This is a genomic window from Acidovorax sp. (assembly GCF_046314175.1).
Lineage (GTDB): Bacteria > Pseudomonadota > Gammaproteobacteria > Burkholderiales > Burkholderiaceae_C > Acidovorax.
Map to the genome: position 1 here is coordinate 1 of NZ_JBKBXG010000010.1, position 57,671 is coordinate 57,671.

Consider the following 57,671-nt stretch of genomic DNA (forward strand, 5'->3'; position numbering starts at 1 on the left):
GGTGGCCGGGCCGGTGGCGGGGCCGCTGGCGCAGGCAATGGGCCGCGCGGCGGCCGTGCCGGCGGAAACGGTGGTGGCCAGGGCGGCGGCGCACGCGCCGGTGGCCAGGCGCCTGCACGCGGCCGCTCGGGCGGCGGTGGTGGTGGCGGCTACGAAGGCGGCGGTGGCGGCAACCGTTACGACGACTCGCAACCTCCGCGCGCAAATGCCCATCTGGGCACGCACATGGGCCACGCGGGTCCGGGTCACCGCAGCTCCGGCCATGCCGGCGGCGGCGCGGGTGGCCAGCCCGACCCTATGCGCACCAGTGTAGACAGCATGGGCGGCGGCGGTCGCCGCGGCGGTGGCGGTTATCGCGGTGGTAACAGTGGAGGTGGCGGCTATGGCGGCGGATCAGGCGCAGCGGGTGGCGGTGGTGGCCGGGGCAACGGGCCTCGTGGGCCAGGCGGTCCTCGCGGCTCTTTTAACCGCTGAGACCCGAGGCCAAGGGAGTGGCGCCACGCCGCTCTCTTCCCGTGCTTCAGCGAAAGGTGGCAGCGCCCTTGGGTCAGTCACGGTACATGTGTTGCATGCAAGGGGCCGACGTGCGCCCCCATTGACAGACCCTCGGCTGCAACTGCACGCAGTGGACTTTGCGTCCATGCCAACACTCCCGCCTGTCGATGATGTCTACATTGCACTGGGAACCACCATCGCGGTCGCAGGCAGCCAGAGCGCATTTCGGGCAGTGGACTACGACGCCGTCATGGCAACGGCGCGGGCAGCGCGCGCTGCGGGGGCCACGCGGTGCGGCGTGGTCAGCGCCATGGGCGCCAATGCGCACTCACGCATCTTCTACAACCGCGTCAAAGGCGAGGTGGAGCGAGATCTTCGAGGTTTGGGCTTTGCCACACTGGTGATCGCGCGCCCCTCCCTTCTCATTGGTGATCGCCGCGCGCTACAACAGGCTCCGCGCGCTGGCGAATCTCTGTCAATTCAGCTGTTCAAATGGCTGAATCCGGTCCTTCCCGCCAACTACCGCGCGCGCCCCGGTGCGGACGTAGGCCGCGCGCTGGTCCATGCCGTACAGTCTGGTCCGGCTGGCCTGCATGTGCTGTCTGGTCTAGCGCTGCAGCCCACGGTCTGATTCTCCGAATCACGCCGGTTGATTTCAGGGCCTGCAGCATTTTTGTGCCAATGCAGCTTGCCCATGCGTCCCAACGATTTGCCCCAGCCCCTGGCCACCTTGATGGTTGCCACCTGCAACGTGCTCAATCTGGCAAACCCCGGACGCATGTTCTATCCCAACCAGGATGCCTACAGCCAGACGGAGTTTGATCGCAAGATCACCTGGCTGGGCGATCGTTTTCGCATGCTCAATGCCGACATTCTGGCGGTTCAGGAGGTATGGGACGAGGCTGCTTTCAAGGGCGCGTTGGGCCGCAGCGGCCTGCGCTATGACTTTGTAGCCGTCCCGGGCGCAGAGAACGACTTAAACCACAGCGGCGCACAAGGCACTCCCCGCGTGGGTTTTGCCACGCGTCTGAAGGTGGACGCGCTACATTCCTTTGCCGAGTTCCCGCCTGGGTTTCAGGTGGACGTGCCGGGCATGGGTCTGCACACCCGTTTTGAGCGCCCCCCGCTGGTGGCCACCGTGCGGATGAAACACGGGCAGACCCTGAACGTGCTGACGGCGCACCTCAAATCCAAACGTCCAAAGTTTCTGCAAGATGCCCAGGGACAACCCACCGAGGATCGGGACGACCGCAAGGTGATGGCACTGGCGTCGCTGCGCTCGTTGGTCATGCGGGGCGCCGAGGCCATGGCGCTGCGCTGCCTGGTCATAGACCTGCTGCACCGCACCAGCGTGCCGCTGGTGGTGCTGGGCGACTTCAACGATACGCCCGACAGCGTAACCACCCAGCTCATCTGCGCCACCACCGAGGTCGCCTACGACCGGTCGGCACGTGATGTGGCGCTGTTCAACGCCTACGACCTGCAAGGGGAAGCCGCGCTCAAAAAGGACGTAGCGTATTCGCACATACACCAGGGGGCGCCATATGTGCTGGACCAGATCCTTGTGAGCGAGGAGTTCCTGCCCAATGGGCGCAACAGCATTGGCGATGTGCGCCGGGTGGATTACTTCAATGATCACCTGCACGAAGGAAGGGACCGGACTCGATCGGACCACGGCTTTGTGCGGGCCCTGCTGCGCGTAAAAATGCAGGCATCGGCCGTGCCAAGCGCTGGGGCCGCGGCCGCAATGGCTCCATCGCAAAATCCCTCAGTTCTTTGAATATCGAACGGGTTTCCCCTGTCAAGATCCCCTTTGCAACGGGATGTACGCTGACACTGCAAACCGGGTGCACGCAGGTAACATCACCGTAACAAACGCCGCCCTGCGTGGCACCCATCGGCACCAACCACCATGACCATGCACCTCTTTGCAAACCGTGGGTCGTCAGACTCTTCTCCACCTTCAGCCAAGCAAAACCCAGTGCGATTGATGCCGTGGAAAGCCTCGGCGGTGTTAGCTGCCATATTGCTGACGGCCTGTTCCAGTACGCCGCTGCCCCCATGGCCCTCCCCGCAGACAGCCCAGCGGCCCGTGGCACCGGCACCGGTGCCACGGGCGCAACCGGGCACGGTGGTACCAGCGCCTCTAGGCCAGCAGCCGCAGCAACCCGCCGTCATCGCCAGCCCCCTGCCGCCACCCGCACCACTGCTGGTGCAAAACGAAGGCCCGATGGCGCCGCCCTATGGCGACGCCGTGGCGGCCCGGTTCCCCGACCCATCGATGGCATACAGCACTCCCGGCCTGGCCCGCGACCGCCGGGCGTTTACCACCAATGCCGAGGTGGGCCAGTGGTTGCGCTCGCTCACCGACTCCGCCCCTTCGGGAGCGACGCGCACCAAGCTGCTGAATCTGGGCATGTCACAGCGCGGCGAGCCCATCCTGGGCATCCTGGCAACGCGTGCAGTCAACACCGACACCGCAACGGTTGAATCCAGCGGCCGCCCCACCGTTGTTTTGATCGGCCAACAACATGGCGACGAGCCCGCAGGCGGCGAGGCGCTGCTGGTCGTCAGCCGGGAGCTGACCCAAGGCCTGCTGGAGCCGCTGCTGGACCGCATCAACGTCATCGTGGTGCCCCGCGCCAATCCCGATGGCGCAGCCGCCAGCACCCGGGTCACCGCCAATGGCGTGGACATGAACCGAGACCATCTGCTGCTGAACACGCCCGAGGCACGCGCACTGGCCCAGGTGATCAACGACTACCGCCCCATCCTGGTCGTAGACGCACACGAATACACAGCAGTCGGCCGCTACCTGCAGAAGTTCAACGCCATCCAGCGGTACGACGCGCTGCTGCAATACACAACCACTGCCAATTACCCCGAGTTTCTGACCAAGGCGTCGCAAGAGTGGTACCACCAACCCATGGTGGCAGCGCTCAAGGCGCAGGGCCTGACAAGTGAGTGGTACTACACCACCTCGACCAACCCGGACGACAAACGCATTTCGATGGGCGGCACGCAGCCCGACACGGGGCGCAATGTGAATGGCCTCAAGAACACGGTCAGCCTGCTGATCGAAACACGCGGCGTAGGTATCGGCCGCATGCATATCCAGCGCCGCGTGCACGCCCAGGTCACCGCCATCACCAGCGCCTTGCGCAGCACGGCAGACCGGGCAAACAACCTGGAGCAAGTGCGGTCTTTTGTGGTGCGCGACATCAGCGCCCAGGCCTGCCGCGACCAGGTCGTGATCGAAGCGGCCGCTACGCCCACGCAGCGGGATCTCGACTTTCTCGACCCTGAAACCGGCGCAGACAAACAGATCCGGGTGGACTGGAATTCGTCGTTGACGCTGCGGTCTACCAAGACGCGCGCCAGGCCTTGTGGCTATTGGCTAGCGGCCAGCTCGACAGCGGCGGTTGAGCGCCTCAAGCTGCTCGGCCTGCAGGTGCTGCGCATTGCCGAGTCCGGGTCGGTGCTGGCAGACACCTACCGCGAAACCGCGCGTGAGTCCGGCGACCGGCAGGATGTGATCGGCACCATCGCCGGGGGAACCGGCATCGTGCGCGTGCAGGTAGCGCCTGTCCGCAGTGCCATCGACGTGCCCGCAGGGAGCTTTTATGTGCCGCTGAACCAGCCGCGCGCCAACTTGGCTGTGGCCGCCCTGGAGCCAGATACACAAAACAGCTACTTTGCCAACCGGCTGATCGAAGACCTGGGCCACACAGCACGCGTCATGTCCACGCCATCACTGGTGTTTGAAGAAAACGAATAACGGCCAGCTGCACGCCCCATCACAGGCGCGTTGCTGCGCTTACTGACGGGCCCATGCTCCTTAGACTGCTGCGGCGCTCGCATGCATGATCGACTTGCGGCACTGGCACACGCCCAACATAGAGAAACTGACCGCAGACAACGCACGCACATATGCAGGAGAGCGGGAGCATTGAGTGGGCCAAGCCAGCCACAAAAACTATAAAAATAATAGCTACCAGCGCTTATCCATCAAGCGCTAGAGGCCATTTTTATACATATTTCAGCCCCGCTCATGCAACGGAGCGGGTGCGGTATGCCGCGCCCGGCGCGCTTCCGTGCGCTCCAGAATGTGCAGGGATATCGCCTGCGCCAGCGCGTCATCGGCTACGAACACGGTGCTGCCCCACTCCTGCGTCAATCGGCGGGCCTCTTCGTCGCTCTGGCTGCGCACCACGGTCTCAATCGCCGGGTTCAAGGTGCGTGCAGTGTCGATGATCTGCCGCACGTTCAGCGTGTCCGGAGTGGCAATCACCAGCATGGCGGCCCGGGCGATGTGGGCCTGAATCAGGACCGCGGGGTCGGTGGCATCGCCGAACACAGCCGCTATCCCCGAAGCGCGTAACGACTCCACCAGCTCCCGGTTCTGTTCAGCCACCACAAAAGGTATATCACTGGCAGCCAGCGCGCCCGCCACCCGACGCCCCACCCTGCCGTAACCCACAAGCACGACTTGCCTTGCCAAGTAGCGCGAATCCGTGCTCATTGGCAACTCTGCCAGCGGGTCATCGCGCTGCTCCAGCCTGCGAGCCAACGCGGACCGTACAAGCAACCACGCTTGAAGCGGCGCGATGGCATGAAAGAGCAAGGGATTGAGCGCCATGGAGAACAGCGCCCCCGCCAGCACCAGGCTCGCCCCTTCGGGCGGCAGCAACCCAAGCGACGAGCCCAACGCCACCAGGATGAACGAGAACTCGCCAATCTGCGCCAGGCTCGCAGACACCGTCAGTGCCGTATTGAGCGGGTAGCGAAACGCGAGCACGAGCGCGGCCGCAGCCAGCGTCTTGCCCACCATGATGATCGCCACCACAGCAAGCACTTGAAGCGGGCGGTCCCACAACACGGCGGGGTTGAACAACATGCCCACCGACACGAAGAAAAGCACTGCAAAAGCATCTCGCAGCGGTAAAGACTCCTGCGCGGCGCGGTGGCTGAACTCTGACTCCCGCATCACCATCCCCGCAAAAAACGCACCCAGGGCAAACGAAACGCCAAACAACGCGGCCGACCCGAACGCTATGCCCACCGCCGCCGCCACGACACACAAGGTAAACAACTCCCGCGACCCTGTCCGTGCCACCTGCCAAAGCACCCAGGGAAACAACCGCCGCCCCACCAGCAGCATCAGCGCCACAAAACCGCCGACCTGAAGCAGCGTCCATCCCAAGGTCTGCCACAGCGTGGCGCCATCCACTTCTGCGGTGGAGCCCCCCAACCAGCCTGCCAGCGGGGGCAGCAGCACCAGAACCAGCACCATGGCCAGGTCTTCCACCACCAGCCACCCGACGGCAATGCGGCCGGTGTGCGTATCCAGAATGCCCAGCGTCTCCAACGCGCGCAGCAGCACCACGGTGCTTGCAACAGAAAGCGCCAGTCCGAACACCAGCGCGCCGCCAAGCCCCCAGCCCCACCAGGTGGCCAATGCCATGCCCAGTGCGGTGGCGACCATCATCTGCACGACGGCGCCAGGCACCGCGATCTTGCGCACCGCAAGCAAGTCGCCCAGCGAGAAATGCAGGCCGACGCCGAACATCAACAACATCACGCCAATTTCGGCCAGCTGGCTTGCCATGGCCGCGTCGGCAACAAACCCCGGCGTGAACGGCCCTAGCACCACTCCCGCCAACAAATAGCCCACCAGCGCCGGCAGCCGCAACCGGGTTGCAACAAAACCAAGCGCAAGCGCCAACCCCAGCGCGGCAGCGATGGTGTGGATAAGGTTGACACTGTGTGGCATGAGGGGCAGTGGGTGGAGATACGCTGGGTGCGCTCCCCTTATAACCTCAACACCCTTGCCTCCGCAAAATCACGCAGACGGACGGCGGATCGGCGCTACAGGCAGGTATGATCCAGCCTCTGCGTTTGACGCAGTCGCGGAGACTTCCGCACGGTGAGTAGGCCCCGCAGCCCAAAGCCCATCTGCCCGTAGCTCAACTGGATAGAGCAATAGCCTTCTAAGCTATAGGTCGGGGGTTCGAGTCCCTCCGGGCAGGCCATGCACAGTGCAGTGCATCGCCCGCTTTTCTCCATCGAATTCCTATCTATCTACGACCGCTACCTGCGAGGCTGCGTGCATAGACTTGCCAGTGCGCTTTCAACACGCGCTCTGCTTGCCATTGCTATCTGTTGGGCTGGGGAACCGCTGCGTAGTTCATTGCAATCGATTGCATCACGGCACCGATTAGAGCGCCATCGCCCGCGCTTTTAGGAAGCACTTCCTGCACGATCTGGATGGCGTACTCCAGTTGCTCTTTGGCAAGTGCTGCGGACATGGCGTTGCCACGCTTTTCACTGGGCGACGGGTCGCGAATCACAAGGCTCATCAGAAGCTCCTGAAAGGTAGAGCACGCAGTATGCGGTGTGCCATCGCGCCAAAACCAGCTCTGGCTGCCAAAAGCAAAAAAGCCTTGTAACGCAGAGCGTTGCAAGGCTTTTTCTTATTTGGGGTGGCTGATGGGGCTCGAACCGGAAACGGAGGGTATCAGGGGGTTTTCAGGGGCCTCGATCGACCCTCTGTCCCAGGGAGATGCCCCCTGAATACCCGCCTCTGCCCCGGTTCCGCCCCCAAATATGCCCCTGACTTTGGCTTGAGCGTGGCGTCTTTTTCGCCAACTTGATGGTGCCGAGTCTACGCTTCTGCATCCCTCCCTAAGAAGCTGCAAATCAGGAAGCTTGCGGAGGACCAACTCAGACTCCATGTCTTGTCTGCCACACGGACTCCGGCACGTACCATTTTCTGGCAAGGCGGGCCAAACTTCATGGATTTGTCACACACTCCAACTAGTCTGACCGATGCAACCGTATGCATCAAAAAGATGGAGTAACTGGGTGCGTCATCAAGACGGAGAGACATCTGACGGACTTTTTAGGGAAGCCGAGATACCGGTGGCCCAGTACGTTCGCATGTCCACGGAGCACCAGAAGTATTCCACCGAGAACCAAGCCGCAGCAATCTCTGAATACGCAAGCCTGCACGGCATGCAAATCATCAAGACCTATGAGGACGCCGGGAAGAGCGGTCTGAACCTCAAAGGTCGTCGTGGCCTTCAGGCGTTGCTTCATGATGTACAGCAGCCATTGCCAGGCTTTCGGGCAGTTCTTGTTTACGACGTCAGCCGGTGGGGACGATTTCCCGACCCAGACGAAGCGGCGGCCTACGCGCACACGTGCAAAAGCCACGGCATTCAGGTGATTTACTGCGCCGAGCCATTCAACAATGATGGCTCCATTTCATCCACCGTTCTTGTCGGCCTCAAACGCAGCATGGCCGCCGAATACGTGCGAGAACTTGGCGTCAAGGTGTTTCATGGGGCGTGCAATATCGTCAGGCATGGCTTTCGACAAGGTGGAACGCCGGGCTTCGGCCTGCGTCGCCAACTCATCGACGAACAGCTGAAAGTGAAGGGCCTGCTTTCCCGCGGCGAGAGAAAGAGCATTCAGACGGACCGCGTCATCCTTGTGCCAGGTCCGCCAGAGGAAGTCGCGTTGGTGCACCGCATCTACCAGATGTTTCTCGAGGACGGTATGCCGGAACGCGTGATCGCCACTGTTTTGAATCGGGAAGGACTGGTTTCCGACATGGGCACGCCGTGGACACGCGGCACCATTCATCAAATCCTCACGAACGAAAAGTACATCGGCAACAACGTCTATAACCGCACCTCTTTCAAGTTGAAGGTTCAGCACGTTCGCAACCCGCCGGAGCAGTGGGTTCGTCGGGAAGGCGCATTCGAGGCGATTGTTTCCGTCACTCTGTTCATGCAGGTGCAGGCCATCATCGCGGCTCGTTCGCACCATTTGGACGACGGACAGATGCTTGGCATGCTGCGGCAAACGCTTGAGCGGCACGGTGCACTCTCCGGCATCCTGATCGACGAGGACGATGATGCGCCGTCCAGTTCCGCATATCGAAGTCGATTCGGCAGTCTGCTCCGCGCTTACAGCCTCATCGGCTACACCCCTCGGCGCGACTACGCTTACCTGGAGATCAACCGCGCGTTGCGGAGGCGCCACCCTGAACTGATAGACGAAATGGCCTTTGGTATCCAACAGTCTGGCGGCTGGACTGTCAGAAACGAGACTACCGACTTGCTCACAGTCAACGGGGAGTTCACGACGTCACTGGTCATTGCACGGTGCAAACCGACGCCAGCAGGAGCCTACCGCTGGCACATTCGGTTCGACGCAAGCCTTCACCCAGATATCACGGTGGTAGCGCGCATGGATCCCTCGAATCAGCGTGCTCACGACTACTACGTATTGCCCGCGATCGACTTCTCCGCTGAAACACTGCCGATCCTGGAAGACAACGGCTTCACGCTGGACGCCTATCGCACCGATTCCTTAGACAGCTTTTACCAGTTGGCGGGGCGGATGCCCCTGTCGGAGGCCGCATGACCAAAGCACCGCCGCGCATCGAGATGATCCGCATCGCCGAGATCACCATCGCAAACCCGCGCGTACGCAATCCGAAAATTCACAAGACCATCACGGAAAGCATTGAGCAAGTCGGGCTAAAGCGGCCGATCACAGTCCGCCGCATCCACCCCGGTCAAGGTGATCTGCCTTACGCACTAATTTGTGGACAGGGGCGACTGGAGTCCTGCAAATTGCTGGGTCAGAGCGAGATTGCGGCTCTTGTACTGGATGTCGATGAAGAAACCGGCCACGTCATGAGCATCGTGGAGAACGTTGCCCGGCGGACGCCGAGAGCGGTCGAGACCATGGAACAGGTTCGGGTACTCAAACAGCGCGGCTACAGCGACACGGAAATCGCTACCAAGTTGGGCTGCACGGCGTCCTGGGTCAACAACGTGGCTAACCTGTTGGAGCGTGGGGAAAAGCGCCTGTTGGCTGCCGCCGAGGCCGGGCATATCCCGCTGCACCTGGCCGTCAGCATTTCCCGATCCAGCGACAGCGAAGCACAGCAACTTTTGCTTGACGCCTATGAAAGCGGTGATCTCAAAGGCCGCAAGGTGACCATCGTGCGCAAGATACTGGAGCAGCGCACCCGCAGCGGCAAGAAGGGAAACAACAGTTTCGCCAAGGCCTCCACTCGCAAGCCAATGACGCCAGAAGAACTAGCGAAGCTGTACAAGCGGGACGTGGAGATACACCGACGGATTCAAAAAAAATCCGAGTACACACAACAGTCGCTTCTGTTGGCCCGGCAGATTTTCAAGGAGCTGTTTGCAAACAAGGAATTCTGCGCACTCCTCAAGACCGAGAAGCTCACCAGCGTTCCGCAGCCTTTGGCCGATTTGTTACCTCGCGGAGGACTGGGGCGATGACGAAGATGGCGCAAAAACAGGTCCGATTGGGGTTCGAACGCGACTGCGTGGAAGTTCCTCTGGATCAGATCCATTGCCCGATTCCATTGCCGGGCGGCATCAGGGAATCGGTGATGTACCTGCAGATTCGCAGCTCAGTTCAAGCGATAGGGTTGGTCGAGCCGGTCGTCGTGGCCCTCAACCGTGAGCAGACGGGTACTTTCATCGTGCTCGACGGCCGAATGCGGCTAGAAGCTTTGCGGGACTTGGGTGCGCAACGCGTGTTGTGCCTGATTTCCACAGATGACGAAGGCTACACCTACAACAAGCGGGTGAACCGGCTTTCCGTCGTGCAGGCACATCGCATGATCGTGCGTGCCGCCGAGCGTGGGGTTTCCGTACAGCAACTGGCAGAAGCACTGAATGTTTCCCCTGGCGCCATCCGCGAAAAGTTTCGGTTACTTGATGGTATTTGCACCGAAGCCGTGGCGCTGCTGGCGGACAAACCGGCAACCTATGGCATGTTCCGTGTTCTCAGGCAGATGAAGCCCTTTCGCCAGATCGACGTGGCACAAGCCATGGTCAATCTTGGCAACTACTCCATCAAGCTGGCAACCGCGATGCTGCAAATGACTCCCGCAGATCAGTTGACGGAAGAAGCGACCTCCAAGGCACAGCGCGGGGGGCCAACTGAAGCCCTTCAGCGTCTGGAGCGCGAACTGGCGGCCACGCAGGCCGATACACGACTACTTGAGGAAGGGTACGGCCCTGCAAGCCTTCAACTGGAGATTATCAAGACACATATCGGGGCGTCCTTGCTGGAAAACGCCGCGGTCGTTCGATGGCTAGCCAAAAGTCACCCAGAGTATTTGCAGCAGTTGCAACGCATTGCGGACATCAAAGAACTGACTTCTCAGTGAGCACGCAGGAATTCACTCCTTCTTGACGAACGAAGTGCGCGCTGCCTTGCTCCGCAGTCCACTTCAGGGAGATACACCTCACCTTACCCGCCGCTCGACTCACGGCCTTTGGCCGACACGCGCTGTGACAGCCCCTGGAGGGATGAGGGCCCGAAGGGAAGGCCTCGCTCTAGGCTGCAGCAGGCTCAAAGAATGAGGTATTGATTGATTTATTGGGGGTAATCAGCGGCTCATATACCCCAATTCACTGTAGCATTACCCCATTCTTCGCTGCCTGGATGATGCTGCATGCACTCGCTCTCGCCCGACTACCTCGCCAAGCTACGTTTCGATACGCAGCAGTTGGCGACGCTGCGCGCCCTCGGTGAGTACCGGGGCAAGCAGCAACTCTATGTCGCCCAGTCGCCAGAAGTCTTGAGCGACCTGCGCCAGGTGGCTGTAGTGGAGTCTACCGAGTCCTCAAACCGCTTGGAGGGCGTGGTGGTTGCGGCGCACCGGCTCAAGTCACTGGTGCTTAAAAACGCCGCGCCGCAGAGCCGATCCGAACAAGAAGTGGCAGGCTACCGCGACGCGTTGAGCCTGATCCACGAAAGCGGGGACCAGATGCCGTTCTCGGAAGGCACCGTGTTGCAGCTCCACGGCATCTTGTATCGCTACATGCCCCAACCAGGCGGGCACTGGAAGGCGACCAACAACGACATCATCGAGCGCCACCCTGATGGCAGTTCACGCATCAGATTTCTGCCGGTGGCCGCGCATCTGACGCCCATGGCGATGACCGACATGATCGCGCGCTACCGCACGGCGCTGGATCAACATCTGGCCGACCCGCTGGTGCTGGTGCCGCTGGTCGTCCTTGACTTCCTCTGCATCCACCCGTTCCCGGATGGCAACGGACGCATGGCGAGACTGTTGACACTGCAGCTGCTCCACCACTTCGACTACGCCGTGGGCCGCTTCATCAGCCTGGAGCGGATTTTCGAGGAATCGAAAGAAAGCTATTACGAGACGCTGGAGGCCAGCTCGCAGCACTGGCACGACGCTGCCCACAACATCGCCCCGTGGCTAGATTACTTCTGGGGCGCCCTGTTGCGCGCCTATAAGGAGTTTGAAGAACGGGTCGGCACTATCGAACGCGGGCGCGGAGCCAAAGGCGACCGTGTCCGCGCAGAGATTCTCAAGCGTCAGTTGCCCTTCTCCATCTCGGAAATTGAGGAGGCCTGTCCTGGCGTCAGCCGCGACATGGTGCGGGTGATTCTGCGCGCCATGAAGGCCGAAGGATTGATTGAACCGAATGGCAAAGGCAGAGGTGCCAAATGGCAGCACAAACAGCCATGACCCTCTGCAGGGCCGCCGTGGCTCTTGGCGCGTCACGCGCCCACAAAGAAGACAAGGGAGAGAAGAACCGTGGATGACGTTTTTCAGTTTCGCAACCAATTGGTTGACCGTTACAGCAACTTCTCTCGCAGCTTTGTTCGCATTGCTGCGGATGACATCCAGCAGGAAGTTGAGCGCCAGTACCAGGATGGTCGCTATTGGCCCGAGCCACTGGTTCAGATCAATCCCAACTACCAGCGCAAAGGCACCGTTCAGTCGTTGGCCACGGAAGGTGTGTTGCACCCCGCGTGCGCGGACGTCTTTCAGGTTGGGAAGCCCGAAGGCCATCCGCAACCGCTTCACCTCTACGCCCACCAGTTGCAGGCTCTGGCCAAGGGGCAGGCAGGCCAAAGTTATGTCGTGACAACCGGGACGGGATCCGGCAAGTCATTGTCCTTCTTCATCCCCATCATTGACCGCATCATCAAGGCCAAGGCAGAAGGAGGTAAGGCGCGCACACGGGCCATCGTCATCTACCCGATGAACGCGTTGGCAAACAGTCAACTGGAAGAACTCGACAAGTTCCTCCATGGCTACGGGTCAGATGAACGCCCATTCACCGTCGCACGGTACACAGGCCAGGAAAAAATGTCTGAGCGCGATGCCATAGCGGACAACCCGCCAGACATCCTGCTCACCAACTTCATGATGCTGGAGTACATCCTCACCCGCTTCGATGATGTGGATCGCAGGGTGGTGGACCATTGCGAAGGCTTGGAGTTCTTGGTGTTGGATGAACTCCACACCTATAGAGGCCGGCAGGGAGCCGATGTGGCCCTGCTCGTTCGTCGCCTACGCGAACGGCTCAAGGCTGACAAGCTTGTGTGTATCGGCACCTCCGCCACCATGTCGAGCGCGGGTACCCAGGCAGATCGCAACCGCACCGTGGCCGAGGTAGCCGCCAAACTTTTTGGCGCCCACATCAGTGAGCACGATGTGATTGGCGAAACGCTGGAACGCGTCACGAACCCGCTCAAAGACGTTGCTGCGATTGCCGCAGAATTGCCAGCCGCCGTCATGCGCGAGCAGTTCGGATGGCCAGACTTTGAAGCATTTCAGCGCGATCCATTGTCAATCTGGGTTGAGCTCAACCTTGGCATTGAGCTACCCGATCACGAACCCCCAAGAAGAGCCAAACCCAAGACACTTCAGGTCGCCAGCGAGAATTTAGCGCTGGACGCCAAGTGCGATGTGGCGCTGGCTCGAGCGGCGTTGCAAAAGTTTCTGGTGGCCGCCCATGAGGTGCGAACACCCCAAGGGCGCCCGCCTTTTGCCTTCAAGCTCCACCAATTCATCAGCGGCCCCGGCAAGGTACTCACTACGCTGGAGGCCTCAGGTCAGCGGCACATCACCCTGGATGCGCAACGCTTCGCGCCAGGTCGACAAGACGAAGGTGTGCATCTGTATCCCGCTCACTTTTGCCGGGATTGCGGCCAAGAGTACCTGCCCGTGTGGCAGTCTGGGCAACGCCCCCTCACCTATCTGCCCCGAGAGATCGACGACGTCAGCGCAGACGACAACGAAGACGCAAGTTACGGGTTTCTCTGCCCGACAAAAGCCGGGCAACGATATGGTGGCCATATCGATGATCTACCTGAGGCGTGGCTGGACCTGAGCCGCGAAGAGCCGAAAGTCAAGCCCGCCTACAGAAAAGCCATTCCCTATCGAGTCGCAGCCGACCCTCAGGGGCACGACGGATCAGGGGAGGATTTCTGGTTCATTCCAGGCAAATTCCGCTTTTGTCTAAGTTGTGATGCGGTTCATGAGGCGCATGGCAAGGATGCCAACCGCCTATCCAGTCTGTCAGGTGAAGGCCGCTCGTCGGCCACCACGGTGATCGCGCTGAGCGCCCTGCAACAGCTCTTCGCTTTGGCCGATCCGTCACCGGGCCAACCCGACCCGCGCAAGCTCTTGGGGTTCACCGACAACCGGCAGGATGCCGCCTTGCAGGCGGGTCATTTCAACGACTTCATCTTCTTGTTGACCCTGCGTTCGGGCCTGATTGGTGCCCTGCAGAACAACGCTGGCGTGCTCAACGAAGAGCAGCTCGCTGATGCCGTGTTCAAAGCGCTTGGCTTCCAACAGGTGGAGCAAAGCATCCTGGTGGAATACCTGCGCTCTCCCAAGCTGATGGGCCTGGCACGTCAAGAGGCACAGCGCACCCTGCGCTTCATCATCGCCTATCGCCTGCTGCGTGACCTGCGCAGAGGCTGGCGCTACAACAACCCCAATCTTGATCAGCTCGGACTGTTGGCCATCCGCTATCGCGGTCTGGACGAGTTTTCCTCGGATGCTGGTGCATTCGCGGACAACAAGGTGTTGTCCGGTCTCAGCCCGGCACACCGCACCAGATTGAGCGAACTGCTGTTTGACAATCTGCGCCGCCATCTGTGTCTTGAAACTCGATACCTTGACCCTGTCGAGCACGACAAAGCGCGCACGAGCGGACATACCTACCTCACGGAGCGCTGGGCCTTTGCTCCCGATGAAAAGCTCGAGACCGGCCGCTATCTGATTCTGGGCAAACGCCCTGAGTACAAAGGCAAGCCACGAACCGATCTTGTCACTGGCGGCGCGCGCTCGCGTTTGCTGCGGCAGGTCAAGACATCCAGTTTCTGGCAAGACACCCTCTTCGCGGGCGAGGTCAAACGCTGGAAAGACCCTGAGTGGGTTGAACTCGTCGAGGCGCTGCTGCGCGCTGCAGGCAACTACGGCTATGTTCAAAAGCACGCCATCGACGCGCAATTGGCAGGCTGGCGCCTGAACGCCGCCGCACTGGACTGGTGCCTGACCAGCGATCAGACGCTTGGCGACGACAGTCGGGTCAATACCTTCTTCCGCGAGCTTTACCTCAGCGTGGCCGATCTACTGCGCCTGCCGTCTCACCCCCTGTTCGAGTTCGAGGCCCAAGAACACACCGCACAGGTTGACGCTCCGCGCCGCCAACTGCTGGAACAGCGCTTCCGCTACACCGACAAAGACCGCAACGACTGGTCGCAGAACCCCGCGCACGAGGCTCCCTTGGAGCGCTTGCCCGTCATGTTCTGCTCCCCCACCATGGAGCTGGGCGTTGACATCTCCGCGCTCAACACCGTGTATCTGCGGAACATGCCGCCCACCCCAGCCAACTACGCGCAGCGCAGCGGCCGGGCCGGCCGCTCCGGCCAGCAGGCTTTGGTGGTCACCTATTGCGCGGCCCTCAGTCCGCACGACCAATGGTTCTTCCACCATGCCAACGACATGGTGCATGGCGTGGTCCGTGCACCCACGCTGGACCTGGCCAACCGCGACCTCGTGGACAGCCACTTGCAGGCCGTGTGGCTGGCCAGCACGCAAACCCCGCTAGACGCCAGCATCGCTCCAATGCTGGACCTGGACCAGCCCGGCAAGCCACTTAAACAGAGCTACCAAGACGCCTTCAACGCACCCGGCGTGCGTGAACGCGCCTTGGACAGCGCACAGCGCGTTGTGAATCAACTTCTGACCGAATTGAATGGCAGCCACTGGTTCACCGCTGAATACGTGCAGCAGGTCATCGAGCGCGCTCCCCAACAGTTCTCGGGCGCCCTGGAACGCTGGCGTGTCTTGTTCGATGCTACTCGGCAGCAGATGAACATGGCCGACCAAATCGTCAAGAGCCATACAGCGTCGCACGCGGAGCGCCAAAACGCCCAACGCCGCTACGGTGACGCAGCACGGCAGTACGCCGTGCTCCTCAAGTCGGGCAACAGCCAGAACACCGATTTCTACACCTACCGCTACTTGGCCAGCCAGGGCTTCCTGCCGGGCTACAACTTCCCTCGCCTGCCCCTCATGGCCTGGATTCCTGCTCGTGGCGGGCAGACCACCAACGGCAAGGACGACGAGGGCAGCATGGTCAGCCGCCCCCGGTTCCTGGCCCTGTCTGAGTTTGGGCCGCGCAGCCTCATCTACCACCAGGGGCGCATGTACCGTGTGGTGCGTGCCAAGCTCAATGTGGGCAATGCCGACCACATCTCGGGCAACAGCCAGCTCTCAACGATCACATCATTGGTGTGCAGCCAATGTGGCTACGGCCACCTGGGCGAGCCGGGTGGTGGGCAGCCGCTGGTAAACCGCTGCGAAAACTGCGATGCGCTGCTGACGGAAACCGATTGGGTGCGCGAGCTCTACCGCATCGAAACGGTCGAAACGCTGCCGGTGGAACGCATATCCATCAACGACGAAGACCGTCAACGACAAGGCTTCGAGCTACAGACCACATACCGCTTTCTGCCTGGGCCCGATGGGAAGATTCAGAAGCAGAAGGCCGATGTTTTGCAGAGTGAGGAGGCCCTGGCCGAGCTCAGCTATGCACCTGCTGCGCGCATCTGGCGAATCAACCGGGGATGGCGCCGTCGCAAAGACAAGGAACAACTGGGCTTCTACATCAACCCCATCACGGGCACCTGGAGCAAGCAGGACGCACCGGATGCCGGTGACGACAACGGCAACGATGACGCGCTCATGGACAAGGTGCCCAACCAGCGCATCGTCCCCTTCGTTGAAGATCATCGCAACTTGCTGATCCTGGCGCCGGTGCATGCGCTGCCACTAGAGGCCATGGCCACATTGCAGGCCGCGCTCAAGCGTGGTGTCGAGCTGACTTTTCAGATTGAAGAGTCTGAGCTCGTGGCCGAGCCGTTGCCCAAGCTCGACGAACGCCGCGCGCTGCTTTTTTACGAGGCTGCAGAAGGTGGCGCGGGCGTACTCACCCGGTTGGCCAATGACTCCGCCAGCTTGGCTCTGGTTGCACAAAATTCGCTGCGGCTGCTGCATCACAGAGATCCCGCCGATGGCATCTGGCGGATCGAAGACCTGCCTGCGCTGGAAGAGACCAATGACCTCGGCAACCACATCTGTGAGGCCGGCTGTTACCAGTGTCTGCTCTCGTACTTCAACCAGCCTGACCACGAGCACATCAACCGCCGCAACCCCGAGGCGCTCAAGCTGCTGGTCGCTATGGCCAACGCCCAGGTCAAGTTGCGCCCCTCAGATGACAGTTCACCGGCCGGTCAGGTCGGCACCGGCGCTGAACCAACTGACGACACGCCCCAGGCGAGCTGGCTGGCTGCCCTGCATCAGGCAGGCCTCACTACGCCAGACGCCCTGAACATCCCCGTCAATCAAGGCGCGGTCACCGCCGCAGCGCAGTACAAGGCCGCGCGCGCCTTGGTGTTCCTCAGCCCGGTCGATGCCACCACAACCGCCTCGCTGCAAGATAAAGGCTGGCAGGTGCTGGACTTCTCCGAGCCTGAACATTGGTCCAAGCGCTTCGCTGAACACCCCGCCGTGTTCGGTTTGGCCAGTTGATATCCCCGAACGCATTTCATGACAACCCTTGAACACGACTTTCAGCCTGGCAACCTGGTTCGCGCCCGTGGCCGCGAATGGGTGGTCCAGACGGATTCGCACCGCGACTGGCTGCGCTTGCGCCCTCTGGGCGGCGCCGAAGACGAAACGATTGCCCTGATTCCCGAACTGGAACTGGCTCCGGTTGAACACGCCACTTTTGACCTGCCGGATCCAACCCAGGCTGGTAACCATGCGGCGGCCGTCCTGCTACGCGATGCTTTGCGCCTCACTCTGCGCGCCGGTGCTGGCCCGTTCCGATCGTTCGGCAACATCGCGGTGGAGCCACGTGGCTACCAATTGGTGCCCCTGCTGATGGCCCTGCGCCTGTCCACAGTTCGCCTGTTGATTGCCGACGACGTGGGCGTCGGCAAAACCATTGAAGCCGGGCTGATTGCCCGCGAGTTGATGGACCGAGGAGAGATTGCCCGTCTCGCCGTGCTGTGCCCACCCCACCTGGTCGAGCAATGGCAATCCGAGCTCGAAACTCGGTTCAACCTCCATGCCGTCGCGCTCACGGCATCGTCTGCCGCCCGGGTCGAGCGCGAACTGCCTCACGGTGTGGCTCTGTTCGATCACCACCCCGTCGTGGTGGTGAGCCTGGACTACATCAAGAGCGAGCGCAACCGCGAACAGTTCATCGCCACCGCGCCCGAATGCATCATCGTGGACGAGGCCCACACCTGCGCCAGCAGCGGTGCCGGCAAGCAACTTCGCTTTGAGCTGTTGCAGCGTCTGGGCAGGAACGAGCACCGTCATCTGATCCTGCTCACCGCCACACCACACTCCGGCGACGAAGTCGCCTTCTACAACCTGCTGTCGTTGCTGGATCAACGCTTCCTGACGCTGCAAGGCCGCATGTCGGCCAGCGATCCGCTGCGCCAGGAGCTGGCCCGCCATTTCGTGCAACGTCGTCGCAAGGACATCGCCGAGTGGCAAGCCGAGACAGAAGACGGGCGCGGCTTTGCCCGGCGCATGAAAACCGAGCTGACTTACCAGCTCAGTGGCGACTGGGGCAACTTCTTCGACGCCGTGCAGGACTACTGCCGCGAACTGGCAGAGGCCGCCGAACGCGGGGGGGTAGCGGGAGGCTCCGGCCTCATGTGGTACGCCACCCTCGCCTTGCTGCGTTGCGTGGCATCCTCTCCCGCCGCTGCGGTCAAAGCCTTGACCACCCGTCTTGAAGGCACCCAGTCCGAAGAAGATCTGCTGACCGATGAACGTTTGCACGATGGCGCGGCCGACGACCTCTCGGCCAGCGACCTGGAGCCTCCAGCTCAGGTCCAAGACGCGTCCCGGCTGCAAGACCTCATCGCCACAGCCCAGCGTCTTTCCGGCCAATCCGGCGACCCCAAGCTGGCTGCATTGATTCAGCATGTCGGCCAATTACTCAAAGATGGCTACCACCCAGTGGTGTTCTGCCGCTACATCGCCACCGCGCACTACGTGGCGGACCACCTCAAGACTAAGTTTCCCCAGACCACCATCGAAGCCATCACAGGCGAATTCACGCCCGAAGAGCGGCGCGAGCGTGTGGAGGACATGGGCGAAGCCGACAGCCGAATCCTGGTGGCCACCGATTGCCTGTCGGAAGGCATCAATTTGCAGCACCTGTTCACCGCAGTCGTCCACTACGACCTGGCCTGGAACCCCACGCGCCACGAACAACGCGAAGGCCGGGTAGACCGCTTTGGCCAGCAAGCCCCTGAAGTGCGCTGCACCATGCTCTACGGGCAAGACAACCCGATCGACGGCTTTGTGCTGAAGGTCATCTTGCGCAAAGGCGAGGCGATCCAGAAGGAGCTTGGCGTGATGGTCCCTCTGCCCGAAGACGATGCACGCATCAACCAGGCCTTGGTCAAGGCCGCGCTGATGCGCCGCGAGCACAGGGCACCGTCCATCATGCTGCAAGAGTCCTTCGACTTTGGCGAGCCAGAGCGCCTGCTCGCACCCTTGCAGGCTCAGTGGCAAGACGCATTGGAAAAGGCCAAGGCCAATCGCACCGTGTTTGCGCAGCGCCGCATTCGCCCTGATGAAGTGCTGCCCGAGTGGCACAAACAGCAACAAGCCCTGGGTGCCCAAGCCGATGTGAAGCGCTTTCTGCAGAGCGCCTGCGTACGCCTGGGCTCACCGCTGGAAAGCACGCGCCGCGCTAACCAGGTGCGCTTCACCCCTCAACACCTGCCCGAGGCCTTGCGCCTGCGCCTGGCCGATGAAGGGCTGGACACGGCTCAGCTAATCGATTTCGACGAGCTGCACCGCAGCCACCCTCTCGTGGGCCTGCTGGCTCAACACCTGTTGGAAGACGCACTGGGCAACACCCAGCCCGTAGCAGCCCGCTGCGCGGCCACGCTGACCAACGACGTGGAAGTGGCTACCACCTTGTACCTGCTGCGCGTGCGACATCAGCTCAGCTACGTTCGCCGTCGCGAACCCTTCCAGATGATGGCCGAAGAGACCGTAGCCTTGGCCGTACGCGGCCGGGCCAACCCAGAGTGGCTGGCCGATGACCAGGCAGCCCGCCTCATCGAATGCACCCCCAGTGGTAACTTGCCGCCTGAGGCCGTCCAGCGCGAGGTGCGTCAAGCCCTCGAATTCCTGGCTGCCCACCCTCAGCAGTTGCAAGCCCTAGCGCAGCAGCGCGCTGACGCCCTGCTTGACGACCACAAGCGCGTGCGGGAAGCCGCTCGCGATGTGGGCCAATACAACGTCAAACCCTGCCTGCCAGTGGATGTGATGGGCGTGTACGTGCTGCTGCCTGATTCGCTGTAAGCCTGAGCCAAGAAGAATATGAAACGCATACGCAACAGCAAGCATCAGGCCACGCTCAACCTGCCCACCATTCAACTGGAAGGCAGCTTGTTTCTGCCCGACCAGTTGGAGAAAGCCGCGCAAGGCCGCGCTCAAGGCCAGACCGAGGTGGACTACGGTGTGCCAAAGGGTGTCAAGCTCAAAGACGAGTACAGCCGCGCCTTCCAGATTGCATGCGCGCAATGGCAACACTTCGCCGCCCAGTTGGATCGTGCCGACGTAGATGCCCACCGGATCACCGTCGGATTTGTGAGCGAACTGCTTCGCGACGCCTTGGGTTACACCCCCATACAGCCCACCACTTCGGTGCAAGTGGCAGTCATGGCCTACCCCGTCAACGTGATGGCAGGCCGTATGGCAGTGCTGGTAGCCCCGCACAACCTGGCTCTGGACGACGCCGACCCACGCTTTGCAGTGGCGGGCAGTGGCAACCGCAAGAAGTCTGCCTTCCAGGCCATGCAAGAGCTGCTCAACGCCAGCCCTGAGCACACCTGGGGCATCGTCAGCAACGGCAAGCAACTCCGCCTGTTGCGCGATGCGGCCTCGCTCACCCGGCCCACCTATTTGGAATTCGACCTGGCCGATCTGCTGGGCGGCCAGCGCTATGCCGAGTTCGCCAACGTGTGGCGCCTGCTGCACGGCAGCCGTGCACCGCAGTCTGGCACCGCAGCTTGTGTCTGGGAACAATGGCGCGAAGCAGGCAAAGCCGAGGGCACGCGTGTGCGCGACGGTCTTCGCAACGGAGTCGAGAAAGCCCTGCTTACCTTTGGCGAAGGCTTCCTGCAGCACCCTGCCAACGATGCACTGCGCGCTGCGCTGCACGATGGCAGCCTGAGCAAAGACGCCTACTTCCAGCAACTGCTGCGCCTGATCTACCGGCTAATTTTTGTCTTCACCGTGGAAGAGCGCGGTGTGTTGCATCCGGTTGATGACGGCGCCGCAGCCCTGGTCGGCCGCAAGGCCTATGCCGGAGGCTATGCACTGAGCCGTTTGCGTGAGCTGTGCCTAAAACGCCGCGCCCGCAACCGGCATGACGACCACTGGCAGGCCATCCGCATCGTCTGGCGTGGCTTGGCGCACGGTCAGGCCCGACTGGCTCTACCCGCTCTGGGCGGCCTGTTCGCGGAAGATCAATGCCCACAGCTGGACTTCGCCAGCCTGCAAAACGCTCACCTGCTGGCCGCACTGCAGCACCTGCGCTGGGCCGTCATCGCCCAGGGCAAGGCCAGCAGCCTCACCCCGGTGGACTACCGCAACATGGGGCCGGAAGAGCTGGGCAGTGTGTACGAAAGCCTGCTGGAACTGGTGCCCACCATCGATCTGCCCGCTCGCCGATTCGGCTTTGTTGGCATCACCGAAGAAGGAAGCACCGCAGGCAATGCCCGCAAGACCTCAGGCAGCTACTACACGCCCGACAGCCTGGTGCAGGAGTTGATCAGAAGCGCGCTGGACCCCGTCATCGAACAGCGCCTGCAGGCCCGCACAGACAACCCCACGGAAGCTCTGCTGTCTATCCGTGTGATGGACCCTGCCTGCGGTAGCGGTCACTTTTTGCTGGCAGCAGCCCGCCGACTGGCCGAGAAGCTGGCCGAGTTGCGCAGCGTTGAGGGTGGGCAAGAAGGTGCCGTGCGGCCGCAGGACTACCGCCACGCTTTGCGTGAGGTGGTGGCCCGCTGCATTTTTGGGGTCGACCGCAACCCCATGGCCATTGAACTGGCCCGAACTGCGCTGTGGCTAGAAGGCTTTGAAGAAGGCCGCCCTCTGAGCTTTCTGGATCACCACCTGCAAGTAGGCGATGCGCTCTTGGGCCTCACCGACCTCAGGACCCTGGAATTCGGCATCGCGAAAGACGCCTTCAAACCCTTGTCCGGCGACGACAAGGAGGTGTGCAAAGCCCTGACCAAGGCCAACACCGCCGCGCTCAAACAGCTCGCAACCGAACGCAAGAGCCGACAAGCCCGCCTGCAGTTGGAAGACACCCATGGCCTGGCACAGCTGCGGGCCATTGAATCCTTGCCCGAAAGCAGTACCGCTGAAATAGAAGCCAAGGCCCAAGCCTACGCCCACTATCTACAAACAGCACGCACCAGCCACCTGGCCGCCGCAGCCGATGCTCTGCTGGGTGCTTACCTGCTACCCAAGACCGCGGCCAACGCCATTCCGACCACCACCACCCTCGTTCTCACCCTGCAAGGATCGACCCTGCAGGCAGCGCAACAAGCAGAACTGGCCTGTGCACAAGCTGCATGTCAACACGCCCGGGTATTTCACTGGCCATTGGCGTTTCCGCAGGTGTTTGCCCAAGGTGGCTTCGACTGCGTGCTGGGCAATCCACCGTGGGAACGCATCAAGCTGCAGGAAGAAGAGTTCTTTGCCACTCGCCATCGTGACGTGGCCGAGGCCCGCAACAAAGCGGAACGCACAAAGCGTATCCAATGGCTCAGCGAGGGCATGTTGGCGAGACACCTCTACCCCGACCTCGCACAAGCCACGCACGAAGACGAAGCCGAAAAGCGTTTGTACGATGAATTCATCACCGCCCGCCGCACAGCGGAGGCGGCCAGCCTCTTCGCCCACGTGGGCGGCGAAGATGGGGGGCGATATCCGCTGACAGGCGTTGGCGATGTCAACACCTACGCGCTGTTTGCAGAAACCATTCTGCAGATCCATTCAATCCAGGGGCGCGCGGGCTTCATCGTGCCCACCGGCATTGCCACCGACGACAGCACGAAGGCCTTCTTTGGGCACATCACGCAGCAAAGTCGCTTGGTGAGCCTGTACGACATAGAGAACCGCGATGCTGTCTTTCCCTCGGTTCATCGAAGCTACAAATTCTGTCTGCTGACCCTTGGGACGGCGGAGCAAGCCGAGTTTGTTTGCTTTGCCAGTCAGGTGGGCCAACTGTCTGACTCCAGGCGCCGCTTCACACTCAGCGCTGACGAGTTCCGGCTCATTAACCCCAACACGCTGACCTGCCCAGTGTTCCGCAGCGCGCGCGATGCCGAGCTCACCAAGAAGTTGTACCGCGCTACGCCGGTATTGATGAAGGACGCAGTGATCGTGGGCGAAGGCAAGCAGGTCCGCATGTTGGAGCCTGCCGTCAACCCTTGGGGTATTTCGTTCTCGACCATGTTCCACATGTCGAATGACAGCCACCTTTTCGCCGTCGAGCCCGGCCCCGACCGCTTACCGTTGTATGAAGCCAAGCTCGTGCATCAGTTCGACCACCGCTGGGCCACCTACACGCCCGATGGCGACAGCCGCGACATGACACTGGCAGAGAAGCAGAACCCCTCGGCGCTGGTAACCCCACGCTATTGGGTGAGTAAGGCAGAGGTGGCACAACGCCTTCAAGATAGGAGTTGGACGCAAAAATGGCTGATAGGCTGGAGAGACATCTGCCGCGCGACTGACGAGCGAACGGTAATCGCCTCGGTTACGCCTTTGGTGGGAGTGGGGCACACCATGCCGCTCTTCACGACGACAACTGATAGCACCCTCACTGCGGCACTGCTGGGCAACCTATGCTCTTTGATCCTGGACTACTGCGCACGGGTGAAGGTGGGCGGGACCCACCTAACCTACGGATACTTCAAGCAGTTTCCAGTGCTCCCCCCGGATTGCTATTCCGAAGTTGACCTCGCATTCATTGTCCCGCGCGTGCTGGAACTGACCTACACCGCGCACGACCTTTCTGATTGGGCCAAGGATCTTGGATATGAAGGCGTGCCCTTTGACTTCGAGCCCGAACGCAGAGCTACGCTGCGCGCAGAACTCGACGCTTACTACGCCCATCTTTACGGTCTGACACTCGACGAACTGCGCTACATCCTCGACCCAGCCGATGTCATGGGCAAGGACTACCCAAGCGAATCCTTCCGGGTGCTCAAAAACAAAGAGCGCATTCCCGGCACGGAGCGATACCGAACCCAGCAGTTGGTACTAGCCGCATGGGATGCGTTGAAAGTTAAACAGCCCGTCACGACGCCTGCACCCAAGCCAGTCCGCCGCCGCACCTCATTGCCGATCTACGCAGAGGGCACCACGCCTGCTTCAGTAGCAGAAGATTGGCTGGCCGGCCTGGTATTCGATGTGCTGCAACAAGCAGGAACGTGTGATGACAATCAGCTTCGGCGCGTTCTCGGCACCAGGCTCCCAGAAGGCACTCCGGATGTCGAGGCTCTGCATGATTGGCTGGCACCCGTGAACACAGAACGCTGGGGGCACATTTGCAGTTGGCTTCGCGCTCTGTTGGGCGTTCCGGTAACAGCCCCCCTGTCCATCCGTGACGCCCAAGCGCAAGCTGGAGTCCTGGGTGACCATCGCACCGAATCGCTGGCTAGGGCTTTGATAGAGGCTCGTCGCCAACAAGAAGCCGCACTGGCAGAAGCTCTGGCAGGTTCCAGATCGGAAGTTCGACCTGACGAAATACGCAAGCAGGGATAAAAACCTATGGATGACGCAGCCATTTCCACCATCAACCATGCCAGACCCCGCCTGTGGGTGGAAACACTATGGCTGCTGGATTCGCTAACAACTCAGCAACCGTTACGCGAGATTCCATTGCGGCGTGGACTCAACCTGATCGTGTCGCCGCCTGGAAAGGGCAGCGCCGGCCACGGGGTCGGGAAAACAGCCTTCTGTCAGTTGCTGCGCTTCGTGCTGGACGACCCTCTCTGGTCCGATGGTTCGACCTTGCGCGATGAACTGCTGCACAGCCGCGAATTGAAAGAAGGTGCGGTGGCTGCCCGCGTGCACGTCGGCGGCGAGGTATGGACAGTTCTGAAACCCTGGCTGCATCAAAAGCACTACCGGGCATCCCGCACGGCCGACTGGCGACAACTGGCGGCCAACGAGGTCGAAAACGAGTTCAGCGCCTATCAAGCTGCGCTGCGGCAGCATCTGGTGGAGATACTGCCCGTGAAAAAGCTGCCCGGGTCAGAGCAGGCCATCGAATGGCACCAGATCCTGGCCTGGTGTTCACGCGACCAGAATGCCCGTTATCAAAACTACTATCAGTGGCGTTCGGATGGGGTCAGATTCAGCCTGCCAGCCAAGTCACCCGCCGCGCTGATGCAGATCGTGCTGGGCCTGATGCATGATGCCGCGACATTGCAGGAATTGGACGGCACAGCAAAAACGCTGGAGGAGCACAAAACCAATCTGCAAGACCTGCGAGAGGAGCCTGCACGTTTACTCAAGCACGTGCGCCGCCAATTGACACGCCGCCTCAACGTGTCGGCCACTACGCCCTTCCGGCAGGATGGCTTGCTCGAACTCTCCAACCTGATCGGGCTCGCCAAGCAGCGGCAAGACGCCTATCAGCAAGAACTGCGCGACATAGAAACCGAAAGACAAGAGCTCACGGCGGCACGCCAAAAATGGCTGGAAACGCGTACGCCTCTGAAGAGCAGCATGGATCTTCTGACCAACGAAATCCAGCAGTTAGAGGCACTGATCGCGGGCGACATGCAACGAGTAACGGAACTGCAGAACGAGGCTTCGTCATTGCAGCAACAGCTGCCGACACGTTGCGATGCCGGGAACCTGTTGCGCAAGGACTGCAGCTACGTGATCAATCGAATCGAGCAGACACAGCTTGATCGAAGCCAGCGCATCACAGGGCATCAACGATCCAAGCAGGCTCTCGAGAATGACATGCAGCCTCTGCGCCGCAGGCTTCAAGAACTGAAAGCCGAGGTTGCTCCCATGGATTCACAACTGGCCGACATCGACCTAAAAAGCACCGACCTGAGCACGAGGCAGGCGCAATCCTTGTCTGCAGCCCAGTTGCTTGACGATGCCCTCGAAGATTACGAGCACTACGACGGCATCGCAACCGGGAAGTCATCGTCAATCGATATCGTTTCGGTGGAGCGCCAACTTGAATCGGCGCAGCGCCGCCATGACCAGCTTCAAATTCAGCTTGATAAGGAACGGGCAGCATTGAAGGGTCGGCATCAGGTCATCAGCAGTGCCATGCATGCCGTTGCCAAGGCCCTTCCTTCATTTCATTGGGGCGTGCTGAGTGACGACGACAACAGCCGCAGCCGTCCCTTCCAGATGGGGCCGATGCACTCAACAACCTTCAAGGTTCTCGAAATCCTGGCCGGAGACATCGCCTGCCTGCTCGACAGCAGCAACGCACAAAGCTATCACCCGGGGTTCCTGTTGCATGACTCGCCCCGGGAGGCCGAAATGAGTGAATCCATGCTGTGGGCTCTGTTGGGCCATGTGACATCGGGTGGAAATGATTCATTTCAGTACATCGTCACTACATCGACAGAACCTGTCGAGGCGTTCAGTCCGCACGTACGCCTCAGGCTCTCCGCAGACAGCGATGGCGATTTTCTTCTGCGTCATCGTGTGGGCGTGGGGCAGATGCCTTTGACCTGAGACCACGACGCATGGGATCTCTCCAACAATGCCCACTGATGAACCTGCTGCAACGCTCATTAATTGAAAAAGCGGGCCACGATCATGGCTTCGAGCATGTAGTCACCAGCGATCCGGATGGCGTACTGCTGGCCTCGGCTAGGCACGCTGCAAGTGCACAGGTAATCGCCCAGCCCGCAGGCAGTTACCTGCTGCTCTTGCGCGCCGAAACGCCAGCCCTGCTACCCGAGATGCGCCGCTCATTTCCCAAGCAGCGTCAAACCGATGGCTTTTCTGCCGACACGGTAGCGAGCTTGGCAACTTTGCTTCGCCGCGCCGCTGGTTTGGCACGTGCCCTGCCGAGCCAAGCTGCAAACGACTATGAGGCGACAGTGGCCGGCCAGTTGGCTCAACTGCCAGCGTACCTTGGCGGAACAGAGGTGGAACGACTGGTCCGTCAGAGAGTGGGACAGCAGAAATTCCGGGAAGCCATGCTCGACTACTGGGGCGGTGCCTGCGCTGTGACAGCGGTGGCACTGCCCGAAGTGCTTCGCGCCAGCCATGCAAAACCATGGGCAGAGTGCGCCAGCGATGCGGAGCGACTGGACGTGTTTAACGGCTTCTTGCTGGTGGCCAATCTGGATGCGCTATTTGACCGGTTTTTGATCAGCTTCGACGATGGCGGCAGACTTCTGATCTCGCCAACACTGAAGGATGAGGTTCGCAGCCAACTCGGACTTCATCCCGGTATGGCACTGCGCTGGCTCAGCGATGCGCATCGCGTGTACTTGGCCTGGCACCGATTGCGGTTGAACCCAGGGTCGGCTTGAGGAATCAGCGCCCAGGGCGTCGTTGCACTTTTCGCAAGCCTTGGCTCGGGATGTTTACTGCAGGCGCATGATCTGGAATACCGTGATTCGCCTGTCTCTCAGTGAGGTCAAGCTGCGCAGCCTTGCGTCGTCGCCACGGCAACAAATCGGACGCACGGTCTTCGATGGGTGACAACGTGCGCTTTGGAGCGGGCGTTGGCTCCAGTCGCGCGGCCAGGCGGGCTTTCATAGGTATCAGCTTGCCCATTTGCTCCTCAAGGGCCAGCGCCTGTGCATTCTTGGCCCGAAGACGGGCATTCAGACCGAATCGGCCCCTGGCCGCTGCCCCCTTCTTGCCGACATGCACGGTCGGCAGGCGCTCGATTCCCCGCGCCTTAAAACTGCGGTGGTCAACGCGTTCAGCAGATCCTTTGCGGGCAAGCGAAGCATTCACCAATTCCTGCCAACGTGGCCGCAACCAGGATACAGAATCTGCGGCGCCACTGCGCCGGCATGCAATGGGGTCAAGCCTTTCGGCTTTTTTTCCGAGAACACCCTCGCCATCCACGGCACAAGCAGTTAGGAGCAGGTGCGCGTGGAAATTCCGATCATCGCCATCACGTGACGGAGCGTGCAGTGCGCAATCCACGCCAACGCCAAACTCATTAGCAATTTCGCGTGCAAAGCCAAACGTCAACTCGGCACGTTCGTCGGCATCAAGTTCAGTGGGAAGCGCCAACACAACTTCGCGCGCAAGAACAGCATCGCGCCGACGGTGATGCACTTCGACGCCGTTCCAAAACTGCTGCCGGTCGGCCACATGCCGACCGCCTGGCAGCTGAATGCGCGCATCGAGCACACCGTGCCGACGACGGTAGTCGAAGACCAACCCGGTGCGCTCATCGCAGATCAGCGCACCGGCCCGATATGCGGCGGCGGCCGTCGCGGAGCGACCGCTGGCGCGAGTGATGGGCGCGCGTGCGCTCAAATGAAAAATGGCCATACGAGTTCTCTCGGGGTGTCGGGGCGCAGTCCTGACCGCACGTAATCCGGAGGATTACTCTAAGTGCGCCCTTCGGGGGTAAGCCGTCCGCACCTCCCATCCAATAGCCATTCGCAACAAAGGCCAAATGAACAGGGGCAATCAGTACCGCGCAGCCCCACAGATGGCTCGCCAATTCATACACTGTACTGAGCAAACGTATCCAGGAACGGCCATGACACCCAACAACATCCAGTCGATTGACATCAAACTGCAGCAGCTCAAAAACAGACGATCTCAACTGCTCGCGAAGCAGTGCGACGCAGAGCGCAAACGCAGTACGCGCCAGGCAATCATCATTGGCAAATGGATCATGACCAAACAGGCCGTGCTTGCGGCAGCGATCCCACACGAGCTGGAGCGTGATCAAGACCGTGCGGCGTTCGGCTTGCCGCCGAAAGCTAAAAAGGTTCCGCAGATCTCGGGCAATGCGCAAGTTGACATCCTGCTGCCGCTGGACGACCGCCCTGCGCCTCCATCAACAGGCGTCCAGAACCCCGAATAACCAGCTCGCCAACCGGCGCAGCTGGGCAGTTGCGCGTCTCCGTTGGCACACGTCAGCTCGACATGAAACCCATTGCCACGCGACGGTGCTGAGTAGCGCTTTCCATGCGAAGCGTTGGCCAGTCCTCCGCGTTCAGATGATCCCGCTGTGCCATCACGGCGCGCGCGAACGCAATCTCCATCGAGAGCTTGATGGATCGCGGGCTCATATCAGCAATCTGACGGTCCAGTGCAGCGGGAAGCTCCGCTGAGAACTGCACTCTCATCTTGCGAATCAGCTCGGCCAGAATTTCCCGGGCGATCGTGTTGAGCTGCGTCGGCGATGGCTGCGCGATGTGGAACACGAGCATCCGCGAGCGCAGCGGGGCCGGCACCTCGCCCAGGTCGTTGGCAGTCGCGACAATCCTAAGGTGGCTGGCGTCGAATTCCAGGTCTGGCAGCGACTGGTCGACGAAGTGCTTTGCTGTGTGCTCTTCCAGCAATGAATAAAGCGGTCCAAGCACGCTGTACCCGACGGTGTTGGCCTTGTCGATCTCATCGAGCACCACCAGGCCATTGGCCACAGGGGCGTGTCCGGCTCGACCCCATGCCAGCGATTCGAACAGCTGGCCGGGCGATGAATTCGACCAGAACGTACTTGAGCCCGCGATCGAGCTGGAGTTCGTCTCCGCGGCGACCGACAGGAACAAGGGCGGAGGCGTGCCCAGAAGATCAGCCAGCGCGTTGGCGAACCGAGTTTTGCCAATGCCCGGACCGCCCACCAGCAGGATGGGCGCCAGCCGATGGGGAAGCCCCCGTGCGCACAGCGCGACGTGCGGCCGAATCGCGGTCTCGATCGCTTGCTGGAAGTTTGGAAAGCTCTCTACCAGTGCATCGAGCCGACGCTGCCAGCCAGCAGAGATCGAAGCCATGGGCCGGCTGAGACCATTGAGCGCGAGACGCTCCAGGGTCTGCGCGATTCTGCGGCCGGCATCACCGTCACGACCTTTGACCCGCTGTTCCAGCTGCTCGGCATTCTCGGCGAATCGGAACACATCGACGGGGTTGCACTGACGCGGCCCGGTGACCAGTCCCAACAGGTCAAAGTCGCCCTCGACCGCCGGAAGATCGAAGTCAGGCACGTCCGCCATTGCCTTCGGCTCGGCCTCGCGAATCTCGGCGGCGAAGCGGCGGTTGTGCAGTTCCTGCAGCGCCTCGGCCAGACTTGTGAGAGTCACGTGTTCGAGATCGCCGCGTCGCGGAGAGAAGTCGAACATAATGTGCAGCGCGCCGCACACCTTCACGCAGTTGACAGTGGCTCGACGCGGCTGCCTGCGCCCAAGGATCAGGACACACGTTCGGAGGAACAGTTCGCTCAGTTGCCTTCCGTCGCGCGTGAGTTCGGGGTCGAGCCGAACACTCAGCCAATCAGGGCACTGGAACAGCGGCAGTAGGTCGGCCACGCCGACGGTAGTTTCAAAAAGGTTTTCAGTCATCAGCATCTCGCAGTTGGGCGAACGAAGTCCGCGATGACGCCGTCAAGTGCGGCGCGCCAACTGGAGGGATGAATGACCTATCTTCGCAATCTGCGTATTCGGCGAGCAGGCAACCGCTGGCCGGCTGCCGTGAAACGGCATGACGTCAGGATGGCTAGGGTGGGTTGCATTGCGTAGTGGGTTCGACCAATGCCGTCACTGTACGGGCTGCCGAAGGTCAACGCAAGAAACTGCCGCGCTACTGGCGGCACGATGGCAACTACAGATCGTCTGGATCTTTGAACTGTTCAGGATCGACCAAGTCCTTGAGCGGCACACCGACCGCATCGGCTAGCAACGCCATGTTGTCGATGGAAATGTTCCGCACCCCTCGTTCCACGCTGCTCACGTAGGCCCGTGTCAGGCCTGCGTCGAACGCCATGACCTCCTGGGTGATGTCTCGGTTGCGCCTGGCACGGCGCAGATTCCGAGCGAATACGGCTCGCGCAGTCAATGTTTTTGCAGTCTTCTTCATACAGAAGAAGCGTGTGTTGCAGGCGCGCAAACCTCCACTCACTTTGCTGTACATAATGACAACTTTAAGATTCAATAGGTTTTCCAATAGATTCAAAAAACAAACTCCTGTTGTCTTCATGACGACTTTGGGAATCAACACACCACATGTCCAACGACGCCCGCCCTGAAGCATTCGCAGAAGCTGCTAAATCCGGTCTCACTGCGGCCAACGCGGCCACGCTAGCGACCTGCACGCTGGTCGGCGGCTCGCTGAGCGTGTTCGCGGATGTCGCGCCATCGGGCTGGAACCACGTGATGGGCTTCGTCGCACTCGCAAGCTGGCTGTTCAGCATCACCCTGGCGCTGTACCTGGCCGGCCGTAGCACGCGGCCGCAGGAGCCCCGAGGCCTGCTCGCGACAGTGACGGACGGCATCCGACTGGCCGGAGCCAAGCCTGGCATCGCCGCCATGGTGGTACTCATGACCGCCGGCGCAGCCTTCACGGTCTGGTCGAGGATGCATAGTGATCAAGGCAGCGTCCTGCGCTCGCTGGTGGCGACGCAGGAACGTGCAGCAGCAGCCGCGGAAACCGCGGCGGAACGCACTGCCGCAATCCAGGCCGACACGCAGGCGATCCGTTCGGCCGTCGGCCGGCCGGCGACTCCGGCGGAAATGCTCGCCGGCATGGGATACGGAACGGGCGACGACGAGGTGTGCCGCGCGATCAGTGCGGGCGCCATTAAGGCGCTCCAACTGATGGAGCAGATCACTCAGTTCAAAGCACGCCTGTCCGTCGCGCTGGGTGGTGGGCAGTACGCGCTGTGCATCGAAGAAGCGCTGTCAGAACCTACCCGCGGGCCGGCTGTGGCGCGCGCCCTTCAGGAAATCGAAGTCAGCGCCGAGGACATCGGCCGGCTGTATGTCGCTCAAATGATCGGCTCCGGCGAGTCTGGGGCACTGCGCCCGCTCGAAGTTCTGGTGACGCTGGGAATCGAGCGTGATTCCCGGGCGAGGCTGACGTCGGCTCGGGCCACACCGCTTATGTATGCAGTATGGGCCGACAACCTGCCCGCGGCAGAAATTCTGCTGACCAAGGGTGCCGATGCGAACCAGGCCAGCCGCTTCGACTACGCCCTCGGAACCAAGATGACCAGCGTCGCCATCTCGCCACTGGCCGAGGCGCAAAGACTGGGCCGGCCGGCCCTGGAAGAAAAGCTACGAGCAGCCGGTGCCCGTGTGGAGGTACAGCAACTCCCCTATTTCAGATGACGTTCCCCGTCAGCGCTTTTTGTTTCAACCATAAGGGGTCGTCATGATCGAATCGTTTCTTCTTGTCATCTACGCCGCTGCGTCCATCGCTCTTGCGGTGTGGGTCCGCCGCAAGTTCAGGCTGCGGCTGGACTGGACACATCCCCGCATGCGAAGGCCCATCTTCGATGGGCAAGTGCGCAGTACCGGTGGCGGCGGAGCTCTGGGCGCAGCTGATGCGGTCAGCACTGCGGCTCTGGCCAGTGCGTCGCCAAACGCGGTCATGGTCTTCGTCATCATCGTCGCGGGTCTCATCGGCGGCGTCATCGGCGCAGGCGTGCTGCCAGCTCTCGTCGGCGACATCGGGCAGCCCGGCTGGCTCGGAATGATGGCTCTGGTGGTGGCTACTCTGGCCTGGGTCTGGATCGGAGGATCCCTCGCGTTGCCCGTTCTGACCCTGTCCTTCAGCTTGGCGCCGATCCTGGCCGGCCTGGCCGTGATCGGGTTCATCGGCATGATGCTCGCGCAAACTTTCGGCTCCGGGCATCCCGGCCTGTTTTCGTCGACAGGAACGTGGCAAGCGGGCTTCGGCGCCCGGATGGACTACAACCTCTGCGCGGCCGGCACGGCAATGATCACGCTGGGGAGTCCTCAGGAAATCGCGCAAAAATGCAACCGGAAAGTCGTCGGAGCGCATCCCGTCGAGGGGAGATTCGCCGGCGTCTACAGCTGCCAGCCAGGGCAGCGAGTGGCTGCGATCGTGGATGTTCGCCCCTTCGGCCCGTTCAAAGACGGGCTGAAGAGTGCCGAGTTCACGTTCGGCGATCGGCCAGAAGCCGCGTTTCCGAACGGCTCGTTCGCGGGCTTCTTCCGCCCCAGCGGTGTCGCGGGCGAATTCCGATCCGACGAACTTAAATGGACGCAGAAGCCCTCGGCCGGCTGGGGCATGCCAAATCAGCTGTCAATCACCGCACAATCCTCTGGCGGGATCAGCGTGCGGCTCATGAACACGTCATGCAATGTGATGCAGGCCAAACGCTGCGAAGCCGCCGAAACAGGCCGCATTCCCACCTGCGAACGAGAGTTCGCTCAGTTGGGCGTCAAGCTCCATAAACCCAAGACGCTGAATGAGCTGGCAAAGGTCATGACCGAGCAAGAGGCCCGAAACAAGCGGTAGTGATCTAAGCAGAAAGCTGCCCCCACTCCGACCTCATGCCGTCGACCGGTTTTAAGACGCCTCCTTGAAAAAGAGGGCCACGATGACAAACGAGGCCCGCAACTGGTGACGAGGAATCAGGCCGCGGCAACAGTACGGACATGTGCAGCGGCGCCAAGCCGCTGCACCAGGACTCCTGAGAGTCCTGATAAGTCCTGAATACGGCTGGCGTTTGCTACAGCGACCGGGCGTTTGATACACAGGAGCTGGCGATTGCTACATCAGTTCAGGCGTTTGCTACAGCCCGCTCACTGCTAGGGATTGCAGATCCCTGTGCTCGCATTGAAGCCTTGTTCACCAATACTCGCCCTGCCTGAATAACAATACCAAGGGCTTTCAATCGTTCCGCGTCTTTTCGAATTTCCCGCCGACGGTTGCTCATCTTCTCGGGATCACCTGCACCGACAGCCTCAAGAAGACGATCCAAGTGATATCCACCTCGCGGCGCTGATCGATGACTCAGGACATGGCGCGCCAGTGCCTGAGCGACACCAAACTGCAGCTGTGCCAGCGGCAAAGGGTCGTAGCGCAAATGCAAATCAGCGCCGATCAGGGCAAGAAAAACCGGGCCGAGCGTGACTTTCATATAGTGCCGGGGGGTATCGCAGAAACGCCCATTGAGGCTGCCACGCCGATCAATCTCTATCTTCGATCTAACGATCTGGTCTATCACGTGGCCGCAGGCAGTGACACCCCTCGCCGGTATGTCTACATCCACCAAGACCCCCATCAAATCCTCGAGAACAGTTTGAAGCTGCTCGAAGCTGCCCTGCTTGCCACCATTTGCGATTTTTCGCAACTGGTACGTATCGACCAATAGTTCAATGCGGCCTTCTAGATCACTGCGCCAATCAGCACAACTCCAGAACATGGCCTCCAAAACATCTGCATGGCCTTGCCCTATTTTCCCTTTGATCTTAGCTTTCCCCCATGAGGTGCGCATCTCGCGGACTTGGTATGTGGGTCGCCGAGTTGGCTCGAACAGGCATAGCCGCGCTTGATGCACAGTGCTGGTCGGAAGATCGGCAAAGCCGAATTCGCTCACGTTTTGCTCAGCGCTGGACATCACCATTCCTGCCTTTCCGCTACCGGTTTAACTCGAACCGGAAGCTTGTTCTTGATGTGCTTGCGGTCGATCAAGTCCGCAGTCACCAAGACACCACCATCGCCGCGCCGCAGCCACACATCCGGCATGGGTGCTCCATAGTTGCGCTTCGGGATGCCGAACCTGACGAACTGGCCCCGGTCCTGCTCGGGAATTCCATGCTCTTTCGCTTCTTCCTTGGTCATGCCCCCCAGAAATGCCTGCCACCGAATGTTGTCGGTGAGCACGGAGCTACCACGACTTGCTTGCTGCATATCAGCTTGCCCATTCAGGGCTGCAGCTTTCGTCGTGTGATGTAGGAAAAGGATGCTGCAGCCGGTCAGATTGGCAATCCGCTCCATTTGGCCAAGTAGCATCGCCATCTCCCCACCGTCGTTCTCATCCGCCACATGGATTCGGCGTAGGGTATCGATAAGCATCAGACGCCTCCCCTTTGCGCACTCCAGCGCCCAGTCGAAGCAGGGCTTCTTCATCAGGTCAAAGGGGTGGCCGACAAGTGGAAAAATGTCGACTCCAGCGTCCATCTGTATCCGCGCTTCGAGATCAAGGTGCCTACCGAGTGCGTGCAGTCGATGTTGCAAGGCGTCGGCGGGGTCTTCGGCGCAAAGCATCACAACGCGACCTTGCTTCGCTTCGAACTCCAGCCCCATCAGATTGACGCCGGTTGCTACGAGAACAGCCCATTCCAGTGCAGCGTAGCTTTTGCCAACACCACCGGGTGAGACCAAAGAACCAACTGTTCCAGCCAACATGCCGGGAAGGACAAAGTCCAATGGAGGCGGAGGCTTGTTGAAGGCGTCCACCAAATTCAGGCGAGATGGGAAGTTTGCTTTTTGGGACGTAGCAGAACGTGGACTCGATTGAACGTCGGACGACATGGCGGCAGTTGGTTAGCGTCCTGAAAGGACGGAGAACCGGGTCACCATTCGTTGACGATGCATCGCTCGATGCACCCAAACCCTTCTACCCGCGTAAAAGGTCCGAATCGTTTCTGCCTTAATCTGGCTGCCAACCTCACTGCCATCTCGTGGTGGCAGCTGAAATTGGAGCGGAGGGCTACCCCCGTGCCTTCAGCACACTAGCAACTGCGATAGGTACCGGTGACAGGTGGCCACAAGGACCGTGTGCATGCGTCTGCCAACGATGTCATCGATTACCTATTGACTTCCGAAGGCTAATAGCCGCTGGAACTATTCGATTGACTTCCACATTATTGGCTCGGTGGACGCAGCAAGCCAACAAGTGGGTCCTCGAAAACTCCCTTCATTTCAGAGATCGGTAAGCACGAGTCTGACCAACGCCAGCAGCAGAAAGCGTAAAAGTCTGCTCTGCGCCTCACTCCTTAGAGATTCGACTGCATTTGCAGATTGGAAAAATACGCTGGACGAGCGTTGCGATTAAACAACGCCCATGAAGCCTGCTCGTAACCGCCTTACGTACCACTGGAGCCGTCAGAGCGCAGTTCTGCGTATTCCGGACCAAACCGGCCACCCACTCCGATTCAAATTCGCCATCTATTCCGCTCTGAGCCAGGCCAGTGATTCCGATTCAAACCAGGCCAGTCATTCCGATCGGACTAGGGCCACCAATTCCGACAGAATCAAGGCCAGTCGTTCCGATTCAAAACCACCAGGTCCTGCATAAAAAAAACCGCCACGAAGCGCGGCTTTTGCAATGACCAAGCGCCCTGTGGACGCGAGGCTCAATGCACTGCTAATCCAACTGTTTCTTGCTTTTTCGGCTGGCCCTCATAGAGGTGGTACCTTGTATAAGGAGTCGCTCGGACCCCGTAACTAGCCCAACTGACGAATGGTCGCCCTGACGCGTTTGCCCAGCTTGATGTACAGCTTGTCTTAGCCCGCCTTCACAAGCTTGAATCCGATCTCTCCTCCGTGGCCCAGCCCGTAACCCAGCTGAATCATGAATTCAGCCATGGGTTCCAGGTAGCGGGCGTTGGACAGTGGCCCACTGGCGATCGCCTCTAAGCCGAGCCCGCGCGAAAGCGCCACCACGGTGTCGACGGCGGTCGCATCGTCGCCCGCGACAAAGACCGAGACATCGACGGCGCCGCCCGCGGCACGCTTCGCCAGCAAGCCCGCGAACACCGTGTTGAACGCCTTGACAACGAGCGCCGAGGGCAGGCGCTGCGCGATTTGCTCGGCGGCCGAGGATGAATGGCCTAACGTGAGGCTCATGTAGTCGGGCGCAAGCGGGTTGGTCATGTCGATGACGATCTTGCCGGCCAGCATGGCAACTAGGTCGGCGCGTGTGGTGATCTCCAGAGCCTGCTCGTACTTGAGGGCCAACACCACGACCTGCGCATCTGCGAGCGCTGCGCGCGGATTTCCTGTGCTGGAGAAGGCCTGGACGCGGTGCCCCGCAGCCTGCATCAGCGAAGCCAGCGGCGTGCGCATGTTGCCCTTGCCGAGAATGACGATGTTCATGTGTTTCGTTCCTTTGGTTGAAAGAGAAAGGAAGGATAGGAAGCCGTGAAAAGTTTGTCTGGCCACATAATGACAATCAATATGGCAAAACAGACAAAAATCGTTGATCCCGATCGCATGCCACAGGCCGTCTTCGTCCTGTCCGACCTGCATGCACATATCGACGGTCCATGGCACCGGCACTACCGCGTCCAGCTCGTGCACGTCAGCGAGGGCGTCCTGACGGTGGTCACACGCTCGGCGCGCTTTGTCATTCCGCCCCAGCGCGCCGTGTGGATCGCCTCGGGCGTCGAGCACCGCATCGAAGCGCGCTGTCCCTTCCTGCTGTCGACCTGCTATATAGAGCCGGCACTTGTCGCGATCCAGGACGCTTCGCGCGTCGTCGCCGTGGACCGCCTGACCGACGAACTCCTGGTCGCTGCTTCACAGTTCAGCGTCGGCTACGCGCCAGATGGTCCTGAGGCGCGTATCGTCGCGGTGCTCCTCGACCGCCTGCCGACACTGCAGGCCACGGACATCAGCCTCCCCGAGCCGTCCGACAACCGGCTGCGGCGCATCACCGATGTACTGTTGGCCCAACCGGCGACCACAGACTCCCTTGCGCAGCTCGCCGGGCGCGCGGCCATGACGGAGCGCACGGCCGCACGTCTGTTCTTACGGGACACCGGCCTGACATTCGGCCAATGGCGCCAGCATCTGCGGTTGCAGGTGGCACTGGAAAGCCTCGGTGCCGGGGCCAGCGTCACGGAAGCGGCCTTCGATGTGGGCTACCAAGACGTTTCATCATTTATCGCAGCCTTCAAGATGCGCTTCGGCACCACGCCGGCCAAGGCGCTACAACGGGAAGCGCAATAGAGCTGGCGGCCTCAAATCTGAAGTTCAACACCCTTTGCCGTAAGGTGTTCACATGCAATCCACTGCCCGATACGAACAACTCCAGCCCGAAGACCGCATGACGATCGCGAGCATGTGCCAGCAAGGGCGAGGCGTGCGTGCGATGGCCCGCACGCTGGGGCGCTCGCCATCTACCATCAGCCGCGAGCTGGCGCGCAACATTGGCGATGACGTGGCCTACGGCTCGCACCGCGCCCAGCAGTCCTGCCAGGCGCGCCGACGTGGTGCTCGCCCCCTTGCCAAGCTGTCTTCTGGCGGCCTGTCTTGGGCTGTGGTGATGACGCTGTTGGACTGGAAGTGGTCGCCCCAGCAGATTGCCGCTACGCTCAAGCGCACCTACCCCAACGAGGCCGCGCGCCACGTGTCCCACGAAACCATCTACACCGCCATCTACGCCCAGCCCCGCGGCGAGCTGCGCCGCCAGCTCGTCGCCTGCCTGCGCCAGGGCCGTGGCACGCGGCTGCCGCGCACGCGCGGCACCGATCGGCGCGGCCAGATCCCCGAGATGGTCAGCATCCACGTGCGCCCGCCCGAGATCGAGGACCGCGTGATGCCGGGCCACTGGGAGGGCGACTTCATCAAAGGAGCTGGCAACAAGTCCTCCGTGGGTGTGCTGTTGGAGCGCTCCAGCCGCCTGGTGCTGCTGGCCAAGATGGACGATGCCACGGCCAGTTCGGCACTGGCCGGCTTCACCGCCAAGCTCAACGCGATTGCCGACCCGATGCGCAAGAGCTTCACCTACGACCAAGGCAAGGAGATGAGCTATCACCAGCAGTTGGCCGCCGCCACGGGCGTAAGGGTCTACTTCTGCGACCCGCACAGCCCTTGGCAGCGCGGCACCTGCGAGAACACCAATGGGCTGCTGCGCCAGTACCTGCCCAAGGGGACCGACTTGAGCGTGCACAGCCAGGACGATCTGGACGCCATCGCCGACAGCTTGAACGGCAGGCCGCGTGCGATCCATGGCTTCAACACGCCACTGGCCGTCTTTTCACACCTGCTGGCCATGGCCCAACAGGCCCCCGCTCTCGTTCAATAACCAACGTGTTGCGCTTCGGTCTTGAAACCGCCCGGGAATGATTCCCGGTTGCTTTTGTAATCGTTCGATGTCATCCGGCTCGCATTTGACATCCAGAATGTCGACGTTACCCGTCCCTGGCGCTCCGATCCTGATTTGGACTGGGCGGTACAGCTGCAAAACCGACTACGACCGACGAAACCAGAGCAGCCGCAATGCGCCCACCCGGCCGACGTAGAGGGACTCACTTTGTTAGTCGCCTACCTTTCACTAGTGCATTGGGCTATTGGTGATTTTGAATCGGAACGACTGGCCTGGTTTGAATCGGAATCGTGGCCTAGGTCAGATTGGAATAGGTGGAGGGTTTGAATCGGACCGAGTGGCGCTTTTGACCGGAATACGCAGTTCCAAGCGTTCTGAAGGGACAGTAATTTGCGCCGGGCTGACTCTGTGGGCTGCTTCTAGAGCATCAGCCTTGATGACAGGCATCCCCGGTCTACAAAGCAACTTCACCTGTTGCACAAATACATCACACCCTGATGCCGCCATCTGCGCATTTCTTGACGCGCCATGTCATGTATCCAGATACTGACGTTGTCCTTGAGCGAAAAAGAGTCTGACGCGGCAATGTGGGTGCACGGATCGCAGCAGGCAGTGACGGGACTTCACTAGTGCACTGACGACATCAGGGGTAGCCTCCTGATCCATGACGGAGCCCGGCGAACAAGATCTCCCGGGGCAGTGGACGGTCGGAAGATGGTAGATCCGGTTCGTATCCCCTAATTCTGGGTAGGGGGATCAGGAGCGCTAAGTTGCGACGGACGGTGACCCGGTTCTTTCCCCCTTCGGGGAACTCGAACCTTGGATCACCATGAAGAAACACCGCACCTTCGCGGGTCGCCTCAGCCGACCTGTCTCACTTCTCGCACTCCCAGAAATCGCAAATCGCGTTGCGGATCTGTGTGCTCAACACATCGATTTCGCTCAAACGCAGTCAGAACCGCTATGGCAGATACAAGTCGATGCGCTCCTAAGCGAGATGAATCGCCGTACCGACTGGACGCTGCATCAACTGGCCCAGTCTCGAATTCCTGGCCAGCATGACCCGAACGAGCGGTCATTCGAGCTGCTCTTGCAGATCCTCGCTCGATTCGCTGACCTTCAAGAAGGACTGGGCGATGCGGTCACAGTGGATGATCGGAAAGCGTTTTTCATCAGCGCCAACGTCGCCTTCATGCTGATGGACGAATTCTTTCCGCACTGTGTTGAAGGCCTCAAATCCATCAACGCCCAATCCCCTGCGGAAGCTGCAGACGCACAACTGGAATTTCTGCTCGCCCTGGCGGAGGGACGCATCGTATGAGCTCCATTCAAACCGCAGTCTCCAGCGGAAGAGCTGGTCTCGTAACCATCAGGAAAGCAGCCGAGCTCATTGGCTTGTCAGAAAAAGCCATTCGCCGGAAACGCGAGGAAGGCATCTGGCTTGAAGGACGCGAAATCGTCGTCGGCCCGGACAAGCGGATCTATGTGGACATCGAAGCCTTCCAGAAGTGGGTACGGGGGCTGCAATGACAACAGAATCTTCCCTCAAAGGTCTTCCAGGCGTGGAGAAGCGCGACAACTCGATCCGCCTGTCGTTCACGACGCGGGACGGAGCCCGTCACAAGAAGACATACAAGCTCGACGGCGTGGTATTGGCTCCCACGGGGCCGAATATGAAGTCCGCGATGAAGCTGGTGAAAGACATCAAAGCGGAAATCAAGCTCGGCGTCTTCGAGATGTCACGCCACTTCCCCGACGACGTGGAGGTGCTCGCCGCCGCGCAGGCCGAGCAAGCCAAGCGCCGCACAGTGGCACAGCAACTGGATATCTGGCGCTCATCACTGATCGTCGCCCCTTCCACGGCGGAGGGCTACGACACTGCCGTGCGGTTCTGGAAGAAGGCGCCGGCTGCTGCCCCACTGGAGGGGCAGACGTGGCAGGACATGCCACTGATCGGAGAGGTGCCAATTGATGCCCTCGTGCTGTCGCAGATCAAGGCAGCGTTAGCCAGCAAGGCGCATCGCTCAGGCAAGACGACCAATAACTACATCAGCGTGCTGAAGCAGGCGCTGGACCTGGCGGTCGGTGATCGGCTCATTCCTGATCACCCGGCGGTCGGCAAACCGGTGAGGCGCAAGTGGCAGAAAGGCACACCTGACCCGTTCTCCAAGACCGAGGTCGGCCTGATCGTAGCGGACATGTGGTCGCATTACCCGCCGCAGGTCGCGGCCATGTGCGAGTTCTGGTTCCTCACAGGCCTGCGGACGTCCGAGCTGCATGGCCTGCGGTGGGGCTCGGTCGACCTTCGCCAAGGAACGATCCACATCCACGAAGTCATGGTGCGCGGCAAGTCCAAGGCGACGACCAAGACGAACAAGGATCGACAGATCAAGCTGCCCCAGCGTGCGCTGGACCTGCTCAAGGCGCAAAAGGCCAACACCTACCTGCGTGGTGAACATGTGTGGGACGACCCGCGCAACGACGGTGGCCCCTGGGTGGACGAGCGTCCCTTCCGCCGGTCGTACTGGACACCGACGATCAAGCGCTTGGGCATCCGCTACCGCAAGCCCTATCAATGCCGTCACACAAACGCCACGATGCGCCTGATGGCCGGCCAGCGCCTGGGCTACGCGGCGCAGCAAATGGGCCACACCGTAGACATGTTCGTCCACACCTACACACGCTGGATCAACGACGGGCACAGTGCGCTGGAAGACCAGAAGCTCGAGGAATTTCTGGCACTGGAAGCGCCTGCAAGTACAGCCCTTGCGAACGCAAATTGACGCCGTGAAGGCGTCGCTACCAGCAAGCACCACTCCCCAGCCACGCGTGACCGCGACTTTTTCGCAATGACGGCGACGACTTCCCGCCTGGTCACACGTCCAACAGAAATCCCGCTCGCGCGACATTCCCGCGGCTCAGCATCAAGGAAATTTCAGATGAAATTCAACGTATTCGAACAGATTACCAAACCATGGTCACGAGTGACTTTGCACAACGTCCATCTACTCGCAGCGCGTCCCACCGGGGACTCCTTCACAATGATTACGGTCGAACATCAAGGGGCGCAATGCGATCTGATCTCTGCCAACCGCTGGGATGCTGAATGGAGCCCTCGCGACGTCGGCCGTTGCGGCTATCTCGTTCCTGCAGAGCCTATCGATTCGGAGCCTCAATGGGCATGTCGCTTCCGAACATACCTCGACCCGAGCCTGCGACGCCTGTATGAGCTGGATGTCAAAGATCAATGGGGGTGGCTTTGCGACGATCGCCCGCAAGGATTTCTCGCGCCAGCTGGTTTGCTACCTGGCGTGAAGGGCAGGTACGTTGCAGACGAAACGATTTCAGTTACCTTGCGCATTCCGCCTGAATTTGTGCGGCTATGCCGGAGTGTCGACCACACGCCAATCGACGTTCTGCGCGGTTTCGTAGGTGACGCAGCGGACATCAATAACTACGTCGATTGGCCTCGCGCCGATGGCTACGATAGCAATGGGAGCGACGAACGGGACATGGCCAAGGAATGGCTGCTGCGCGCCTACGGAATGTATGCCATCGATCTAGATCAACTGGAATTGGCCAAAGAAGAGAATGCAGCTCGTGCGAACGCCCGAGATGATCTCGGAGCACTATTGGACGAGTTTATCGACGACGGTGGCTCGGTCGACGAACTGCACGCGGCAGTTGACGATCTCATCAAAGAGCAACGACGCAAACAAACACTGCTTCAGCAGTAATCGATAGAATGAGTGCACCACAGCATAGCCGCCAACTTACAACGCTGACCTAGCGCCGCCGTGATCGACTCACATCACATTGATGTGCTGACCAATCCGCGCCAGCAGTGCATCGAAATCCGGTTGCCCTTGGTAGTACAGCGCGGCGGTCTTGCGGTACTCCTGAGCGAACTGCTGGCGCTGAGCGGGGTCCGCGAGGATGAATGCCAGGTTCCGTGCAATGACCTGCTCATCCCCGGTGCGAAACCGCTGAGCTTTGCGCTCCTGGTAGGCGGGGTCGCGCATGAAATCCTGCACCTCTTGCAGCGCCAACAAGCAATACACGTCATAGTAGTGGCGCAAGAAGTTGGCAGGGAAGGACTGCGCTGCCCCTAGCCGACGGTACTTGGTAGAGATGGTCTGGAGTTTTTCTACGAAGGTATGTGTTGGCGCATAGCACGGTACGGCCGTCGCCCGGTTGTTGGTGACTTTCACCCCACGGGCCGTGGCCGCATCCAGTGCCCAGGATGAGATCGTGACCGAACGATTCGGCGCCGTGTCGTCGAACCCCAGCTCCAGCAGGATCCCATCCTTGACTCCTGCAAGCGCCGCAGCACGGGGCGTATAAACCAGTCGGATGCCTGCACTACGCATCTTGTCGTCGTCGAACTGCGTGTCGCGCTCCACGCGCTCAACGCCCGGAATGGAGATGCGCGCGGCCAGCTCATCGTAGTACGCGCGCCGTGACTCAACGTGCGCCGGCTTATCCTGGTTGCGGCCGATCTTCACGTCCATGCCATAGGGCGGTTCAATACGGATATCGATGTCTTCGGAAAAACGGTGGATGACGCCGAACCCTTTCGACAGTGAAGTGCCGCCCTTCAACTCGAACTGGAAGCCTTGGGCCTGCAAGCCCCAGAGGCAATGCATGATCCAGTAATCCTTCTCGACCAGCATGGGATCGAGCCCTCGCTCATCCGCGACGACTGCGAGCAATTGATCGAAGTCTCGCCGATCGTGTAAAAAATTAGCCATCAGACCACTCTCTCAGGCGCTTGCGCGTGGCCAAGTTGCCAAAACGGTCAGCGGCACGCTGCAATTGGGCTGGCTCGAACGAAGGCAGCTTGCTGCGCGCCTGGCGCAACACCGCGTCGCGGTCCTCTGCCAGCTCATCCAGGTTGTTCAGCAGGTCCACGTAAAGGAACTCGGGAGTCAGCTTCTTGGGGAATCGCGGCTTCACCCGGAAATCGAACTGTCGGTTGCCCAGCTTGAAGACGCCATGACGCTTGTGGTTGTAGACCACGGTGCGGTTGTAGAGCTGGGTTGTGCCGAGACCCACGGCGTTGTAGACCGAGGGGGAGAAGACTAGGAAGTCCTTGTCTCGCAAGAAACCGCCCACAACCTGCTCGTCGGTAGGCGGCAGCGGGCCAAAGCTGGACTGCTTGGGCGCGTAGTACAGGCCCTGAGCGAGCTTCTTGAGCTTTCCGGTAGCGACCAGTTCACGCAGATGCCTATCCACAGCGGTGGACAGACGTGCAAGATCTTCGCGCCGGTAGACACGCCCGGCCCGCAACTCGTCGGCGAGATGCGCGGCAGCGCCTCGCAACGAGGTGGCAGGGGATGAAACCAAGGCAGACATGACTGGATTTTTATTGACGTTTCATGCATTTTAGCAGCCAAAGCCAACCTGTGCCAAGGTACTTTTTCAAGCAGCGCTCCTATATGCTTGGCAACATCGATGCCAAACAATTCATCACCAGAAATCCCACCGGACTCAGACGAGATGCCAGATCTGCAGCGCGAGGTTCAGCGCCTGCTGGGGCGTTGCTTACTGCGTCTGCAACAGTACGAGCGCCTCCTCAAAGCGCTGGTAGCGCATCACGAGCTTGCCGGCCCGATGCACTCTCTGGAAGGGCTTCGGGATGCCCGCATTCAGGATGCTGCAACCAAAACGCTGGGGACATTGATCGGAAGGTTTTTGGACGACTATGTCGTGACGGAAGGCTCTGGGCGCGAGATCCTGGGTAACGACACACCGAGTGACGTCATCTCTTTCGGATTCCGGATGAACATCCAGATGACGGCAGACGACCACGCCCGAACACGCGATAGCCTCAAGGAGCTTGTGGACCTGCGCAATGGGCTGGTCCACCATTTTATCGAGCGGTATGACCTCTGGCAGGTCGACGGTTGCGCAGCTGCGCGTGAATATCTGCTGACCTGCTACGCCCGAATCGACGGGCACTACGAGCAACTCAGGTCTTGGGCCGAGCACATGGAACAGGCACGCCAGCTTGCAGCATCATTCATGCAATCGTCCGCCTATCACGACCTGGTGGTTAACGGAATTGCGCCGGACGGGATCGTGGACTGGGGGGCGGCGGGCTGCGTCAGCGCGCTGCGCGAAGCAATTTGCGCGCTTGCCGTCGATGGCTGGGCTTCAGTCGATGCCGCCGCGGATTGGATCAGCGCCCAATACCCGGATGAGACGCCGGAGAAGTATGGCTGCCGCACCTGGCGTCAGGTGATCCATGAATCGCGCCGCTTCGATTTACGTTACAGGAACGAAGACAGTCGGAAGCAGGCCTGGTACCAAGAGCGAGCCAAGGTCCATAAAGTTGAACGGTAGCTGGAGGCCAAGACTGCAGTCGGACGCTGGGGAGAACTGGAATCGCCCCTGGCGTGCCCCTGAAACGAAACAAGGACCCGAAGGTCCTTGTTTTTACTAGCATTTTTTGGGGTGGCTGATGGGGCTCGAACCCACGACAACAGGAATCACAATCTGAGTGCACAACATAGATTTAGCGCAGTCTACAGCATGAGTCGCGGGAACTACTGCCACATTTTTAAGCGCCTGAACATGCGGCATCCCAGATGTTCGTCCCCGCGATTCGACCATGAAAAAAGCCCGCGCAGTGCGGGCCTTTTGCTGATGCTCAAACCTGAGCGCCAGGATCAAGTCGATGGACACATCCGCCAGGAAGGATGCACCGAGGGCCGTCGCTTGAGCAAGCGGCCCACGAAGGCCTTCGCCGCTACCAGCGCCACGCGCGGTTTCTCTTGGCTGGGCGGCTTGACTTGCGGCTGAAAGGGTTCGACCCAGGCGCAGAGCAGACGGTCGACACCGTAGCGCACGGCGGCCACCACGCGGTCAGTGACAGCATGGAACGCGGCGGCACCAGCAAGGCAGGCGACGGCAAGGGCACAGAACAGACGGTTGGAACGCATGATGTATCTCCAAAAGGTGGTGCCGTGGCTGCGGCGGGGCCCCTTGCCATGTCGGGGAAACAGGGTGTCGGCCTGGCTGGCGAACCACTTGGCCATCCCGGCGCACCGGGGCGGGCCTTGCCGACGTAAACGATCAGGTGGGGCGCGGTGTGCCTGCCAGATCGGCGGCAGCGTCGGAATCGGTCAGCACGGGGCGGGCGAGCTCGTCGCGCAGGCGGAAGCCCAGCAGTTCCCAGATCTTCTCGACGGCTTCTGCCCGGGCTGCTTCCCGGCCTTTGCCCGCGTCATGCTGTGCACGGTCGATTGCGCCGTAGTTCACGCCCAGCACCTTCGAGCCGTTGCGCAGCACCATCGTGCAGATCGTGACCTGATCCAGGTTCGTCCATGCGGCGGACCGCGTACCCATTTCGGACTGGCCAAGGACGCCATCGGCTGCGGTGAAGTAAAACTCGGCAGCAATCTCGGCTTCAACGTCCGCAGGCGTCACGCGCGGGCCTTTGTTGGCCTTGGCCTGAATCTCGCGCTCCAGCCCCAAGTCGGACAAACTCACGGTCATCTCTGGCACTTCCTTTGCCAGCGGCTTCGCCCACAGCGCAGGCGATACATCAGGCAAAGGCGCAGGGCCGAATGCTGTGGTGCCATCTGGATACGTCTTGGACTCCATGGCGCGCTCCAGGGAATCGCTGCTGAAGTCGAATTCTTTGCGCACATCGATGGCAATAACGCCGAACTTCTCGGGATCGGCACAGAACACATCTGCTGGGATAGCAGTTGCAATCTGTGGCCCTTGGCCCTTGACTGGCACCAGTTCATCAAGCGCCATCTTGATTCCCTTGGCGATGCTTGTCGCTATCTCTGGCGCGTGCGCAATGCGGTTCGCTGCACCAGACACAAGCAAGCGCTCCAGTTCTTCGCGGTGTGTCACTTGGCGATATTCAGCGGGCGCGCTCACGGCCTGCTCTGCAGCTTCTGTCTTGGCTGCTTGGCCCTTCTGGTAGGGCATCCAGCCACAGAACGCCTGCTCGGGCACATCGCCTTCGCCCTGGTGCAATGTCACGCTCGTTCGCGGATGTGCGGCGCCATTGGCATCAAAGACGGACAGGTTCACCATGCGGTCATTCCACACGTGTGCAATCAATGCGGCATACGGTCCACCGCCGTCGGCATGACGGGCGAAGCCAGCTTCGGCGGTGTTCTGCGACGGATAAAACCAGACGACGCGGCCCACAGTGGGCTTGATGAAAGGGGGGTTCATAGTCTTCTCAGTGTGTTGACCCGGCAACCGGCCGGGGCGGGTTGGTCAGCGCGTCGTAGTCGCGCTCGCAGGACTGCCCGGCAATGCGGGCTTTGTCGGCGTACTCAGCCAGGACTCCCGCTCTTTGGTCAGCGCGGCCGAGCACGTCGGCAAGCACTCCGATGGGATCGCCGGTTGCCTCGATTGCAGGCTCAGTGCCGGGATTCGCGCTTGATCGACGGGCGGCGGCGACAAGGGCATTGATTCGTTTTTGCAAGCCGTCAGAAGCACGACGAGCGCTGGCAGCATCAGCGCTAGCAGCTTCGATTTTTGTAGCGGTTTCACGGGCGTTCCTTTCTTGGGTGGCGGCCCACTGGGCTTCCCGCGCGCGCACGGCATGCAGGGCCTTGGCCGTCAGGTCAGCGATGTGCTGCAGGGTCTGGGCGTTCTTGGCGCGCGTGTTCGCGGCATCAAGTTGGGCGGTGTGCAGACGCACGGTCTGCACTGCCAGCAGGCCACCCAGCACCAGGGCGGCGGCGATGGCGCCGTAGGCTTTGAGCTGGGTCAGGATCATGGATGCGCCCCCAGCCGCCAGGTGCGGCAAATCTCGTCGTTAGAATCCCCGCGCAGTTGCAGGCCTGGCAGGACGGTGGACACGCCTTTGACCGTGCCCCGGTTCCAGCGTGTGTTTTCCCGGCAGGCCCCCAGCCAGTCCCCGGCGTTGGCCTTGCGGCGCATCGTGCTGGTGAAGAAACTGCCTTCGCCCTTGTTGTGCAGGAAGTCCAGGAAGGTGGCTTGCTGGAACGGGTCGTAGGTCTTCCAGTGCGTGAGCAGGCGCGCGGCTTCGACCTCATAGCCGACATACCTGCGCTTCTCAAGGCGGTAGCACTCGGCTGGGCTGTAGTAGCGGCCTGCCACCACGCCCGCGCCGGTCAAACCGTTGCAGACGGTGAGCGGCTGCCCCTTGCCCAGCTTGTCCACATAGGGCGTGCCGATGTGACGATTGCTGGACTCGTAGAAGCTGGCCATCACCATGGCGATGCGGATGGCGTCCGAGACTTCGGGGTCAGCGGCCACGGCTTGGATGTAGGCGTTGCTGTTCGCCTCCCGAGTCGCGGCTTCGTCCACGTAGTAGGCCCCGCCACCTGCACCGATCAGCAGCACCAGGGCCGCGATGCTGGTTCTTAGTTGAGCGGGGACGCGGCTCATTCGTCAGCTCCCAACTCGCCCATGTCGGTGTCTTGCTGAAAGACCGGTCTGCCCGTGGACCGCATCATTTCAATGCGCATCTCGCTCTCGCGCTCTTTCATCTGGTAGTAGCGAGCGGTGCGCTTGTGGGCTTCGCGCTTGTAATACCAGGTGATCAGCAAGCCGATGATGGCCACCGCGGCTCCAACATAGGCGGCGATGTCAGCAGCTGAGAGTTTGCCGAGGACAGCCACCGATCCGCCAAAGATCGTGGCTTTGTTACCGGCCGCGCCGATGGCTTCAAGGGTTTCTGTCTTCATGAACCCGGAGTGTTCCGAGCATGCCACCAGCGGTCGAACCCTACTGGGGGTCTTTAAATGTGGTCGCCGCTGGGGTCATACGGATCCAGCAGCGGCTCTGCCCAGGCCGCCACAGCCTTGCGCCAACCGCTGCTGGTGGCGTTGTGGCGCTTGAGGCGACTGGTTACCGTGCCCTCGCGCGGCAACTCCATCAACAGCACGGTGAGCACAAAGGTGTTTGCAAGAAAGTCCAACAGCAACCCAGTGAACAGCACGGGGTAGCCGAAGCACTTGGCGGTGGTGGTGAGCAGACCGGCATCCTTGGCACGTTTGAGGCTCATCACCGCAAGGAAGAACACCCAAAGCGCATAAAGCAGCAGGAATGCATAGATGGGGAAAAGCGCGGGGTGCGTCATGGTATCTGGCTCCTGAGTGCTGCGATCTGTTCATCGAGGGCTTTCAATGCCGCGTAACCCTTGTTCTTTGAACGCAGGTACTCCAACGTCAACCCCATCGCAACGGCGCGCTCCTCGGCAAGGACGATGATCGTTTCGCGGGTGATGCGTGGCATGAGGTACTGGTCTTCCAGTTCCTGGATTCGTGCCACGATTTCATCGGGTGTGAGAACTACCGGGGCGGCAGGAAGCGGCACATTGCCAGCGGCGAGCCACGCTCTGTAGGCCAGATAGTCGAGGTTGGTGTTGGGGTACTCCGGCGTGTCCACCGTCGGTACCTTGGTATCCCCGTCGCGGATGACGTAGCCCTCGCCAGTGAGCTGGTAAGAGGTCATGTGTATTGCCCTCCAGTGCTCAAGGTGCCTGCCACGTCACCGGGGTAATAAGACGCCCCTGCGCCATTTGCAAAAATGATGCCGTTGGTGGTCGCGTCGTATCGCTTTCCCGTGGCCGAGCCCGAGAACGTCGCACCGTAGTAAACAGCTTGCCCGACGACAAGGGCTTGAATAAAAGCACCACTGAAAGCCGGAGTTCCTATAAGGGTCGTTGTAATGGCCAGCTCAGACCGAAACGCACCTGCTGCCGTGGCCCGTGCGTGATACCACGCACCGGATGCAATTTCGTAATTCCCAATCACACGCAGAGTTCCGCCGTTTGAATACAGGTGGATGCCGAACGTACCGGCAGTACCGCATACGATATTGCCTACCTCAACGTTACAAGAATTCGCAGATGTGAGTCCACTGGCACTTGTGGACTCAATCTTGACGCCCTGTACGCGATACAAGCCGAAGCCTGTGAACAGCAACGTATTTCCTGACGATGTGAGAACCACTGATGATGGGGTTGCGATATTGCCAAGCAGGACGACCCGGCCCGACCCAATCGTTGCCCCGCCCGTGGATGCCCCCGAATAGGTGCCGTTGGCGATCTGAATAGTCAGGTCGTAGGTGCCAAGGTCAAGATTCCCCGCCACGGTGAGCGCTTTCTGGATCGTGAGGAACGCCCCGCCGCTACTGTTTACCAGACCGGTGTTGCTATCGCTGCCATCCGTGCGCACGTAGTAGGTACGCGCGGCGGTGAGCTTTTCGCGAGCGAGAATCGCCGCGGGCGGCAGCGTATCGCCAGAGGCAAGCTCACGCACCTGCCCCGACGAAATGACCAAGGGGCTCTTGACCGCCATGGGCTCAGGCCAGAACGATAGGCTGGCCAGCCTCGAAGTTCATCGAAGCCGCTGCGGTGGCCAAGCCCACACGCTGCACGACGTTGCCCGATCCGCTGGGGGCCGTGCTCACACAGGTGCCTGCGGTGGTGCCCAGGAAGAGCGGCCCAGCGGTCAGGCTGGTCACTTGCGCATTCGTACCTTCAAAGTACACCGTGGCGTTCGCGGGACTGGTGACGGCCGCCAGCACAAAGCCGTGAGCTTCCTTGCCTGCGGTCGTCGCGTCAGCCTTGCGCACCTTGGCTGTGCCCGCGTCGTTCCAGACGTTCACTAGGTCGCCAGCGGCCAGGTTCTCGCTAGACGGAAGTGATGCCGTGTCCGCGCCAATGCCAGTCGGCATCATGGACGAATCCAACCGGCCGCTTGCGTCGAGCGCAGGGATGCGGTTCGCGTCGCCAGCGCCTGCACTCGTAAGCAGCGCGGCCTCTTCGGTCAGCGTGCCCGCGTTGTTCTTGATGAATTTCTTGCTTGATGCGGTGCCCATGATGGTGCTCCTATAGAACGATGGGTGACTTGATCTGAATGACCATGGTGGTAGCTGAGGTCGCTACGCCAATGGCAGCTTGAAAGCCTGTGGCCGGGGGGGTCTGCGTGGGGACGCCGTTCGCACCCGCGAAGATCGGCAGGTTTGGAACCCACGCCCATCCGGGTTCAGACATCTCACCGGAGAATTGCACGTTGATCGGACCGCTGTCAGCAGCTGCGCCCATGGTCAGCCCGATGGCAGCATGGGCTTGCGCTGGGTCGCTGGGGTCCACATAACCGACCTTTCCGGCGGTGGTTGCACGCACCACGCGGTTGCCGCCCAAAGCGCCGTCTGCAAGGTAGGTCAAGTAGCTGGCGCCGGATTGGCCTGGCAGGCCCTGTGCACCACGTGGCCCCGGAATCCCCCGCGTCACCACCACGGTGGGCGGTACCGGCTGCCGTGCAACAACGGTTTCTCCGCCGGGCACAGCGACAACCACGGAGCGCTCGCTCTGAATGACCAGCGCATCCGCAGAGCCGGACTGAATGACAGCGCTCACGGCTCTCTCCAAGGCAGCAGGACCACGGGCAGCTCGTATTGCGGCTCCACCTCACCACCGGGGCGTGTCACCGTGATCCGGACAAGGCAATCACTCCATGCTGGCGGTACGTCGCCCAGCTCAAGCGCCGCCGTGTAGTCAGCGGTCATGCGAAGCGTCAGGGTGTCGGCGTCCAACTCGATCTGGTTTGCCGCGCTGGTCAATTCGAAGATCACGGCTTCAGGCGTTGAGCCCCGAAGGAACTGAGCCACAGCTGAGCAGCCGGTGTAGTCCTCGGGAATGATGTCGCCGTCCGGCACCGGTGCACCAGTGCAGGCATCGACAAGACGGCCGCACTCCCAGCGCACTGCGTAGGCCACGGTGGAGCGCGCCAATGGCACTTCGTAGCTGGTGCCTTGATAGATGGGGGGCAGCGAGAGCCGGGCCGGGGATGTCATGCCCTGCAGTGTTCCGGCGCCCGTGCTTTCGCGCGAACCCTACTGGGGGGCGCGGCGCGGGCCCCGAACTCGCGCCGCGCAGGCCTCAGATCGTCTGCGAGAGCGTGGCGCTTCCGCTGATGGATGCGTTCGCCCCAACCGCAGCCCAAGCACTCGCCAGGCGCTGCGAAGCTGTCGTGAGGCCCACCTTCGCCGCTTCCATGCGCGCGTCGTTCGTGTGGATCACGGCTTCGTTGTTGGCCTTGGCAGCCTGGAAGGTGATGTTGGTCCCGGCTTCGTACTGACGAATGTCCGCCTCCCAGCGGCGCATGTACGCGCCTGCCTGGGCTTCGGCTGCACTGGCGCCTGCCCGGTAGCCGTCCACGATGATGCTGCTCTTGCGTGCAGCAGCTTCCACCTGGGCGCTGGATGCAGACAGCTGTGCTTTCCAGCCATCCCACTCCAGACCCTTGGCCTGGATCTTGACCTGCAGCTTGGCGATCTCCAGCCGGGCGCGCTCGGACTGCGCACCGACCTTTGCCGCATAGGCGCGGACCAGCGTGCCCACGGCTTCCACCTTGGTGGCCTCGGCGCTGACACCGGCCTTGTACATCTCGGCTTTGGCTGTCTCGGCGTTGATGGTGGCCACGAAGGCCTTGACCTGTTCGGATCCGGCTTGGATGCGCGTGCCCTCCAGCTCCACCAGCGTCTTGGCCGCACCGACACGGGCTTGGTAAATCTGCACGGCTGCCATGGCGCCGTCGATCTCTGCCTTGAAGCGATCCACCAGCGACTTGTTGATGTCAGCTTTGGTCTGCTCTGCCGACAGCAGGGCCTTGAACACTTCGACCTTGTTGAGTTCGGCTTGAATGACGGTCTGGTAGGCGGATGCGTAGGCTTGGTATCCCGCCAACAGCGCCTTGTAGTGCTCGATGGCCGCGTTGTGGGCTGCGATGGCGTTGTCGGCTGCGGTCTTGGCGGTGTCCAGGGCCAGTAGTTCGAACTTGTACGCATCATCGAGGAACGTGGTCTCCAGCTGCAGCGCCAGAGTAGTGGCCTGTTGCAGATTTGTCTGCTCCCGCTCGGCCTGGTTGATGGTCTGCTCGCGCGACAGGCCTGACAGCTTATCGAAGAACTCGCGCCGGGCGTCCGCCAGCTGCCCGGCCAGCACGCCAGGCGGCAGCGGGAAGCCCAGCGCTTCGGCGCCGCGCTGCACTTCCTGTTCCTTTGCCAAGGCCACTACCGTCTCGCGGTCCAGCGCGCGGGCCCACAGCGCTTGCTCGACCATTGGGTTCAGCCCCGTGCCGCCCTGAATGCGCGCGTTCAGCTGGGCCTTCATGTTGTCCATCAGCTGGGAAGCGTATTTCGCACCCGGCGAATACGCGAACGGCGCTGGCGCCAGGATCGACAGTTCGGGGATGTTGTCGAGCTTGTCCAGCCAGTCTTCGTGCAGGTTGATGCCGCCGAACGTGTGGGACTGGAGCGTGAGGAACTGTGGCGCGTCCGGCAGCACGATGGTGGGCGCGTCGGGCACCGCCACATCGCGCACCTCAGGTAGTACGGGCGCCTGGCCGATGGTGAGTACCGGGGCGACGCCGAAGTTGAGATCGGGCAGCTGCACGTCCAAGTCGTCGATCTGGATGTCGCCGACTGAGTCCGTCAGCGCCGTCGGCATGTTGCCGGGGATGGCCAGCGCCACATCTGGCAGCGCCGGGAGGTCGGGGATAGGCGGCAAGTTGGGGGCCGCCAGCGTCTGCCATGTCACGCTCAGGGTGGACGGCTGGTAGACGCTATTGCTCAGCGCCTGCTGGAAACCATTGACCGCCTGCGTGGCCGCATCCGCCAGCGCGATGGACCGGTCCCACTTCTCATTGACGATTTCTGCTGCGCTGGATGTTGCGTCTGCCATGGTCAAACCCTCCGAGTCTTCGATTGGCCGTTGAGCACTTCAACGCGGTCCAGCGTGAAGGCCTGCCCGGCAGGTGTTGAGAGGCCGAAGCCCAGGTAGTTTTCGCGGATGCCGCGCCCCACGGGGCACCTCGTCTGCCCGCTGGCGCGCAGCGGGAATGGGTAGTGCCAGGCCTGCTGGGCGCCGTACACGGTCAGGCGCGCGCTCCCGCAGCCCCGCATGGACAGGTAGACCATCTCGATGGCTTGCTTCAGCGTTGACTCTCGCAGCGTGGCTGGGAGACGTATCGTCGACACAATAGGCAGCCCGTCGTCGGTGTCCCCGCCAAAAGCGTAGAGCCCAGTCGCAGAGCCGCCGTGCGTGGGCGTGACGCTCTGGAAGGTATGCCGGGTGTATTCGGACACGGCGCCGGTGAGGGTGTTGCAGACGATGGTGTTCATGGTCAAACCGATATCAGAGAAGCGTTGCGTAGAACGCGGATGTTTTGGTTGGCGGGTACATCCATGATTTCGTGCAGCTCGCGCGCGCCCGTGCTGTCGACCACATATATCCAACTCGCTCGTGGAATGCGGGTGCCGCTGTGTACGTCTTGCAGGTTTACGACAAGCGCGCCAGTCATGGGGTCGGATGCCACAAAGAATTGATAGCGGTAGTTGTCGGAAAAATCCACCGATTTTGAAAGATGCGTCTTCCCTTTGCAGATTACTTTTATCTCGGTTGATGACTGGTATTCGGTTTCGTTGTATTGCCTAACAGGCAATCCACCGCCGCCAACAACAACCCAATCCCACGAGCCTCGTATGTACTGCCGGTCGTTATAGTAAATCTCGAATTCCAAATCGTCGTCGCGGTAGATAGTCGATTTTCCGCTCTGTCCCTGCGACTCGAACCCGCTGCCGCTCACTGTAGTTGTTCCGCGCCCATCCGTCTGCCAGGTATATCCGTCACTAAAAGAAAACCGCAACTGCCCATTCTGAAAATTTTGAGCGCTTGCCTTCATCTCCGACGTGCTGGCAAACGCTTTTTGTTCCCTGCCATCTTCATCTATGTATGGGACGACGGTGGTTTTTGAGTACGTTTCTCCATACCCGCTACCGGTAGATGCCCGGGATACACGAAGCTCATTATCTGGTTCACCAAGCCTGTTAAATCTGTAAGCACCCGCGCTGAAGAGTTTATAGGTGGCATTACCAAACACAGGAGCATCAATTGGAAATTCACCGTTATATGCTTCTGAGAACGTGGCGCCGTATGGAGTATCGACGGGCGGGTTGGCCGTACCGTGAATTTCCCATACTTCAAACGTACTGCCTGGCTCCAACTCACCCCAGCCTGGACTGACCTCGCTTTTGAAGGTGTTCCAGTAATTCGTGCTTGTAGTATTTCCAGGCGGGAACCGGCGAGCAATCGTTATTGACAACCCTTCAGGGGAAATACTGATGTCATAACAGGCAAAGTCCTGATCTACACGACCTGTTGCCCGCGCCTGTGTGCCGTCACCTTTGAAAGTGAGGGACCGGTAGTCCAGGCTCTGTCCGCTTGGAAGCTCCACGGTGTCGACCAACTCTCCTATCACACTCGTTACCTCGGTCTTGGCGGGCCCCACAAAAAGGTCGACGAAATACGGAGCTGGAAACTCTTCATTGCGCACGATGATCTGCATGGCGTGCCGAACAGTCCCTTTTTTGTAGAAAAACGGCAATGGTGCCCCGCGTGTCATGGCCACGGGGCGAGTGTTTGTGTAAACCGCACTGATGTCCTCATAAAGGTCATCGTCATACGCTAGAGCGTTCACACCGCTGTCGGTCTGGCGGCGCGGAAGAGGCACGGAGTTGTCGGACCGACCATCAATCCCTGCAAAATAGGTCTTGCCGTCAGCGCTGGCGTTCACAGCCTTGCCGCCCAATAGGCGTGGCGGCTTGCGTACTGTCCAGCGCCCGTTACTGATCCGGGTGCCGCGCTTCACGTGGGGGGTAAGTAGGTAGCCGATGGGGAAGCCGTCCTTGCTGTGCCCTTCCAGCAGGCTGCCGTCCAGGTTCACCAGCGCCAGGCCGATGCCGCTCAAGCGCAGGTCCTCAGAGTCCGCGACCCATACGGTCATCGTTGCTTGCGGCCCCACCACCACGATCTGGTACCGCGAGCCGTCCGGGAGGTAGCCCTGCTCCGTGGGGTTTGGCACCGTTGACACCCGGGCGAGGGCGCTGAACCTGTGGAACGCATCCTTGGCATAGGCCAGCTGCAGCGCAGTGGCCACGCCACCCAGCACGCGCAGCGCAGGAGGAGACATGGGCGCCATCGGCTGCCCGGTGGGGCCGAAGGCGAACGGATTCCAGATGCTCATTGCGGCACCGCGATGTATTGGGGGATGCCGTCGATCTCGCGGAAGGCTGCGCACACCTCGGTGACAGCTGTGGTGTAGCGCTCTGAGGTCAGACTGAAGGTCTGGCCGCCGTTGAACCCCGCCACGATCTCGCCACCGGCGATGCACAGCATGGCGTCGCCGCTGCCCTTCCCTTCGCCCAACTGGATCTTTTTGCCGGGGGCGCTGATGCCAGAGCCCGGCACCACGGCGCCGCGTCGGGTGTCGACCATGGCCAGCTGATCCCATGTGGTCCCGGACAGGAATTTCAGTCCCTCGGTGGTCCCGACGTACACGCCATCCAAAACGGGCAGCACGGCGGTGATGTCTCCCTCAAACTGCTTGAAGTCGCGCCAGTCGGACAGGTGGGGGGAGAACGGGCGGCTGGCCCACAGCACGTTGCCAACCGCAGTCAGCACGCGCCCGCGCCAGAAGGCGGTGTAAGTGCCTACGGGAAACGGCCGTGCGCCCAATGTGCGGCATGGCAGCACCAGATCTGAATTCTTGCCACCCCACTCAAAGGTGGAGCCCGAAGTTGAACCCACCAGATAGGCGCCCTCGCCATCCTTGCCGCTCAGGTAGACCAGCACCTCATAGCCCAACCGCACGGGCAGGCCGTCCAAGCGCAGGCCGCCCTGGCTGATCGTGATGGGCGTGGAACTGATGGCTGGACTCTCGGCCCCGTCAGCCATGCGCCGAGCCGTCAGGTGATAGCGGTACTGGCCAGGGAACAGGTCACCGAATGCGGTGTCGGGCGCACCCAAGCTGTGGGGAACTGGGACGCTGCGGTCCTGGCATGTGACACCGTCTGTGGTGCCATGGATCAGACCGTTTGTGTAGGTGGTGCGGCCGTCGGGCAGGTTGCAGTACCAGACGCGGCCGGGCCCGATGGACGGGTGGATCACATGGCGCACGTCACCCGGGTGGATGGCTACCAACTCGCTGCCGGTGGTGGCCAGCATGAACCCCTTGCCGTCGTAGATGTTCTTGTGGCAACTGGCGTGCACTTCCGTGAAGCCCGCGCGGCGCGTGATTTCTCCAGTCAGGCCGATGTCCACGTCAGTGGCCACCAGCAAGTCGGCGCCACTCAGACGGTGCGCAGGAGCGACGTTGTTGATGCCGGTGAAACTTTCAAAGGTCAGCATGTCATGCCTCGGTCAGCGGCGGGCAGACCCACCTGCAGGGGGAAGGACTGGCGTGCATGCAACGCGATCGCCGGGAGCCCGGTGCCTCCGAACTCCAGAGGCTGCGCGCTGTCGACGAACACCTCAACGGGACCGCGCAACGCGCTGTGACGTCCCTGGCGTCCAATGTCGATGCCGATGGCGAAGCCATAGAACGCGAGCACGGGCTGCGCACCCATTTCCAACGGCTGGACGCTCTGCGCGGCGGCGATCTGGCCGGTACCGGGCGCCCCAAGCTCCATGGGTTGTGCACTGTTGGCCAGCATCACGGCCGTCACACCGGGCGTTCCAAGTTCTACAGGGAAGGCCGACGTGGCGTCCAAGGTGATGGTGCCCCGCTCGATGGCGGGAAGATCGCCCAAGATCAGAGGGCGCGCGCTGCCAACCGTCACCGCGATATCAGGCGCCGGCATGGCAGTCAGCGCGCTGTGCAGGCCTTCGCGGACAAGCTCAATGCTGTCGGCGATCAACACGATGTCACGGCCCAACTG

At 61.0% G+C, this 57,671-nt stretch carries 48 protein-coding genes, 1 tRNA gene and 1 pseudogene (1 of these 50 running past the window's edge); 24 read left to right on the plus strand and 26 right to left on the minus strand.

Translation table 11 applies throughout. The features are described 5' to 3' along the window. The 4 genes and pseudogenes from ACK4OE_RS04255 to ACK4OE_RS04270 all read left to right on the plus strand — a co-directional run. A pseudogene (locus ACK4OE_RS04255) lies at window positions 1-474 on the plus strand (RNA helicase); the annotation flags it as partial. Between the two features lie 166 nt (window positions 475-640). Beyond that, window positions 641-1,126 (plus strand): nucleoside-diphosphate sugar epimerase, encoded by a 486-nt coding sequence (locus tag ACK4OE_RS04260; RefSeq protein WP_409883276.1) that lies wholly within the window; start codon window positions 641-643, stop codon window positions 1,124-1,126. Window positions 1,127-1,189: 63 nt separating this feature from the next. Continuing rightward, on the plus strand, window positions 1,190-2,275 hold the full coding sequence (locus ACK4OE_RS04265) for an endonuclease/exonuclease/phosphatase family protein (RefSeq protein ID WP_409883277.1): 1,086 nt from the start codon (window positions 1,190-1,192) through the stop codon (window positions 2,273-2,275). A 210-nt stretch (window positions 2,276-2,485) separates the two neighbouring features. Next, window positions 2,486-4,273: a M14 family zinc carboxypeptidase gene (locus ACK4OE_RS04270; protein WP_409883278.1), complete on the plus strand. Its 1,788-nt coding sequence runs from the start codon at window positions 2,486-2,488 to the stop codon at window positions 4,271-4,273. Window positions 4,274-4,534: 261 nt separating this feature from the next. Here ACK4OE_RS04270 and ybaL read toward each other — a convergent pair whose 3' ends face one another. After that, entirely contained in the window at window positions 4,535-6,268 is a 1,734-nt protein-coding gene (gene ybaL, locus ACK4OE_RS04275; protein WP_409883279.1) for a YbaL family putative K(+) efflux transporter, read from the minus strand. A gap of 182 nt (window positions 6,269-6,450) precedes the next feature. On the opposite strand from ybaL, the gene ACK4OE_RS04280 reads away from it, so the two are divergent. After that, window positions 6,451-6,527: transfer RNA gene (locus tag ACK4OE_RS04280), tRNA-Arg, on the plus strand. Window positions 6,528-6,650: 123 nt separating this feature from the next. Here the strand turns inward: ACK4OE_RS04280 and ACK4OE_RS04285 are convergent. After that, window positions 6,651-6,854 carry a hypothetical protein gene (locus ACK4OE_RS04285; RefSeq protein ID WP_409883280.1) on the minus strand — a complete coding sequence of 68 codons (204 nt, stop codon included), beginning with the start codon at window positions 6,852-6,854 and terminating at the stop codon, window positions 6,651-6,653. Window positions 6,855-7,323: 469 nt separating this feature from the next. Between ACK4OE_RS04285 and ACK4OE_RS04290 the strand changes: the two genes are divergently transcribed. From ACK4OE_RS04290 to ACK4OE_RS04330, 9 genes are all read left to right on the plus strand, one after another. Beyond that, on the plus strand, window positions 7,324-8,928 hold the full coding sequence (locus ACK4OE_RS04290) for a recombinase family protein (RefSeq protein ID WP_409883281.1): 1,605 nt from the start codon (window positions 7,324-7,326) through the stop codon (window positions 8,926-8,928). Then, the gene (locus tag ACK4OE_RS04295) at window positions 8,925-9,821 is read left to right on the plus strand and encodes a plasmid partitioning protein RepB C-terminal domain-containing protein (RefSeq protein WP_409883282.1); all 897 of its coding nucleotides are present in this window, start codon (window positions 8,925-8,927) and stop codon (window positions 9,819-9,821) included. The genes ACK4OE_RS04290 and ACK4OE_RS04295 overlap by 4 nt, the downstream gene beginning before the upstream one ends. Continuing rightward, window positions 9,818-10,720 carry a plasmid partitioning protein RepB C-terminal domain-containing protein gene (locus ACK4OE_RS04300; protein ID WP_409883283.1) on the plus strand — a complete coding sequence of 301 codons (903 nt, stop codon included), beginning with the start codon at window positions 9,818-9,820 and terminating at the stop codon, window positions 10,718-10,720. The genes ACK4OE_RS04295 and ACK4OE_RS04300 overlap by 4 nt, the downstream gene beginning before the upstream one ends. A gap of 288 nt (window positions 10,721-11,008) precedes the next feature. After that, window positions 11,009-12,058, plus strand: coding sequence for a Fic family protein (locus tag ACK4OE_RS04305; protein ID WP_409883284.1), 1,050 nt, complete (start codon window positions 11,009-11,011; stop codon window positions 12,056-12,058). Window positions 12,059-12,127: 69 nt separating this feature from the next. Next, window positions 12,128-17,428: a DEAD/DEAH box helicase gene (locus tag ACK4OE_RS04310; RefSeq protein WP_409883285.1), complete on the plus strand. Its 5,301-nt coding sequence runs from the start codon at window positions 12,128-12,130 to the stop codon at window positions 17,426-17,428. 18 nt (window positions 17,429-17,446) lie between these two features. Next, entirely contained in the window at window positions 17,447-20,239 is a 2,793-nt protein-coding gene (locus ACK4OE_RS04315; protein ID WP_409883286.1) for a helicase-related protein, read from the plus strand. 18 nt (window positions 20,240-20,257) lie between these two features. Then, the gene (locus ACK4OE_RS04320; protein WP_409883287.1) at window positions 20,258-24,724 is read left to right on the plus strand and encodes an Eco57I restriction-modification methylase domain-containing protein; all 4,467 of its coding nucleotides are present in this window, start codon (window positions 20,258-20,260) and stop codon (window positions 24,722-24,724) included. Window positions 24,725-24,730: 6 nt separating this feature from the next. Further along, complete coding sequence (locus ACK4OE_RS04325; RefSeq protein ID WP_409883288.1) at window positions 24,731-26,674, plus strand: chromosome partitioning protein ParA; 1,944 nt, start codon at window positions 24,731-24,733, stop codon at window positions 26,672-26,674. A gap of 38 nt (window positions 26,675-26,712) precedes the next feature. Next, window positions 26,713-27,483 (plus strand): HNH endonuclease, encoded by a 771-nt coding sequence (locus tag ACK4OE_RS04330; protein WP_409883289.1) that lies wholly within the window; start codon window positions 26,713-26,715, stop codon window positions 27,481-27,483. A gap of 4 nt (window positions 27,484-27,487) precedes the next feature. On the opposite strand, the gene ACK4OE_RS04335 is transcribed toward ACK4OE_RS04330, so the two are convergent. Then, window positions 27,488-28,465, minus strand: a complete 978-nt coding sequence (locus ACK4OE_RS04335; RefSeq protein ID WP_409883290.1) for a MobA/MobL family protein — start codon at window positions 28,463-28,465, stop codon at window positions 27,488-27,490. A 214-nt stretch (window positions 28,466-28,679) separates the two neighbouring features. On the opposite strand from ACK4OE_RS04335, the gene ACK4OE_RS04340 reads away from it, so the two are divergent. Then, window positions 28,680-29,009, plus strand: coding sequence for a hypothetical protein (locus tag ACK4OE_RS04340; protein ID WP_409883292.1), 330 nt, complete (start codon window positions 28,680-28,682; stop codon window positions 29,007-29,009). A 52-nt stretch (window positions 29,010-29,061) separates the two neighbouring features. Here ACK4OE_RS04340 and ACK4OE_RS04345 read toward each other — a convergent pair whose 3' ends face one another. Together ACK4OE_RS04345 and ACK4OE_RS04350 are read right to left on the minus strand one after the other, a co-directional pair. Then, a complete protein-coding gene (locus ACK4OE_RS04345; protein ID WP_409883293.1) occupies window positions 29,062-30,483 on the minus strand; it encodes an AAA family ATPase in 1,422 nt (473 codons plus the stop codon). A 259-nt stretch (window positions 30,484-30,742) separates the two neighbouring features. Beyond that, window positions 30,743-31,138, minus strand: coding sequence for a helix-turn-helix domain-containing protein (locus ACK4OE_RS04350; RefSeq protein ID WP_409883294.1), 396 nt, complete (start codon window positions 31,136-31,138; stop codon window positions 30,743-30,745). Window positions 31,139-31,143: 5 nt separating this feature from the next. On the opposite strand from ACK4OE_RS04350, the gene ACK4OE_RS04355 reads away from it, so the two are divergent. Further along, window positions 31,144-32,247, plus strand: a complete 1,104-nt coding sequence (locus ACK4OE_RS04355; RefSeq protein WP_409883295.1) for a hypothetical protein — start codon at window positions 31,144-31,146, stop codon at window positions 32,245-32,247. 43 nt (window positions 32,248-32,290) lie between these two features. Then, complete coding sequence (locus ACK4OE_RS04360) at window positions 32,291-33,403, plus strand: hypothetical protein (RefSeq protein WP_409883296.1); 1,113 nt, start codon at window positions 32,291-32,293, stop codon at window positions 33,401-33,403. Window positions 33,404-33,668: 265 nt separating this feature from the next. Here the strand turns inward: ACK4OE_RS04360 and ACK4OE_RS04365 are convergent, their stop codons facing one another. From ACK4OE_RS04365 to ACK4OE_RS04375, 3 genes are all read right to left on the minus strand, one after another. Beyond that, on the minus strand, window positions 33,669-34,508 hold the full coding sequence (locus ACK4OE_RS04365; protein ID WP_409883297.1) for a hypothetical protein: 840 nt from the start codon (window positions 34,506-34,508) through the stop codon (window positions 33,669-33,671). Next, on the minus strand, window positions 34,508-35,425 hold the full coding sequence (locus tag ACK4OE_RS04370; RefSeq protein ID WP_409883298.1) for a helicase RepA family protein: 918 nt from the start codon (window positions 35,423-35,425) through the stop codon (window positions 34,508-34,510). Before ACK4OE_RS04370 ends, ACK4OE_RS04365 begins: the two co-directional genes overlap by 1 nt. A 975-nt stretch (window positions 35,426-36,400) precedes the next feature. Beyond that, a complete protein-coding gene (locus ACK4OE_RS04375) occupies window positions 36,401-36,991 on the minus strand; it encodes an NADPH-dependent F420 reductase (protein ID WP_409883299.1) in 591 nt (196 codons plus the stop codon). Between the two features lie 69 nt (window positions 36,992-37,060). Here ACK4OE_RS04375 and ACK4OE_RS04380 point away from each other — a divergent pair, with 69 nt between their 5' ends. The 6 genes from ACK4OE_RS04380 (at window position 37,061) to ACK4OE_RS04405 (ending at window position 42,682) form a co-directional block, all read left to right on the plus strand. Continuing rightward, complete coding sequence (locus tag ACK4OE_RS04380) at window positions 37,061-37,846, plus strand: AraC family transcriptional regulator (protein WP_409883301.1); 786 nt, start codon at window positions 37,061-37,063, stop codon at window positions 37,844-37,846. A 52-nt stretch (window positions 37,847-37,898) separates the two neighbouring features. Next, complete coding sequence (locus ACK4OE_RS04385) at window positions 37,899-38,924, plus strand: IS30 family transposase (protein ID WP_409883302.1); 1,026 nt, start codon at window positions 37,899-37,901, stop codon at window positions 38,922-38,924. A gap of 850 nt (window positions 38,925-39,774) precedes the next feature. Beyond that, window positions 39,775-40,266 carry a hypothetical protein gene (locus ACK4OE_RS04390; protein ID WP_409883304.1) on the plus strand — a complete coding sequence of 164 codons (492 nt, stop codon included), beginning with the start codon at window positions 39,775-39,777 and terminating at the stop codon, window positions 40,264-40,266. Then, window positions 40,263-40,475, plus strand: coding sequence for an excisionase (locus ACK4OE_RS04395; protein WP_409883305.1), 213 nt, complete (start codon window positions 40,263-40,265; stop codon window positions 40,473-40,475). The genes ACK4OE_RS04390 and ACK4OE_RS04395 overlap by 4 nt, the downstream gene beginning before the upstream one ends. Then, window positions 40,472-41,728 carry a tyrosine-type recombinase/integrase gene (locus tag ACK4OE_RS04400; RefSeq protein WP_409883306.1) on the plus strand — a complete coding sequence of 419 codons (1,257 nt, stop codon included), beginning with the start codon at window positions 40,472-40,474 and terminating at the stop codon, window positions 41,726-41,728. Before ACK4OE_RS04395 ends, ACK4OE_RS04400 begins: the two co-directional genes overlap by 4 nt. Before the next feature lie 156 nt (window positions 41,729-41,884). Further along, window positions 41,885-42,682: a hypothetical protein gene (locus tag ACK4OE_RS04405; protein WP_409883308.1), complete on the plus strand. Its 798-nt coding sequence runs from the start codon at window positions 41,885-41,887 to the stop codon at window positions 42,680-42,682. A 69-nt stretch (window positions 42,683-42,751) separates the two neighbouring features. Here the strand turns inward: ACK4OE_RS04405 and ACK4OE_RS04410 are convergent, their stop codons facing one another. After that, the gene (locus tag ACK4OE_RS04410) at window positions 42,752-43,696 is read right to left on the minus strand and encodes a nucleotidyl transferase AbiEii/AbiGii toxin family protein (RefSeq protein WP_409883309.1); all 945 of its coding nucleotides are present in this window, start codon (window positions 43,694-43,696) and stop codon (window positions 42,752-42,754) included. Continuing rightward, window positions 43,689-44,300 carry a hypothetical protein gene (locus tag ACK4OE_RS04415; protein WP_409883311.1) on the minus strand — a complete coding sequence of 204 codons (612 nt, stop codon included), beginning with the start codon at window positions 44,298-44,300 and terminating at the stop codon, window positions 43,689-43,691. The genes ACK4OE_RS04410 and ACK4OE_RS04415 overlap by 8 nt, the downstream gene beginning before the upstream one ends. A 144-nt stretch (window positions 44,301-44,444) precedes the next feature. On the opposite strand from ACK4OE_RS04415, the gene ACK4OE_RS04420 reads away from it, so the two are divergent. Next, a complete protein-coding gene (locus ACK4OE_RS04420; RefSeq protein WP_409883312.1) occupies window positions 44,445-45,290 on the plus strand; it encodes an OST-HTH/LOTUS domain-containing protein in 846 nt (281 codons plus the stop codon). Window positions 45,291-45,616: 326 nt separating this feature from the next. Here ACK4OE_RS04420 and ACK4OE_RS04425 read toward each other — a convergent pair whose 3' ends face one another. The 16 genes from ACK4OE_RS04425 to ACK4OE_RS04500 all read right to left on the minus strand — a co-directional run. Further along, complete coding sequence (locus ACK4OE_RS04425; RefSeq protein ID WP_409883313.1) at window positions 45,617-45,985, minus strand: hypothetical protein; 369 nt, start codon at window positions 45,983-45,985, stop codon at window positions 45,617-45,619. A gap of 37 nt (window positions 45,986-46,022) precedes the next feature. After that, window positions 46,023-47,144, minus strand: coding sequence for a Gp49 family protein (locus ACK4OE_RS04430; protein WP_409883314.1), 1,122 nt, complete (start codon window positions 47,142-47,144; stop codon window positions 46,023-46,025). Between the two features lie 7 nt (window positions 47,145-47,151). Then, window positions 47,152-47,697 (minus strand): DUF2514 family protein, encoded by a 546-nt coding sequence (locus tag ACK4OE_RS04435; RefSeq protein ID WP_409883315.1) that lies wholly within the window; start codon window positions 47,695-47,697, stop codon window positions 47,152-47,154. Further along, window positions 47,694-48,332, minus strand: coding sequence for a glycoside hydrolase family protein (locus ACK4OE_RS04440; RefSeq protein WP_409883316.1), 639 nt, complete (start codon window positions 48,330-48,332; stop codon window positions 47,694-47,696). Before ACK4OE_RS04440 ends, ACK4OE_RS04435 begins: the two co-directional genes overlap by 4 nt. Then, a complete protein-coding gene (locus ACK4OE_RS04445; protein ID WP_409883317.1) occupies window positions 48,329-48,631 on the minus strand; it encodes a holin in 303 nt (100 codons plus the stop codon). Before ACK4OE_RS04445 ends, ACK4OE_RS04440 begins: the two co-directional genes overlap by 4 nt. A 53-nt stretch (window positions 48,632-48,684) precedes the next feature. Further along, window positions 48,685-49,026, minus strand: coding sequence for a hypothetical protein (locus tag ACK4OE_RS04450; RefSeq protein WP_409883318.1), 342 nt, complete (start codon window positions 49,024-49,026; stop codon window positions 48,685-48,687). Beyond that, the gene (locus ACK4OE_RS04455) at window positions 49,023-49,400 is read right to left on the minus strand and encodes a hypothetical protein (RefSeq protein WP_409883320.1); all 378 of its coding nucleotides are present in this window, start codon (window positions 49,398-49,400) and stop codon (window positions 49,023-49,025) included. Before ACK4OE_RS04455 ends, ACK4OE_RS04450 begins: the two co-directional genes overlap by 4 nt. Further along, window positions 49,397-50,248 (minus strand): hypothetical protein, encoded by an 852-nt coding sequence (locus tag ACK4OE_RS04460; RefSeq protein ID WP_409883322.1) that lies wholly within the window; start codon window positions 50,246-50,248, stop codon window positions 49,397-49,399. Before ACK4OE_RS04460 ends, ACK4OE_RS04455 begins: the two co-directional genes overlap by 4 nt. A 4-nt stretch (window positions 50,249-50,252) precedes the next feature. Continuing rightward, window positions 50,253-50,771, minus strand: coding sequence for a hypothetical protein (locus ACK4OE_RS04465; RefSeq protein ID WP_409883323.1), 519 nt, complete (start codon window positions 50,769-50,771; stop codon window positions 50,253-50,255). A gap of 10 nt (window positions 50,772-50,781) precedes the next feature. Continuing rightward, entirely contained in the window at window positions 50,782-51,312 is a 531-nt protein-coding gene (locus ACK4OE_RS04470) for a hypothetical protein (RefSeq protein WP_409883324.1), read from the minus strand. Further along, window positions 51,309-51,749 carry a hypothetical protein gene (locus ACK4OE_RS04475; RefSeq protein ID WP_409883325.1) on the minus strand — a complete coding sequence of 147 codons (441 nt, stop codon included), beginning with the start codon at window positions 51,747-51,749 and terminating at the stop codon, window positions 51,309-51,311. The genes ACK4OE_RS04470 and ACK4OE_RS04475 overlap by 4 nt, the downstream gene beginning before the upstream one ends. An 85-nt stretch (window positions 51,750-51,834) precedes the next feature. Beyond that, window positions 51,835-53,637, minus strand: coding sequence for a hypothetical protein (locus ACK4OE_RS04480; protein WP_409883326.1), 1,803 nt, complete (start codon window positions 53,635-53,637; stop codon window positions 51,835-51,837). Window positions 53,638-53,639: 2 nt separating this feature from the next. Beyond that, window positions 53,640-54,077: a hypothetical protein gene (locus ACK4OE_RS04485; RefSeq protein ID WP_409883327.1), complete on the minus strand. Its 438-nt coding sequence runs from the start codon at window positions 54,075-54,077 to the stop codon at window positions 53,640-53,642. Window positions 54,078-54,079: 2 nt separating this feature from the next. After that, window positions 54,080-55,978, minus strand: a complete 1,899-nt coding sequence (locus tag ACK4OE_RS04490) for a hypothetical protein (RefSeq protein ID WP_409883329.1) — start codon at window positions 55,976-55,978, stop codon at window positions 54,080-54,082. Next, window positions 55,975-57,141 carry a hypothetical protein gene (locus tag ACK4OE_RS04495; protein ID WP_409883330.1) on the minus strand — a complete coding sequence of 389 codons (1,167 nt, stop codon included), beginning with the start codon at window positions 57,139-57,141 and terminating at the stop codon, window positions 55,975-55,977. The genes ACK4OE_RS04490 and ACK4OE_RS04495 overlap by 4 nt, the downstream gene beginning before the upstream one ends. Then, on the minus strand, window positions 57,135-57,671 hold the 3' portion of the coding sequence (locus ACK4OE_RS04500; protein ID WP_409883331.1) for a hypothetical protein. The gene runs 333 nt beyond the window's last position; the window shows 537 of its 870 coding nt (coding positions 334-870); its start codon lies off the right edge, out of view; its stop codon occupies window positions 57,135-57,137. The genes ACK4OE_RS04495 and ACK4OE_RS04500 overlap by 7 nt, the downstream gene beginning before the upstream one ends.

Bases quoted from the DNA above. Each gene is read 5' to 3' on its own strand.
- ACK4OE_RS04260 (WP_409883276.1), top strand. From the start codon at position 641: ATGCCAACACTCCCGCCTGTCGATGATGTCTACATTGCACTGGGAACC.
- ACK4OE_RS04265 (WP_409883277.1), top strand. From the start codon at position 1,190: ATGCGTCCCAACGATTTGCCCCAGCCCCTGGCCACCTTGATGGTTGCC.
- ACK4OE_RS04270 (WP_409883278.1), top strand. From the start codon at position 2,486: ATGCCGTGGAAAGCCTCGGCGGTGTTAGCTGCCATATTGCTGACGGCC.
- ybaL (WP_409883279.1), bottom strand. From the start codon at position 6,268: ATGCCACACAGTGTCAACCTTATCCACACCATCGCTGCCGCGCTGGGG.
- ACK4OE_RS04285 (WP_409883280.1), bottom strand. From the start codon at position 6,854: ATGAGCCTTGTGATTCGCGACCCGTCGCCCAGTGAAAAGCGTGGCAAC.
- ACK4OE_RS04290 (WP_409883281.1), top strand. From the start codon at position 7,324: ATGCAACCGTATGCATCAAAAAGATGGAGTAACTGGGTGCGTCATCAA.
- ACK4OE_RS04295 (WP_409883282.1), top strand. From the start codon at position 8,925: ATGACCAAAGCACCGCCGCGCATCGAGATGATCCGCATCGCCGAGATC.
- ACK4OE_RS04300 (WP_409883283.1), top strand. From the start codon at position 9,818: ATGACGAAGATGGCGCAAAAACAGGTCCGATTGGGGTTCGAACGCGAC.
- ACK4OE_RS04305 (WP_409883284.1), top strand. From the start codon at position 11,009: ATGCACTCGCTCTCGCCCGACTACCTCGCCAAGCTACGTTTCGATACG.
- ACK4OE_RS04315 (WP_409883286.1), top strand. From the start codon at position 17,447: ATGACAACCCTTGAACACGACTTTCAGCCTGGCAACCTGGTTCGCGCC.
- ACK4OE_RS04320 (WP_409883287.1), top strand. From the start codon at position 20,258: ATGAAACGCATACGCAACAGCAAGCATCAGGCCACGCTCAACCTGCCC.
- ACK4OE_RS04325 (WP_409883288.1), top strand. From the start codon at position 24,731: ATGGATGACGCAGCCATTTCCACCATCAACCATGCCAGACCCCGCCTG.
- ACK4OE_RS04330 (WP_409883289.1), top strand. From the start codon at position 26,713: ATGAACCTGCTGCAACGCTCATTAATTGAAAAAGCGGGCCACGATCAT.
- ACK4OE_RS04335 (WP_409883290.1), bottom strand. From the start codon at position 28,465: ATGGCCATTTTTCATTTGAGCGCACGCGCGCCCATCACTCGCGCCAGC.
- ACK4OE_RS04340 (WP_409883292.1), top strand. From the start codon at position 28,680: ATGACACCCAACAACATCCAGTCGATTGACATCAAACTGCAGCAGCTC.
- ACK4OE_RS04345 (WP_409883293.1), bottom strand. From the start codon at position 30,483: ATGACTGAAAACCTTTTTGAAACTACCGTCGGCGTGGCCGACCTACTG.
- ACK4OE_RS04355 (WP_409883295.1), top strand. From the start codon at position 31,144: ATGTCCAACGACGCCCGCCCTGAAGCATTCGCAGAAGCTGCTAAATCC.
- ACK4OE_RS04360 (WP_409883296.1), top strand. From the start codon at position 32,291: ATGATCGAATCGTTTCTTCTTGTCATCTACGCCGCTGCGTCCATCGCT.
- ACK4OE_RS04365 (WP_409883297.1), bottom strand. From the start codon at position 34,508: ATGTCCAGCGCTGAGCAAAACGTGAGCGAATTCGGCTTTGCCGATCTT.
- ACK4OE_RS04370 (WP_409883298.1), bottom strand. From the start codon at position 35,425: ATGTCGTCCGACGTTCAATCGAGTCCACGTTCTGCTACGTCCCAAAAA.
- ACK4OE_RS04375 (WP_409883299.1), bottom strand. From the start codon at position 36,991: ATGAACATCGTCATTCTCGGCAAGGGCAACATGCGCACGCCGCTGGCT.
- ACK4OE_RS04380 (WP_409883301.1), top strand. From the start codon at position 37,061: ATGACAATCAATATGGCAAAACAGACAAAAATCGTTGATCCCGATCGC.
- ACK4OE_RS04385 (WP_409883302.1), top strand. From the start codon at position 37,899: ATGCAATCCACTGCCCGATACGAACAACTCCAGCCCGAAGACCGCATG.
- ACK4OE_RS04390 (WP_409883304.1), top strand. From the start codon at position 39,775: ATGAAGAAACACCGCACCTTCGCGGGTCGCCTCAGCCGACCTGTCTCA.
- ACK4OE_RS04395 (WP_409883305.1), top strand. From the start codon at position 40,263: ATGAGCTCCATTCAAACCGCAGTCTCCAGCGGAAGAGCTGGTCTCGTA.
- ACK4OE_RS04400 (WP_409883306.1), top strand. From the start codon at position 40,472: ATGACAACAGAATCTTCCCTCAAAGGTCTTCCAGGCGTGGAGAAGCGC.
- ACK4OE_RS04405 (WP_409883308.1), top strand. From the start codon at position 41,885: ATGAAATTCAACGTATTCGAACAGATTACCAAACCATGGTCACGAGTG.
- ACK4OE_RS04410 (WP_409883309.1), bottom strand. From the start codon at position 43,696: ATGGCTAATTTTTTACACGATCGGCGAGACTTCGATCAATTGCTCGCA.
- ACK4OE_RS04415 (WP_409883311.1), bottom strand. From the start codon at position 44,300: ATGTCTGCCTTGGTTTCATCCCCTGCCACCTCGTTGCGAGGCGCTGCC.
- ACK4OE_RS04420 (WP_409883312.1), top strand. From the start codon at position 44,445: ATGCCAGATCTGCAGCGCGAGGTTCAGCGCCTGCTGGGGCGTTGCTTA.
- ACK4OE_RS04425 (WP_409883313.1), bottom strand. From the start codon at position 45,985: ATGGCCAAGTGGTTCGCCAGCCAGGCCGACACCCTGTTTCCCCGACAT.
- ACK4OE_RS04430 (WP_409883314.1), bottom strand. From the start codon at position 47,144: ATGAACCCCCCTTTCATCAAGCCCACTGTGGGCCGCGTCGTCTGGTTT.
- ACK4OE_RS04435 (WP_409883315.1), bottom strand. From the start codon at position 47,697: ATGATCCTGACCCAGCTCAAAGCCTACGGCGCCATCGCCGCCGCCCTG.
- ACK4OE_RS04440 (WP_409883316.1), bottom strand. From the start codon at position 48,332: ATGAGCCGCGTCCCCGCTCAACTAAGAACCAGCATCGCGGCCCTGGTG.
- ACK4OE_RS04445 (WP_409883317.1), bottom strand. From the start codon at position 48,631: ATGAAGACAGAAACCCTTGAAGCCATCGGCGCGGCCGGTAACAAAGCC.
- ACK4OE_RS04450 (WP_409883318.1), bottom strand. From the start codon at position 49,026: ATGACGCACCCCGCGCTTTTCCCCATCTATGCATTCCTGCTGCTTTAT.
- ACK4OE_RS04455 (WP_409883320.1), bottom strand. From the start codon at position 49,400: ATGACCTCTTACCAGCTCACTGGCGAGGGCTACGTCATCCGCGACGGG.
- ACK4OE_RS04460 (WP_409883322.1), bottom strand. From the start codon at position 50,248: ATGGCGGTCAAGAGCCCCTTGGTCATTTCGTCGGGGCAGGTGCGTGAG.
- ACK4OE_RS04465 (WP_409883323.1), bottom strand. From the start codon at position 50,771: ATGGGCACCGCATCAAGCAAGAAATTCATCAAGAACAACGCGGGCACG.
- ACK4OE_RS04475 (WP_409883325.1), bottom strand. From the start codon at position 51,749: ATGACATCCCCGGCCCGGCTCTCGCTGCCCCCCATCTATCAAGGCACC.
- ACK4OE_RS04480 (WP_409883326.1), bottom strand. From the start codon at position 53,637: ATGGCAGACGCAACATCCAGCGCAGCAGAAATCGTCAATGAGAAGTGG.
- ACK4OE_RS04485 (WP_409883327.1), bottom strand. From the start codon at position 54,077: ATGAACACCATCGTCTGCAACACCCTCACCGGCGCCGTGTCCGAATAC.
- ACK4OE_RS04490 (WP_409883329.1), bottom strand. From the start codon at position 55,978: ATGAGCATCTGGAATCCGTTCGCCTTCGGCCCCACCGGGCAGCCGATG.
- ACK4OE_RS04495 (WP_409883330.1), bottom strand. From the start codon at position 57,141: ATGCTGACCTTTGAAAGTTTCACCGGCATCAACAACGTCGCTCCTGCG.